Source organism: Pseudomonas sp. IzPS59, assembly GCF_014863505.1.
Lineage (GTDB): Bacteria > Pseudomonadota > Gammaproteobacteria > Pseudomonadales > Pseudomonadaceae > Aquipseudomonas > Aquipseudomonas kribbensis.
Window position 1 is genome coordinate 2,925,551 of sequence record NZ_CP062251.1, and the last position, 57,471, is coordinate 2,983,021.

A 57,471-nucleotide genomic window follows, 5' to 3' on the forward strand; every position below is an offset into this window, starting at 1 on the left:
AAAGCGTCGGCCCCGCGTTCGCCGGCGCTGCGGGCCAGCTCCTCTAACGCTTGGGTGTCGCCGAAACCGCCGTCGCCGGGGCGGCGCAGGCTGTAAAGCTGCACGCTCAGACCCCAGGCGCGGGGAATCGGGCTGCCCACGGCATCACCCACGCTGTAGCAACGCTCGGGGGCTACGGCCAGGGTGAAATGTTGATCGGCGATATGGACTTGCTGATACCCGACCGGAATTTCACCGGGCAGCACCGCATCGGCATCGAGTTTGAGCGACAGCCGCGTGCCGTCCTCCAGATGAATCTCACAGGGGCTTCCGGGTTCGAAGTAACGTGCCAGATCCAGGCCCAAGCCGACATCGGCGGTCAGCAGCGGCGGCAATTGGCGGTCCTGTTGCACTTGTTGCAGTTCCAGCAGGCTGGCGTCGATTTCCTGGGCCGAGCCGGCCGGGTGACCGAGCCCGGTGAGGACATTGCGCAGCACCGCCGGGGCGACTTTTTGCTGACGGCCATTGGCGTCGATCCAGTCGACCGCAAGACCGGCTCGGCTGGCGAGAATTTCCAGTTGCGCATCGCTCATAGGCGCTCTCCATCCAGGGGTGGCAAAGGGGTTGCGGCCGTGAGGCTGACGAGCGCGCAATACGGGGGCAGTTGCCCTTCATCCGTCAGGCCGGTAGCGGGTGGCTGACGGAACAGCCACACCGATTCGGCCTGTGGTGGGTTGACCACCGGGCTGTCGCCGAGGTTCAGGTCGATTCGCAGCTCGCTGCCATTCCCCAGACGCCAGCGCGCGCTGACGGCGCCAGGCCCCAGCACTTGAGCGCCGAGCGCCTGGGTACCGGGCAAATGCGCAATGATGTGTTGGTGGCGCAACTGCAACAGCTGTCGATACAGCGCCAGGGTGGCCTGCTGTTTCGGCGTGCCGCTGCCGATCAGTCGCGGTTGCGAGGCGTGGAACGTCTGCTCGGCGTTGGGGTCGGGAATCTGCTCGCGGCGCTGTGGATCGGCAAACGCACTGAACGCGGCGAACTCGTTGCGCCGACCTTCGCGCACCAATTTGGCGAGTTCGCCGTGGTGGCTGGTGAAAAACTGGAACGGTTGCTCGGCGGCGTGCTCGTCGCCCATGAACATCAACGGAATCATCGGTGACAACAGCAACAACACGGTGGCGGCTTGCAGGGCACGGGGATCGGCCAGTTGATGCAGGCGTTCGCCGAAGGCGCGGTTGCCGATCTGGTCGTGGTTCTGCAGGAACAGCACGAATGCGGTGGATGGCAGATGTTCGCTTGGCTCGCCACGGGGCGTGCCGTGGCGGGTCAGATGGCCCTGAAACACAAAACCCTGGCTCAGGCAGCGGGCCAGTTGTTCGGTGGGATGTTCGGCATAGTCGGCGTAATACGCATCGGTTTCGCCGGTCAGCAGCACGTGCAGGGCATTGTGGCCGTCGTCGTTCCACTGGGCATCGTAGGCGTCTTCCAGCAGGCTGGCCTGATTGTGTTCGTTCTCCACGGTCAGCCAGACATGCCGCGCAGGGTCGATCTGCTGGCGGATGCGCTGCGCCAGTTCTTGCAGGAAATCCGGGTCTTCGATGGCATGCACCGCGTCCAGGCGCAGGCCGTCGAAACGGTATTCCAGCAGCCACATCAACGCATTTTCGACGAAGAAGTCCCGCACTTCGCGGCGACGGAAATCGATGGCCGCGCCCCAGGGCGTGTGTTTGTCTTCGCGAAAAAAGCCCTTGGCGTAGCGATGCAGATAGTTGCCGTCGGGGCCGAAGTGGTTGTAGACCACATCGAGAATCACCGCCAGGCCATAACCGTGAGCACTGTCGATCAGGTGTTTGAGCTGTTCCGGCGTGCCATAGGAAGCTTGCGGCGCGAAGTGCAGCACGCCGTCGTAACCCCAGTTGCGAGCGCCGGGAAACTGCGCGATCGGCATCAGTTCGATGGCGGTGATGCCCAGCCCGGCCAGTCGCGCCAGATGTTGTTCGACTTCGGCAAAACCGCCGAGAGCGCCGACGTGCAGTTCGTAGATCACCGCTTCGTTCCATGGCCGGCCTTGCCATGTACTGTGCCGCCAGTGATAGGCGTGCGGATCGACCACCACGCTGTGACGGTCGAGGCCGCCGTCCTGCGCCCTGGAGGCCGGGTCGGGCACCTCCAGTTCGCCGTCGATGTTATAGCGGTAGCGACGACCGGCGGGGCAGTGACTTTTGATCACGAACCAGCCATCGCCCTGCGGCAGCATCGGCAGGGACTGGCCATTGTCCAGCTCGACGCTGACGTAAAACGCATCAGGCGCCCACAACGCGAATTGCGTGTGGTCGGCATCCAGCATGATCGCGCCGTGGGGCCAGGTTTCAGGGGACCGTGACGGCATCGTTGAAAACCTCCCTGGTTATTTGTGGTGCGTTTTACCCAGCGCCTTGGCCACCAGTTGTTCGTAGAGTTCGGCGTAGGGTTCGACGGCCTGGCACCAGTTGAACGGTGCCGCCATCGCCCGGCAACGCATGGCGTGCAGCAGGTCCGGAAAGGCAAACACCTTGAAGGCGCGGCTCAAGGCTTCGCGGTAGCTGTCCGCCGTGGACTCGTTGAACAGGAACCCGGTGACGCCGTTTTCGATGGTGTCGGCCAGCCCGCCGGTGTTGCGCGCCACCGGCAGCGAGCCGAAACGCTGGGCGTACATCTGGCTCAATCCACAAGGTTCGTAACGCGAAGGCATCAGCAGGAAATCGCTGCCGGCGAACATCCGCCGGGCGTCGGTTTCATTGAAGCCGATGCGCACGCCGATTTGGCCGGGGAAGCGCAGGGCCAGTTCGCGCATGGCCTGTTCTTCTTCGGGTTCGCCGCGACCGATGATGGCGATCTGGCCACCGTTCTGCACGATGTACTCGGAGACCGCTTCGGTCAGGTCCAGGCCTTTTTGATAGACCAGTCGCGACACCACGGCAAACAGCGGGCCTTCGGAGTCTTTCAAACCGAACAGTTCGCGCACATGGGCGGCGTTGATCGCTTTGCCTTCCCAGTCGCCGATGGCAAACGGCGCGAACAGGTGCGGGTCGGTGGCGGCGTCCCAGCTCTCGTCGATGCCGTTGGGGATGCCGCTGAGCAAGCCTTGCTGGGTCTTGGCGGCGAGAAAACCGTCGAGACCGCAGCCGAAATCCGGGGTGGTGATTTCCTGCGCGTAGGTGGCGCTGACCGTGGTGATGTGGCTCGAATAGGCCATGCCGGCCTTGAGGAACGACATCTTGCCGTAGAACTCCATGCCTTCCTGTTGCAGGGCATGGGCGGGAATTCCGAGTTCCGGGCACGAACCAAGGCTGGTCACGCCTTGATAGGCGAGGTTGTGAATGGTGAACAGGGTCGGCGTGCGTTGCCCGCGCCAGTGCATGTAGGCAGGTGCCAGCCCGGCCGGCCAGTCGTGGGCGTGCACCAGATCCGGGCACCAGTGGATCTGGGCGAGGTTGGCGGCGATATCGGCGGCGGCCAGACCCAGGCGGGCGAAACGGATGTGGTTGTCCGGCCAGTCACGACCGTTGTTGGCACCGTAAGGGCCGCCGTCGCGGGCGTAGAGTTCAGGGCAGATCAACACATAAATGACCAGACCGTCAGGCATGTCCATGCGCCCGATCTTGCAGGGAGGCAGCGCGGCATGGCCGCCCAGTTCACCGATGATATGGATCGGATTTTCGCTGTTCATCACTTGCGGGTAACCGGGGATCAGCACCCGGACATCATGCAGATGCGCCATCGCGCGGGGCAGGGCGGCAGAAACGTCACCAAGACCGCCGGTCTTCACCAGATCGGCGATTTCCGAGGTCACGAACAACACTTTCTTCTTGTTGGGATTCTGACTGGCTACCGGTGCCAGCGTCCTGGTGCCCGGGACGTTGATCGACCGGCTGCCGGGAACGCTAGCGTTGCTCGACTCGCCGACCGGCTGGTGAGCGCGCTCTCCCTGAATATCCAATGCCGCACTGATCATATGAATCTCCCGTTTTGTTGATCTGATTCTTGTCTTGAACAAGCGATGTCCATGGCCAAATCCTGTGGCCGGGCGCAAACGCGCCACGCATCGGTGAGCAAACGCTACCCAACACGCGCAAGCAGAATGGGTGAAGAGGCCGTTGCAAGGAATGAACCAGTCGCTTTGGCCCTGTCTTTCAGATGACCCGTCGCGATCAGCAAAAGTTTCGACAAAATTTCCCTGTTGTGACCGGTCGGTTTCGCCTCGCGAAAACCAGTCTAGGCCAGATCCTAGAGCGGGCCAGGGCAATCGGACGAATTGTTCGACAATGTGTTGCAGGGCCGCGGAAACCGTGGCTTTGAGCGGGGCATCGCACCGACGAAGTGCATGTTTGAAGGGGCGGACGGTGCAAAACGGTGACCGGTCGGTCACGTTTTCGGGCGCAAGGATCGTGCGGATGCACTGTTGCGGTGCGGACAGTTGTGGTGGGAGGCGGGCAGCGGGTGCTGCTTCACGGGCATCGGATGTCCGTGAAGCAGGCGTGGGTCAATTGAGCAGGCGTATCGGTTCTCCCGTCGACCAGGCCTGAATGTCCTCGATCATCTGCGAAAAGAATTGTTCGTAGTTCTGTCGGCTGACATACCCGACATGAGGCGTGGCCAGCACATTGTCCAGCGTGCGAAACGGGTGCAGCGCCGGCAGCGGTTCTTCATCAAACACATCCAGCGCCGCACCACCGATGCGCTGTTTCTGCAAAGCCTTGATCAGCGCCGCTTCGTCGACAATCGGCCCGCGCGCCGTGTTGACCAGCAGGGCGGTGGGTTTCATCCAGTCCAGCGCCTGGGCATCGACCAATCCACGGCTGCGGTCGCTGAGCACCAGGTGCACCGACAGCACATCGGCCTGTTCGAACAATTGCTGCTTGCTGACATAGGTGACACTGGCCTGTCCGGCGCGCTCGGCGGTAAGGTTTTCACTCCACGCAATGACGCGCATGCCGAATACCTGACCGAATTGCGCGACCCGTTGGCCGATGCTGCCGAGCCCGAGAATGCCAAGGGTCTTGCCATGCAGGTCGCCGCCAAGGCCTTGCTGCCACTGGCCGGCGCGCAAGGCGTTGGCTTCGCTCACCAGATTGCGGGTGGCGGCCATGATCAGCGCCCAGGTCAGTTCCGGTGCGGCATGTTTGTAGCTGTCGGTGCCGCAGACCTTGATCCCGAGGCGGGCGGCGGCGGGCATGTCCAGCGCTGCGTTGCGCATGCCGCCAGTGACCAGCAATTTGAGGTTCGGCAACCGCTTGAGCAAGTCTTCATCGAAGCGCGTGCGTTCGCGCATCACGCAAATCACCTCGAACCGGCCCAGTCGTTCGGCCAGCGTGGCGTTGTCCGCCGGGTATTCATGGACGAAGGTCACTTCGCCTAGATTATTCAGCACCGACCAGTCGACCACGTTTCGCGCCACGTCCTGCCAGTCATCGATCACTGCAATCTGCACCGCCATCAGCCTTGACTCCTCAACGAACGGGATTGGTTTTGTTCAGCCAGCCGAGCAGCGCCTGATGGAACTGCGCCGGTTCTTCCATCTGCGGGGCATGGCCCAGGCCGGGGAATTCCACCAGTGTGGATTGCGGAATCAGCTTGGCGACCTGCTTGCCCAGCACCTCGTAGTGACCGATTTTCGCTTTCACTTCTGGCGGCGCAATGTCCTTGCCGATGGCCGTGGTGTCGGACGTGCCGATCAGCAACAGGGTCGGCATCTTCAGGTCCTTGAACTCGTAGTACACCGGCTGGGTGAAGATCATGTCGTAGATCAGCGCCGAGTTCCATGCGACCTGAGTCTTGCCTGGGCCATTGCTCAGGCCGGCGAGCATGTCCACCCAGCGGTCGAATTCAGGTTTCCAGCGGCCGTCGTAATAGGTGCTGCGCTCGTAGTCGCGGATACCCTGGGCGGTGACTTTCAGTTCGCGCTGATACCACTGGTCAACGCTGCGATACGGCACGCCGAGGGCTTTCCAGTCTTCCAGGCCGATCGGATTGACCAGTGCCAGTTGCTCGACCTGATCCGGGTATTGCAGGGCGTAGCGTGTGGCCAGCATGCCGCCGGTGGAATGACCGAGCAGGGTGGCTTTCTGGATGCCCAGCGCCTTGAGCAATTGCTGGGTGTTGGCCGCCAGTTGCTGGAACGTGTACTGGTAATGATCGGGTTTGCTGGAGGTACAGAAACCGATCTGATCCGGGGCGACGACCCGGTAACCGGCCTCGCTCAGGGCCTGGATCGAACTGTCCCAAGTCGCGCCGCAAAAATTCTTGCCGTGCATCAGCACCACGGTGCGCCCGTTGGCCTTGCCATGGGCGGCGACGTCCATGTAACCCATCTGCAGAGACTGGCCCTGGGACTGAAAGGCAAAGTGCTTGAGGGTGTAGGGATAATCGAAACCCTGCAGTTCCGGGCCGTATTGCGGGCCTTCGGCGTGAGCCAGCAGGGGCAGGGCAGCGGTCAACAGCAGGCCGGGCAGCCAGCGGGTCAGCGACACAGACATGGGACAACTCCACAGGAAATCGGCCGATGCTGGAACGGCCGGATTAGGGCGACGTTAAACACAGGCAATGCCGGCGCCCGATCGTTCAACCGAGCCAGCCCAGGGTGAGCATGGCCAGCACGCCGTAACGGGCGCCTTTGGCGAGGGTGACGATCAACAGGAATCGCCCGAGCGGTTCGCGCATGACCCCGGCAATCAGCGTCAGTGGATCACCGATGACCGGCAGCCAGCTGAGCAGCAGCGACCAATGCCCATAACGCTGATAGTGAGCGCGGGCGCGGTCCATGTGCTTGGGGCTGACCGGAAACCAGCGCCGATCCTGAAACCGCTCCAGTCCGCGTCCCAGCCACCAGTTCACCAGCGAGCCAAGGACGTTGCCCAGCGTCGCCACCGCCAGCAGCCCCCACAGCCAATAACGATCGCTGACCAGCAACCCGACCAGCACCGCCTCCGATTGCAGCGGCAACAGCGTCGCCGCGCCAAACGCGGCCAGGAACAGCCCGAGATAACCCGCCGTCATCAATGGGCCGGGTAATCCGCCACCACCACATCGGCACCGTCCTTCTTGAGGCCGATCACTTGATAGGCATCGCTCATGCCATCCATTTCCATGCCCGGCGAGCCCATCGGCATGCCCGGAGCAGCCACGCCAAGCAGATCGTCACGCTTGCTCAGCGCCAGCACCTGTTCAGCAGGCACATGGCCTTCGACGAATTTGCCGTTGATGATTGCGGTGTGGCAAGACGCCAGACGAGGTGGCACACCGTGTTGTTGCTTGAAGCTGCTCATGTCGCTTTCGACGTGATCTTCGACCTTGAAGCCGTTGGCTTCCAGATGGCTGATCCACTTTTTGCAGCAACCGCAGTTCGCGTCGCGATGGACTTCGATCGGAATGAGGTCGGCGGCTTGCGCCAGGGAGGAAAGGAGCAGGGCGCTCAGGGCGGCCAGACGCAGAGGGTTTTTCATGCAGGGTTCTCGACTCGGGTGACGGTCAAAAAGAACGCATTTTGACCGGTTTTTCCGACCGGGCATCAACGGAGTGTTTCCAGTTGATACAAGGCAGGCCGCCAGCATGATCGTAGATCAAAGCTGACAGCCGCCTGAGTGCGAGATGACAAGTTCGTCAGCTGACCTTGAACCGACCCATGATTGCGCTCACCCGACCGTTGGCCTCCAGGAGCTGGCGGGTATTGGTTTCACTGGCCTGACCGCTTTGTACCAGCTCATCCACCATGTGGCGGATCTGCACCATGCTGCGGTTGATCTCCTCGGTGACGGCGCTCTGCTGTTCAGCGGCGGTGGCGATCTGGGCGCTGAGGCTGTTGATATGGCTGACGGAACCGGCCATGTCATCGAGTCCGGTGGTAACGCGTGCGGTGGCATCGGCAGCCGACTGGCAACTGGCCTGAGTGTTCTCCATGGCGCTGACCGAGGAACTCACGCCCTGAGTCAGGCGGGTCAGCATTTCGTTGATTTCCGAGGTGCTGGCCTGGGTCCGGGCGGCGAGGGCGCGTACTTCGTCGGCCACCACCGCGAAACCGCGACCCTGTTCACCGGCCCGGGCGGCTTCGATGGCGGCGTTCAGTGCCAGTAGGTTGGTCTGGCCGGCGATGGCGCCGATCACACCGAGGATTTCGGTAATGCGCTGGGCGTCCTGCTGCATGTTTTCGACTTTGTGGGTGGCGCTGGCCACTTCATCAATCAGCGCCACGACGCTGCTGGTGGCTTCGCCCACCACGACCCGAGAACGGTCGGCGTTTTCGTTGGCACGCTGGGTAAACGCAGCGGTTTCGGCAGCGTTCTGCGCAACGCTTTCGGCGGTCGAACTCATCTCGTTGATGGCAGTGACGGTCTGGTCGGTTTCCGAGGCATGGCGCAGCAGGATCTGGCTGGTATGTGCCGAGGTGCGTTGCAGGTTGTCGAGGCTGGAAGCCATGGCGCCGGTGGCCTGGGTGACTTCGCCGATCATGTTCTGCAGGTAGGCGATGAAGGTGTTGACCGAATGACCGATCGCGCCGAGCTCGTCTTCGGCGCGGATGGTGATGCGGCGGGTCAGGTCGGCGTCGCCGCTGGACAGCGAATCGATGTTGGCCTTGAGCGCTTTCATGCGCGCAACCAGTTGGCGAATCGCGTAGACCTGCAGCAGCACCAGCAGGATTACCAGCGGAATCTGCAACAGGCTCAGGCTGCTGAGTACGTCGTCACGTTGTGCGGTAAGCATTTTGGTCGGCAGGGCGGTGGCGAGGAACCATGGCGTGCCTTCGATCGGGCGCATGAAGAAAGTGCTGGCTACGCCGTTGTTGTCGAATTCGACACGCTGGGCCTGATCACGTTGTTGCAGCCCAGCCTTTACTTGGCTGGCGAATGGCGAACCGGCGGCCAGCTCGCTGATGTTTTTCAGCACGATCGGGCCGTTGATGCGCGAGCTGTTGCTGATGATCTTGCCGTCGGCCTCGACGATCAGCATTTCGGCGTTGAGGTCTTTTTCCTTGCGGGCCACCAGGTCGTTGAAGAAGCCCAGGGTCACGTCGATGGTCGATACGCCCCAGGCGCTGCCGTTTTTCTGGATGGCCATGGCGCAGTTGGTGCGCGGTTCGGCGCTCGCATCATCTTTATAGGCAGCGGCCCAGGCGCATTGGCCGCGCGGGGTCTGCATACCGCCCTTGTACCAGCTCTGGTCGTAGTAGTTGGGTGCCGCGTCGCTGTTCCAGAAAGTATTCACGGCGAGCTTGCCGGAGCTGTCGCGGTGCCAGAACGTGCTGAACTTGTTGCGACCCGCCTCACGCTGGCCGGGCAGCGGCCAGATACCGCCGCCGAACACCTTCAGTTCACCGTACTGATCCACCAGCCCAGGCAGCACTGTATCGATGGCGGCGCTGTCGAGTAGCGGGATGGTCTGGGTGATGCTGCGCTGCTGGGATTGAACCTTGTTCAGTTCGCCCTGGATCTGTTCGGCGACTTCGGCGATGCGGTTGAGCACCACTTGCTCTTCGGTATGCCGCAGCTTGGGGGCGACGAGTTGGCTGATACCCACCACGGTCAGGACCGACAGCAACAGGATGAACAGAACCAGAAACAGCGTATAGCGAGCCTGAATGGTACGGAATGCGGGCATGGAGACCGGTCCTTCGTTTCTTGTTAGGGGCGAGGAGTAAAGCAGTAGGGGGATCCCTTACATATCGTCGCTGCGGGAGGAAGCTTTAGGTACTCACGTACTAAAAAGTGCTGAAGCGAAAATCGGCAAGTAACAGACCCGACACATTCAAACTAACCAGCCCGTTCGTTAGAGTAAAAATTCGATTTATAACGGGCTGTATAAATGCCTGAAGGCCCATGGCAGCGGTACTTCTGTGTGTTTGTATCGAGAATGTACGAAATTTGTAAAAAAGTGAAAAACAGATTGGTGCCATCGGTTTGCCGGCCGATACTCCGGGCAATTCAAGACGTTTCACAAGGATATTTTCATGTTCTTTCCGCAAGGAGCACGCTCATGACCGTTGGTTATACCGGCGCCTGGCAGCCCAAGGCAGGTTTGTTGGTCCGCGATAATTCGCCATCGAGCAAACCGGTTTCGCAAAGTGTGAAGGTCAAGCAGATGCTGGCGAAAGTCGGCAACGATCCGACCGTACTCAACACCCGGGAGATGGATAAGCAGGGGATCCACAAGAGCGTCAAGGGTTTCGACCCGGAAAACGTGACACCCAAGCAACTGGGTAAACTGACTGACTTCCTGCGCAGTCGGGGACTCATTACGGATATCACGGCGATGACATTGCTCAATGCCGGTGACAAGTTCGATCGTTTCGGCATTCAGAAAGACCCGGACACCAAGTTCAACGCGCTGGAGTATTTCGCCACGCAACTGGACACGATCCAGAACAACAATCTGAAGGGCAACAAGTACGCCAACGGGCTGATTCCCGAGTACAAGAAAGCCATTTACGTGCTGCAAAGCCTGAAGGTCTATGGACAGGGTGGCGACCGTCCGCCACCGCCGACCGACAAAGGTGTCAGCGCCAAGGCATGACCCTGCAGCGACAAGCCCCCGACAAGGGGGCTTGTCGTTATTGCGCCACGCTCGCTGTTTTCCCTTGCAGGTCATCGTGCAGCCGCTGCATGTGCGGGCAAATCAATGTCAGCGAGGGAGGTTTTGCGCCGCGATGAAACAACGCCAGCCATCCTGCTCCTCGTTCATCCGGCGCCAGTCCGGTGAACACGAAGCCTGCCGTCGTCAGCGCGTGCAACGCGCTATCAAACCCCTTCGCCAGCCTCAGCCGGATTGAAATGAGCCAATGCGCCGGCAGTTCCTGCAACTGCTTGAGCAAACAGCCATCCAGTGCCCTGAAAGTCCCTTCATAACGACCCCACCGCTGTTCAAGATGTACCGGATCGCCCACCCATGGCGCAGCCTTTTCCTGTGTCCCGAACACACTGCACATCTGCAGCATGAAGTCCCGACAGCTGTCGGGCCATGCCAGTGCCGGTAGCGGCCGCCGGTGTCCATCAATGGGCAGGTAACCGATGACGAGCGACTCCCGTGCCGAGGCGTCATGCGGAGACGGGACACCGTCGGGCAGCCATCCCGTATTGTGAAAGCCGAGGCCGGCTGCCATGCGCTGGGTGTAGGGGTGACAGGTCACCTGTCTGATCGTCACGCCCCGGCATCCCAGCGTCCGGGCATCGATCAACAGCTGGCGCCCCAGCCGGGTGGCAACATTCTGGCCACGGGTTTCGGAGGCAACCACGCTGAGCGCCAGTTCGGCGACAGGCGAATCGTTGGCGCGAAGCAATGTCGCGTTCCCCAACACTTGATCTCCGGTCACCGCCACCCGTGAATGCCAATGACCTTGCGCATGGTTGCGGTCAATCATGCAGGGCAGATAGACGTGGGCCTGGGCGTAGAGGTCGCCATAGATCTCGCGAAACAGCTTACTCACGGCTTTCGCGTCGCAGTTGCGGTAGTTTCGCAGCGTTACGCTTTCCATCAGCGAAGCTCTCCACGGTGATTGTCGTAGACCCGCTGGTCCAGGACGCGCTGGCGCTTTCCGGAGCGTGGGTGGCGTGACAGGTCTTGAACCGTGCAACAGTCGATCCGTAAATCCAGCAGATGATCGGCGTTCAATTGCGAGATCAACGGATAGCGCTCGATCAACGCGCTGCGCAGCATCCGCTCTGATTCCGCCGAAGCGGGTCGCACGGCATCCGGAGCCCATCTCAGGGTCAGGATGTCTTTAGTCCCGGTCTGCTCGATCACCAGTTGCCAGTCGTCACTGCCAGTGATGCGTTGCACGGCATTGCCAATTTCATCAGGCAGTAACGTCAGAATCCCCACCCGGACTCGCTGGCTGTCGGAGCAGCGGCCCATCAATGCGAATTTGCGTGCGGGGGTTTGCTCAACCTCTCGCCAGCAGGCGCGGTCGCCGACCGGGTAGCGAATCAACGGCATCAACCGCCGGGTGAGATTGGTCATCACCAGGCGTCCGGTGCGATCGCATTCCTCGATCACTTCGCCGGTCTGCTCGTCGAGGATTTCCAGCACGCTGTGGCCCTGGGGCATTCGATGTTCACCCAATGCACAGTCGGGATGACTGGCGCCGATGAAGCCGGCGTCGACACTGGCGTAACCCATGGAGGCAACGAGTACGTTGGGGAACACCCGACCGAGCAGTTGCAACTGCGCCGGGAACAGGCTTTCACCTGCGTAGAGCAGGGATTCGACGCATTCCAGCCGCCGTTCCTGGCGCTCCAGCCATGCGGCAAAGGACAGCAAATGCGCGGGTAAACCTGCCAGCGCATTGATCCGGTGCCGGAAAATCGCCTCTGCCAGGACGGCCGGATCGACGTGGCCGGTGAAAGGAAACTCCACGATGCCCGGCTGTACATGGGCCAGGGCGTCGTGTGTGAAGATGAAACTGGCGTACAGATCACCGACGAAAAACAGGTTGGCGACCCGGTCGCCCTTGTTCAACCGACCCTTGAGGCTGCCTGCGAAATCTTCCACCAGCGTTTGCCATTCACGGCGCTCGAAAACCGACAATTTGCCATCGCCGGTCGTCCCGCCGGTCTTGAAGACCAATGCGTTATCCAGGCCTGCGGTCAGCACCGGCCAGTGGTCGAGGTCGTGGCTGCCTTTCCAGTAGTGCGCAGGCTCAATGACCGGCAGTTCGGAGAGCGACGTTATCTGCTCGGGCACCTCGCTGAAGTGGCTGGCGTAAAAACTTGAATGCTGACGCGCAAAAGCCACCAGCTCTTGCCAATCAGTTACTGGATTCATGATGTGCTCCTTGCAGAACGGAGGACGCGCGAACTCTCCGGTTATCGATCAGCAGCGGCGTCTTGCCGCTGTGTTTGTTTCGGGTGAAACCGTCGATGGCGCACATTTGTGCCTCTACCGTCAGCAGCCCGGTCTGCACGAGGGTGGCAAGCGTCGGGTAGCCCAGCAATCGTTCATGTACCTCGTGGGGGTCGAGCGCACTTCGGACTTTCATGCATTCGAGCCCGTCGGGGGCATGTTCGAGGATCACCTGGAATTCGCTCTGCAGGTGCTGCGCCAGCTGCGACAGACAGATGAAATCGGTGCCGATGCGCACCAGCCTGCCGTGGCGCTGAAGCAGTTCGAAACGAGGTGTCGTCAGGCCGCAGCCACACTGTCCGGGCACCCAGCGGCCGCTGTCGCCGACGTCATAACGCTGCACGTTCTGACCTTGCCGTTCGATGGACGTGAACACCAGGCGGCCGGTCTCGGTGTCATGGACAGGACGATCGGCCTCGAACGCGACAATTTCCAGGTGCTGGATATCGCTCAAAAGATGAAACACACCGTCGTGTGTGGCTGCGCACGCATGGCCGAGCGGGCCGGCATCGACACTGCCGAAGATCGCCGAGCGGATCAGGCTGACACCGCAATCCTGCAGCAACTGGCGGCTCTGTTCGCCGAGGTGCTCGCCGCCCAGAAATATTTTTTCGACCCCGCCATAGGCGCGCAGGCACGTTTGTTCGTTGAGGAACAAGCGATGCAAGGTGCTCGGCATGCCGATCAGCGTGTTGACCTGCTGATCGACGATCAATTGCGAAATCTCCCGGTAATCATCATCGGCCGGGGCGCCCATCGGCAGGTGCGTGACGTCCAGTTGCTCCAGTACTTTGGAGAAGCTGAAAAAGCCGCCATACAGACCGCCGCTGAAAAACAGGTTCATCACCCGGTCCCGACTCGGATCCAGACCGGCGGCGAACAGACCGTCGGCCGTAGCGCGCATCTGCCGGTGGAAGTCGCGATAACTGAAACCCGAGAGCGCTGGTACACCGCTGCTGCCACCGGAGCGGAAATACAGCTGGGCTGAAGGGTTGATCGGCCGTGCAATGAAATCTTCCTTGCTCATGATCGGCAGGTTCGTCACACAGGGCGCAATGGCTAAGTCGTCGAGCGAAGCACGGGAGGGCAGTTGTGTCGGCGACAGGCTTACCGAGACTCGCCGGCTCAGGCGCTGCAAGGCATAGACACCGTCATGGGGTTCGCCTTCGTAGCCATCGTGAATTGCCGCAATGGGGGTAATCCGGGTGACACCGGCGGCGATAAGGTTCCGTGAAAGCGCTGCAATCCGCTGTTCCGGGCAGATCAGGGCGCAGCTTTGCAGCACGTTTCGCCATGGCAGTAACGTCTCGACCAACCGTGCGTGCGGCAGGGGCTTGAGCAGCAGGCTGCGAAACAACGGTGAAGGCTGCAATTGCGGGTCGTGGGTCCAGATCACCCGCCAGCCCGGTGTTGCCCAGACCTCGCCAGCCACCTCGGTAAAACTGTGTGTGAGCCGGGCCATGGCCGTATCGGTGGTGATTTGCGAGGCTTCCTGAAGGGTTGGCGGCAATGGCGGCCATTGCCCCGCACGGCGTTCGAATGCTTCGCACAGGCGTAAACCGATTTCGCGCAGTACGGCCGGGTCGTCGCTATCCACCAGCAACCATTGCGGGCTGGAGCAGGCTTGCTGATCGAGTCGGCAGACTTCATCCACCACGTCATCCAGTATCTGTGGCGAGACGGCGTCCGGGGTCAGATAAACGAAGCTGATGCGATGCCCCCAATCGATCCAGCGGCACCCGGCGGGAATCTGCTCACGGATCGCTTGCAGCGCCGATTCACCACCCCAGGCCGAGACGCCGTTGGCCCATCGGCACAACTGGCCGATTTGCGCGGTGGTTGCTGGAACGACAGCGACGTGCCCGGCCAGTTGGCCGCTGGGGTCGCATTGCGTCAGCGCATGGAGCAATTGCGCGGTCAGGCCGTCGTCGCTGCTGCTGGGGCGCAGCCAGTTGACGTTGCCGGCCAGCAGGCTCTCGATCACCGCGCAGAACGCCAGCAGTGCCGCGTTGCCGGGAGTGATGTGAACCACCAGGCCCAAGGGGCTCCAGCGCTCGAAGCGCGGTTGGCGATAATCGGGGCGGCGCAGCGCAGCGGGTTGATCGCCCAGCTCACGTTCGAGTTTGCGCAATAGCCCTTGCGGCTGGCAGAACTCGATCAGCGACTGGCGTTGTGCGGCGTCGAGTGGCAGAGCCAGAGTGCTGTCGCCCAGCCGGGCGGCAAACGTGGCCGCCGCATGAATGACCGTCTCGCTGTGCAGGGGCCGGTTCAGGTGTAATGGCAGCGTCTGACGCAGTTGATCCAGCGCGGCATCAAGGCTGAATTCATCGTGAAGGTGTCCATTGATCAAGTACATATCAGTGCCTCCCCAGCAGTTCGGAAGCCGCCATGGCGCAGCTTCTGCCGGCGGTAGTGGCGGCACGGCCATGCAGTTCGAACCAGTCGCTGTCCAGACTGCAGCCGCAGCTCGCGCCGGGGTGCAGGGTGACGAGGTCGCTCATGACGACGGCATGGGCCGGGCTTGAAGAAATGTAGGGCGAGACCGCACTCAGCAGCCCCGGCCGGCCGTAAGGCAGAACGGAGAAATCGGAAGGGTTGCGCACAAACACCTTTGAATAGACGGGGACATGGAAATGATGGTGAGCGCATTCGAGGTAAGGCACTGGATGTTCGACCGCGCCGTAGCCGTCGCGGCATCGGGACAGATCGATCCCGAGTTGGCGATGGATACGCGCGTACAAATGCTGGCGAGGGATTTCCTGCGCCGCACTGGTTTTCCAGCCGCCGCCAAACAGCACCAGCGAATTCGCTGCCAATTGCAGGTTCGCCACTCCGGTGGCCTGCATGCGTTGCAGGGTCTGCCAGAGAAACGCCGGGAAACCGATGATCCGCACCGGCAGGCCTTCTTCGGCAAATGACTGAAAGGCCGAGATGACGCCGAAGCCGTCGAACTCGTGGCCGCCTCCGGTTCGTCGCAATGCGTAGGCCACGCGGTTGACCGGCGCGAAACGGCACAGGAACTGATCGGTGAACGACGTACCCAGGGTGATGCTGGCTTCGGGCTCGTAGCTCAGCAGCAAGTAGTTGCACGGCGTCTGCGGACTGTCCCAGCCGTAGTGGTGGAAAATTCGTTCGACCATATATTGCGCGGCCCCCAGGCTGCGCTCGTCATAGCGCATTCGGCTTTTCTGGCCGCTGGTGCCGGACGATGTCAGTTCCAGTGCGTCTGCGCCGGTCGGGCTGAGCAGTTGTTGCTGTTTGAAAAAACTGGCGAAGATCGGCGGCAGTCGCGACCAGTCGTCGAGGCTGTCCAGCTCTGCCACGGTCAGTCCGTTGGTGTTCAACCAGTGTTCATACCCGGGGGTGTGTTCACTGTGAAACCGGCTGATTTCGGCCATGGCCCGATCGAAAAGCCCTGCCGGCACCGACTCCGGACAATAGGGTTGCGTCAACGCACAGAGTGCGTCGCTATGGGGGAAGTCGAACATCAGGCGTCCTTGTTATTGTTGTGGCGAGGAAGCGGTTTCTGCCGAGGCGATTCGTAGAAACCGGTAGAGGAGGGGCAGACTCAGCAGCCCGCCTACGGCCGCCCAGAGGGCGAAGGATTCGAGGCGGGCACCGCCGCCGATGGCCGCGATGAGTGAACCGCCGGTGCCCATCATGGCAATCGAGATCATGCCCACGGCTGCCGAGACCAGCCCCTTGCTGTCATCGCTGGAAAACAGCGCCAGTCGATACAGCACGGCATTGCTCATGCCCAGGCCGACGGCATAGAGCACGAGGCCGGCAATCAGCACACCGAGGGATACGCCGATCAGCGCGCCAGCCAGCAAGATCAGCAACCCGAGGCAAAACGGCCAGAGCGCGAGGCGAATCAATTGCGGCAGCTTGCGCGAGGCCAGCAACCGGTCAAGGAGCAGATTGCCGACGATGACTGCCGAAAAGATGGGGATCTGCCACAACGCGTACTCTCGCGTCGACAAGCCGAGCCACTCGATCAGCAACAGTGGCGCGAGGCCGATCCAGGCGATCAACGGCAGGCTCATCAACCCGAGCGCAAGGCTCGCTCCAAGGAACTCTGGGTTGCGCAGCAGCGCCAGGTAGCGACGACGGGTCTCTCGCCAGGACAGCGGAACGGGAGCCTGTTGGCCGCCATCGCGGCGAACCACTCCGATGGTTTCCGGCAGGCAGGTATAGAGCCCGATCCACGCGGTGGCAGCAGCCAGCCCCAGGGCAAGAAACAGATCGCGCCAGTTCATCCACTCCAGCAACAGGCTGCCGAGCAGCGGCCCCAGCAACGGTGACAGCAGTGCGATATTGCCGAGTAACGCCATAAGCCGCACGGCATCGGCTTCAGAGAAGACTTCCTGGAGCACGGGATAACTGACAGCCACCACGAACCCCAGGCCCATGCCTTGCAGCAGCCGTAACACGTTGAAGACTTCAATGCGCGGGGTGACGATCGCTGCAGCGCAGGTCACTGCGAAGAGCGCGCAGCCGACGAGCAACACAGGGCGACGGCCAAACCGGTCGGACAGTGGCCCGATCAGCCACTGCAGGCAGACGCCTCCGATCAGATAAAGATTGAAGGCGTTGGGGATGTGGCGAGGATCGGCACCGAGGTCCTCAATGACGATGAGCATGGCCGGCATCACCAGGTCACTGGCCATATAAGTCAATGCTTCGAACAGTGAAATGGCCAGGCAAAAGCCAAGGGTCTGTAGCGGGGGGATATCGATGAGCGTTCTTTGCATGCGCTTCCATGGCCTTCAAAGGGGAGAGCGCAAAGGGTAGGGGCGAGGGGTGACGTGTTCCTAGGTCATTGCTGCGACGTTGTATGTCGCAGGTTTGCAGGATATTGCCGAAGGCAGATTACTTGCTGATGCTGGCGAAAATTCCGACATTTTGAGGGCGGGATCTACGGAAAATGCCCACATCCTCGTGGGCATTTTTCACAGGTATTTAATCAAATGTTGCATTTGAAGAGACGATTGTCAGTGCTCTTGCGATGTCGGATTTACCGATGTTGGTAGTAACCAGGGCCTCCGCCGTAGTAGCGATGATCGCCATGCCAGCCGCCGTGGGGGAAAATGATGCAGCCGCTCAGTGTGAGCAGTGCCAGAACTGGAATCAGCCAGGTGATTCGACGCAGCATTTCAAAAGTCCTCATGGTTAACGCCGTATGGAGTCAAAACTCTTCATCGGCTGTAACATGTGACCTCGTTTGCAGCGGCGCATCCCCGTGACACGGTATGCCCATGGCATGAAAGCCGATACAAACCCGATACATTTCAAAGTTTCAGGAATTCGCAATGACTCAGTCGCAACGTTTGAAATACTCGATTCTGATCGCCCTTACCGTACTGGCGATCATGTTCGGTCTGTCCTGGTTGCAGAATGCCGGGATGATCAGCCAAAAAGTGTTCCAGTACATCGCCATTGGCGTGGCGGTGGTCGTGGTGGTGATCAACGGTGTGATGCGCCGCAAGGTCAAACCCTGACGGCGCTCCAGAAGGGAGTCAATCGCTGTTGAGGACGGCGGCAGCCTGTGGATGCAGGCTGTAGCTCTTGTCGGCATTGAAGGTGATCACACCTTCGGCGCACAGGCGCTTCAAGACTTCGCGTACGCTGAGAAAGGACAGCGGAATGCCCAGTTCCAGCAATTGGCTGTGGACACCGCGCACACCCAGGCTGCGCTCGCTCTGGGCGGCGACCAGCAGGGCATCGATGACTTTCAGGCGAATCAGGCTGGTGCGCAGGCCGAAGCTCTTGAGCAGCAGGCGAATACGTTCATTGCCGTGGCGCTCGACTCGTGGTCCGAATACGCCGGCGTGCGAACCCATGGAAGCTCCTTGTGGTGCCTGGCTACCGTCCGATGGTAGTTGCGGGATGTACATGCGATTTCTCCTTTTCAGAGCCTGATCAGGAAGGGTTATGGGTGCTCTCTCTAAACAAGACGTATCAGCCCGACAAATCATGAAGCGAAAAATGTAGAAAATTTGTCGATGATTCGTCTTTTCTCCGTGATCCGGGCTTTAAACGGTCTGGTAATCCCCTAAATTTTTTTTCATCGGTTTCGTTTCCCGGTCAGGCTCATTGCGCGTGGACGCGTGGGTGATTTCAGGGCGGAGCTGCAGCGCATGGCTTTTCGATCACGGCGCACTCCGCTCTCAGGCATTTCGATCAGGAGCGAGCGTGATTATTTCCAGGCAGTTAACCAAGCTGACCCTTGCCGGCATGTTTCTCGGGCTGAGTCTGTCGGCTCAGGCGTTCAGTCCTTCCACCCAGGCCGGGGCAGACATTCGTCGCACGGGATTTGGCGTGCCGCATATCCGCGCTGAAAACGAACGCGGACTCGGATTCGGCATCGGTTACGCCTATGCGCAGGACAATCTGTGCCTGCTGGCCAACGAGATCGTCACGGTCAATGGTGAGCGGTCGCGCTACTTCGGGCCGGATCAGTTGACGGTCGAAGAGCGCGAGAACCGCGTCAGTGACGTTTTCTTTCAATGGCTCAATACCCCTCAAGCAGTCAGCGCCTTCTGGCAGGCGCAGCCGGTCGAAGTGCGTGATCTGGTGGAAGGTTATGCCGCCGGCTACAACCGATATCTGTCCGAGCGTCGCCAGCAAGGGCTGCCGCAGCAGTGCCAGGGCGAATGGGTGCGCGATATCGCAGCCGAGGATCTGGTGAAGCTGACGCGCCGGTTACTGGTCGAGGGCGGTGTCGGTCAGTTCGCCGAGGCACTGGCCGGCGCCACACCGCCGCAAGCCACTGCGCAAAACCCAAGTCACGCTCGCGCCTATGACCTGGCTGCCACGCGCCTGCAACGTTTTGCCCTGGACCGCGGCAGCAACGCGGTGGCCGTGGGCAGCGAACGTTCCTTCAACGGACGTGGAATGTTGCTGGCGAACCCGCATTTTCCGTGGGTCGGTGGCATGCGTTTCTATCAGATGCACCTGACCATTCCCGGCAAACTGGACGTGATGGGCGCGGCGCTGCCGGGTCTGCCGATGATCAACATCGGTTTCAACCAGCACCTGGCCTGGACCCACACTGTTGACTCGTCCAAGCACTTCACCCTGTATCGCCTGCAACTCGATCCGAAGGACCCGACCCGTTACCTGCTCGATGGCCAATCGTTGCCGTTGAACAAGCAGACGGTGACAGTGCAGGTCAAACAGGCGGACGGACAGGTCACATCGGTATCGCGGGATATCTACAGCTCGCAGTTCGGCCCGATCGTGCAGTGGCCGGGCAAGCTCGACTGGGACAACCAGTACGCCTACAGCCTGCGCGATGCCAATCTCGACAATGATCGTGTGCTGACGCAGTGGTACTCGATGAACCGCGCCGCCAATCTCAAGGACCTGCAGGATTCGGTGCACAAGATCCAGGGCATTCCGTGGGTCAACACCCTGGCGGTGGATGCCCAGGGGCAGACGCTGTACATGAACCTGTCGGTGGTGCCGAACGTCAGCGCCGACAAACTGGCCAAGTGCAGCGATCCGCGTATCGGCCTGCAAATGATCGTCCTCGACGGCTCCAACAGCGCCTGCGCCTGGGACATCGATCCGCAGGCGGCGCAGCAGGGCATTTACGCGTCGAGCCAGTTGCCGCAATTGCTGCGCAAGGATTTCGTCCAGCACTCCAACGATTCGGCCTGGCTGGCCAACCCGGCGCAACCGCTGACCGGTTTCTCGCCGCTGATCAGTCAGGAAGGCCAGCCACTGGGGCTGCGCTCGCGTTTTGCGCTGGATCGTCTGGCGACCCTGAGCAAAAAAGGTTCGGTGTCGGTGCAGGACCTGCAGCACATGGTGATGGATGATCAGGTGTTTCTCGCCGGTCAGGTGCTGCCGGACCTGCTGAAATTCTGCGCATCGCCAACCGGCGGTGACGCCGCATTGAAATCGGTGTGCAGCGTTCTCAAGGCCTGGGACGGTCGGGCGAACCTGGATTCGGGCATGGGCCTGGTGCATTTCCAGAACATCATGCAGGCCTTGCAGAAATCGCCGGCAATCTGGCGTGTGGCGTTCGATCCGAAGGACGCGCAGCACACCCCGCGCGAACTGGCGACTGAAAAGCCCGAAGTGGCAAAGGCTTTGCGCGAAGCGATGCTGGCGTCAGCCGAGTCGGTCGGCAAGATGGGCCTGACTGCACAAACCCGTTGGGGCGATGTTCAGGTGGTCAGCAGTGGTGGTCAGCAGACGCCGATCCATGGCGGCCCGGGTACGCTGGGTATCTACAACGCGATCCAGAGCGTGCCGCGTGAGGACGGCAAACTCGAAGTGGTCAGCGGGACGAGTTATCTGCAGGTGGTAACGTTCGACGACAAGGGGCCGCACGCTCAGGGCCTGCTTGCGTTCTCGCTGTCCAGCGATCCGGCGTCGAAGTACTCGCGGGATCAGACCGAAGCCTTCTCGAAGAAACAGTGGAGTGCACTGCCTTTCACCGAACAGCAGATCAAGGCCGATCCGCAGTATCAGGTGCAAAGCGTGCGTGAAGAACTGGACAAGACAGGGAAGGTAGCAGCGCAGTAATCAGTCGTCACGATGTCGCAACACGCACTGAAGGCCGCTCCCGCAAAGGGGCGGCCTTCAGCTTTTTGGCGGTTGCTGCGGTATCGGATTGATCACCGGGTTGCCGTCCTGGTTGCGGGTGATGAACACCGGCAGGACTTTGGGCATCGAGCCGGCGAAGCTGTTCAGCTCCTTGATGTTGTAGATGCCGCCGACCCGGATCGACCCCGTGGCGCTGTCGGCCAGCATCAGCGGTTTGTCCAGGTAACGGTTGATCAGTGGCAGGGCTTCGTTCAACGCCAGGTTGTCGAGGATCAGCTTGCCGCTGCGCCAGGCCAGCGAGGTATCGCTGGCGTAGGTCTGGCTGATTTGCGGCATGTAGTCGCCGTGCTTGTAGCGAGCCTGCATCGAAGGCCCCAGACGCAGGCCGTCACCGGACAACTGAGTGTTGCTGGTGACCAGCACGGAACCCTCGACCAGATTGACCTTCACCTGATCTTCATACATCCAGACGTTGAACCGGGTACCGGTGACGCGAATTCTGCCTTCAGCCGCCTTCACGATGAACGGGTGGCTCAGGTCGTGGCTGACTTCAAAGAACGCCTCGCCCTTTTTCAGGGTGACGCGGCGCTCGTCCTTGTAATTGCTGAAGGTCAGATCGGTATTGAGGTTCAGCTCGACCTGGCTGCCATCGCTCAAGGTGACGTGGCGGACGTTGTCGGTGGCCGCGAAATGCTGATAACTGTTGGGTAGCCAGCCAAGGTTCCATCCGGTCCAGGCCGCCAGTGGCAGCGCCAGCGCGCAAACGGAGGCGGCTACCGCATATTGACGCCAGGTCCGGGCCGCTGGGTGGATCGGTACGATCACCGCTGGCTCCGGGCGCGGCAGGTGTTCGGCGACATCCCAGATTTCCAGCATGGCCTCGTATTCGAACGCGTGCAGCGGATGCGCGTCGCGCCATTGCTCGAATGCCAGCCGTTCCTCGGCGGTGCAATCGACGGCGTGCAGGCGCATGCACCAATGCGCAGCGGCATCGGTGATCGCATCGTATTCGGCTTCGGAGAGGGTGTTCTGGGTCATTGACTCGTCCTGATTTGCTGCATTCTAACCTTGACGGGAAGGTGGCGAGAACCGCCGTCATGGCGATTTCCTATCAATGGAGCCGGTTTCCCCCGCCATACCTCCCGAAAACAGGATTTATTGAGTGCAGTATTCATAAACCGAGTGAAAAAATGATCAAAAGCGCACAGTTCGCATTTGCAGTGGCCAGAGGCTGTTCTCAAGGAATGCGCGGGCATCGGGTCCGCGCCTTTCCATTTCAAGGGGACTGAACCGGATCCAGCTGTCGGCCGATTTCGCAGATCAGGCGGGCGATGGAGTCCGCATTGCGCAGAATGACGTCGATTCGCACGTCCGGATTCTGCTGATCGAGAAAGGCGTTGCGAGCTTCCTGCATGGTGTCGCTTCCCGTCAGCTTGAGAACCTCCTCACTGATGAGCTGCATGTCCGGGATGTTGTCGATACTGACCCAGGACTTGAGTGTCGTATTCCATTCCGCGAACAGTTGTGCTCGGGGAGTGCTTAGTGACAATGCAGACGTCTGATCGAACTCCAGCTCCTGAAACAGCAGCGCACCGGCGGGGGTGATGGTCGAGATCAGGTCGGCGAATGGCTCCCGGGCTCTTAACGAGACAATATCCAGCGCCTTGCTGTACTGGTGGGAAAACTCGTGAATGAGCGTCGAGGCCTGCGCATGGCCATCGACATCGAACGCCTCCAGCAGATGGTTTTTGAACTGCCCCAGCTGCTGGTCGAAAAAGTGCTCGGTGAAATGCACCAGTTTTTTCTCGTCGCCGTCCAATACGAATGCAATCACATCATGCATGAACCGGTTCGAGCCGACGATGAAGCGATCGGTATTGAGCAATTCATCTGCAGGATCCACCAGTGCCCGGCAGATCGGCAGGATCGTGGTGCTGATCTTGGCGAGAGTCGTCGTGGTGACGTGAGGCACATCAAAAAAACTCTCCAGGAAACGGCTCACCCGGGGATTGTCAGTGCCGTGACTGAGCGGTGTCAGATTGTGCAGGCAGTAGAAGGCGTAGCGCCGCGCAAGGTCGATGGCGTTTACCAGCATCCTGGCCTTGTCTGGATACTTCAGACGGATTTCGTCCATCCCGCGAGCCTCGATGTTCAGCATCGTACGGCGCAGTCGGGAAATGTTGTTGCGCTCAGCCAGCTTTCGGAAGGCCTGGCCGTAGTGGACGGTTTGAAGAGTCGGGCTCTGCACCATGGCCAGACCGCTTTTCTGAAACCGGAAACTGTGTTTTCCGGCACCCGTCAATTGCCAGGATGAATCGTGTTTTGTGACCTGGTAGACCTTGCCATGGATGGCTGCATAGTCGCGATGGGTGTCGGGCTGGTGATAGGTCCCCGTTGTCGAACCGTATACAAGATCCTTGAGCGCGAGGTCAGTGATCTCGAATGACTGCATCAGGGTGCGTACGGGCGAGGTCGGTTCGATTTCGCTGATGTCGGGTGTCGTGATTTCTCTCGTTTCCTGCTCGACAGACTCTGCCTCGGCCGAGATTTCCGGCAACAGCGCTACCTGTACCATCTGTGCGCCACCGTTGATAAAGGATTGCAGCGCCCGTTTCCAGTGATGTCCCTGCAAGGCTTCGGACGAGTCTTTCATGTCGTCGTAGGCGCGCCAGAGAAACGGCACAAAAGCCAGTTTGCCCTGCAGTGTTGCCGAGACCTGTTTGATCACTTGGCTGAACAGGGTCTTGGCGGTTTCCCAGTCTGACTGCGCTCCGCGCTCGTGCTGTGATTCAAGCTGTTGCTGCAAAAGCTTGAGGTTATCGTTGTACAACTGCTCCAGCAGGTTGCCTTCGATCGGCCGGCTGGCCAGCGTCATCTCGCTGGTCTGGCCAGCGGTGGCCGCCAGCAGGCTGCGAAAGACGGCCTGTCGTCCGGCAGGCAAACGCCGAAGCAACAGATTCTGGAGAGGTCCGGGCGTGTTCAGGGCCGCGATCAGTGTTTCTTCGTCCTTGAATTCGTGAAACACCTGTTCGGCATACGGTGCGTAAAGCACCAATGGCCCCACGTGTCTCTGACCCGGAGCAAAAACGTAAAGGCCCAAAGCGGTTTCTGCTTTCGCGCCCGCCGTCTTGACCAGTGCCAACGGGCTGACGACCACGTGAGCGCCGGGCACGGTGGCGCGGGCGTATCCATCGGGCATGTCGAGCCCCTGGCACACTTGCGCATAGGCGGCGGCAGACAGGTGCTGCTGCAGGTACAAAGCATGAGCGTGCTGCATCAATTGCCAGGGGATCTGGCGAAAAAAGCGTTGTTTGCGCTCGCGACTCTCCACCGTCTCCGTCGAGAGCGCGGCCGCGATCTTGCGACCATAGGTCGTCGGAATCTCCAGCGACAGCAGCAATTGATCGACGGCTCTGCGATCCAGGCCGGGCGGCAACGTTTCGGAGTTTTTCGATACCACTCTGTATCCCGTGCCCTGGAGTACGTTGGCGTGATTCAGGGCAAACTCGACCAGGTCGCGGGGCGGGCCTGCGAGTGCCAGATTGGGAATGATCTCGATCTGTCGGGGATCGAGATGTTCGTTTGGAAAACGAAGGCCGAGTGCAGTTTTCAATGCTTGTTCGACATGCTCGGCCAGCGGCGTAACACCTGTCAGGTAATCCTTGTCGTCGATGACACTCTGATTCCACCGCTCAAGCAGTTCGACGTGCCGTTTCTGGTCTTTGACCGGGGCCATGCTCAGCCACGCAGGAAACGTCTGTTGGTTCTCGATGGCCCTGGCATGCTCGCAAGCGAGACGCAGGTTGGTCTGGGGCGGCATCCTGCGCAGTGTTGTCAGTGCCTTTTCCCGTCTGGCTCCGTCATCGATGCGCTGACGCACCTGTTCGCAACGTGCCAGATAGTGCTCGATGCCCGATTGCATACGCTCATGCAACACGTTGCGATGGATGATGTGCAACCGTCCAAGGGTATAGCGTTGATGAGGCTGGTACTGATCGGGAACGATATTCTCCAGCAGTGACAGACGTTGAACGTCGTCGAGCAACCGCCGGCTCAGTGTCTGCCGGGCAATGGCGACGCTCTCGAATGCCTCCAGCCCCAAGGCTGGTGTCCATAGCACGGTACGTCCGGAGTGTTGGGGGTCGAGGCCTCCGCGCTCGGTCATGAGTATGCAATGGGCCAGGCGCCAGACCGTTCTGCCGTCGGGAGACTCGAGCGTCAGGACATAGGCATCGGGTCGGAAACCTTGGAGCCCCGGACGTTCCATGCGGCTCGGCCGGTCGGCGTTGATGACGGTTTCGACGACCGCTTGTGCCCATGCAGGCAAGCTGCCGCTCGATGCCCTGAGCCGGGCTTCGCCGTTCACGCCGACGAACCAGGCGTGGGCCAGATCCGCTTTCATGGTCTCGAGCCAGGCGCGCTGGGTCGCCCGGGTCGTCATGGGTTGATTGTCGAGACTTTCCAGAAGTGGAGCCTCCACGGCCTGGAACGTCTTGATCGCGGCGCGGGCCTTGTCGGCCAGGAGCAGTGAAGGCTGCTGACTGCCGGACCAGACCGGTTGCGTGCTCCAGCGTCCCTGCGCGTCGAGTTGTTGCAAGCGCTCGTGAATCATCGAGCGGATATCCAGGCTCTTGTCGAACAGCGCGTGGAGGTTCACCGCTCCGTCACTCAGACGAAACACTTGCAGGGCATATTCGATGTTCTGACGTTGCTTGCTGATGATCGATCCGCACAGGAAGCGGAACACTTCGCCGGCTACCCGGTCTCCCGAAACCTGAGGCTGATCGAAGCCCAGGAAGCGGCTGCGCTCGTCCAGGCTGAGCAGAGCATAGAGTTCGTCTTCGTGACCCTCGGCGATGAACTTGTCCCGCAGGGTCGCTTTCAGGTCCTGGTAGTCCTTGAGCTGCTGCAAACCCTGAGACGGCGTGTAGAGAAATGCATCGGCGCCACTGATCATCAGCGAACCCGCCAGCTCCACATAGTTGGCCGGATTTTCCCAGAGACGTACGGTCTCGGCGATGGGGACAGGACGACCATCGGCAACCGGTCGAAACAGCTTGTGCAGCATGTCGAACTGGATTGCATCGAGGATTCCGGCTTCGCGCTTGAGCATCCAGTCGACACGGGCCTGGTCTTCCAGCACCCTGGCGAGAAATGTGCGGCGCGTCGATCCAAGGGCCGCCGCGCTGTCCCAGTAGTGTTCCAGTTGCCGGAACAGCAGAGCCGGCAACATGCCGGACGCCTGGATGACGGCATTTCTCCACTGTTCCTGATCGTGCGCGCCCTGCGTTCTGCCGGGATGGGAAAACTCCGGCAGGCGAGCACTCGGCCAGCGCTGGTGTCGGTAGTGCAGCAGCACCGCGTCACTCAGACTCAGAATGTCGGCCCTGGGGACGTCTTCAGTGGCGGCCTGATTGCTTTCTCCGTCGTGGACCTTGTAAACGCTGACCCGGGTGCTGCTTTGTTGCAATGCCCCGAAGTGAGGCTTGAGCAGTTCATCCAGCGCGCTGTCCAGCAGCTGGGTGAGGGTCGGTAGCTTCTTGAGTTCATCGAGCATGGCCTGGGCGTTGAGTATGGGACCTTGCCTGAGGGTGGAATCACGATCCTCGAACACATCCTCCTCAATGATCGAAAACGTCACCGAAATGCGCTCGGCGTCCTGTAGTCGTCGCTGCTGGGCCAGCGGTAGAAAAGCCAGCAAGGTGTCCTGGTCGTCGATTGTTCTGAGGCGTGCTTCGAGCTGTGCCCTCAGGTTGGCGCGATTGTGAAATTTGCGGATGCCGTCGTACGGGGTGTAGAGGATCTGACCCTTGTCGTACGGGGTTTCACTCAGAACGAATGCGCCCGGCAGTGTGACGGGGATCTGGCTGTCGGCTGTGAGCAGAATACGTTCGGCCGACATCGGCGGTCTCTGCTGGCGCCGTAATCTATCGGACGCCAGCCGGACATCGGCCAGCCAGCGGAAATCCTTGTCTTCAAGGCCATGGATTCTGCCCAGTTCGGGCCACAGCCCCGGGGAGTCCAGGGCTTCTGGGAACAGCAAGGCGGGTGTGAGCATCTCAAGTCTCGAAAAGTGTGCGTGGGCACGTGAATGGCGAGACGTAAGGCTAGGGACCGGGGAGCCTTCGCAGGTGGTATATGAATATTGCCTGGAAGTTTCACCACAGACATTGCAGGGTTGACAGGCCACCGGCTGCCCGTGGTTAATCCGGATGCGTCAGTTCGTACGCTGTTGTTCCCTCCAATAATTATTCTGGAGCTTCAGATGTCTGCGCCACACGATCATGCGGTCTCGTCCACGGTGTCCCTGGACGAGCTGACTCAATTGCTGGAAACGATCTTCATCCGTCACGGCACCTCAGCCGAGGTGGCCGCAACGCTTGCCGCCAATTGCGCCAACGCCGAGCGGGACGGTGCCCACAGTCATGGGGTTTTCCGGATTCCCGGTTATGTCTCGACCCTCAACAGCGGCTGGGTCAACGGCAAGGCCGTGCCAAAGGTCGAGGACGTCGCATCAGGGTTTGTCAGTGTCGATGCCGGTAACGGTTTCGCCCAGCCTGCACTGGCGGCGGCGCGTCCGCTGCTTGTGGAAAAGGCCCGCAGTGCCGGGATCGCGATATTGGCGATCCGCAATTCCCATCACTTTGCCGCACTGTGGCCGGACGTCGAGCCGTTCGCCGACGAAGGCCTGGTGGCGCTGAGCGTGGTCAACAGCATGACCTGCGTGGTGCCGCACGGTGCCGACCGACCCCTGTTCGGCACCAACCCGATCGCCTTCGCCGCGCCTCGGGCCGACGGGGCACCGATCGTGTTCGACCTGGCCACCAGCGCCATCGCCCACGGCGACGTGCAGATCGCCGCACGCAAAGGCGAGAAGTTGCCGGCGGGCATGGGCGTAGACAGCCTCGGCCAGCCGACCTGCGATCCGAAAGCGATTCTCGAGGGCGGCGCCTTGCTGCCGTTTGGCGGACACAAGGGTTCGGCGCTGTCGATGATGGTGGAGCTGCTCGCCGCTGCGCTGACCGGAGGCAATTTCTCGTTCGAGTTCGACTGGAAGAACCACCCCGGGGCCAAGACCCCGTGGACCGGTCAGTTGCTGATCGTGATCGACCCGAGCAAGACCGCCGGGCAGAGTTTTGCCGAACGCAGTCAGGAACTGGTCAGGCAGATGCACGGGGCAGGGCTCAAGCGTCTGCCGGGTGATCGGCGGCATTTGCAGCGGGCCCGATCATTGGCCGAGGGCATTGTGCTGGACCAGCAGACCCTGGCGCAGTTGCGTGAACTGGCGGGCGAATGACAGTTGAGCGGACATGAAAAAGGCGAGCCCGATGGCTCGCCTTTTTTGTTCTCGCTCAGCGGCGGCCGAGCAACAGACCGACCACCAGACCGAAGCCGGCGGAGATCGCCACAGTCTGCCATGGGTGGCCGCCGATATAGCTTTCGGTAGCATCCACCGCCGGTTTGGTGCGGTCACGCACGCTGGACACAGAATCCAGTGCCTGCTGCAGTTTCAGGGCGATTTGTCCGCGCAGGGTTTCCGCTTCCTCGCCGACCAGTGAGGCACTGCTTTTGAGCAGTTTGTCCGACTCTTCGATCAGAGCCTGAAGTTCGCTGAACGCTTGATCCTTGATTTGGTCTTCAGCGGCTTGAACGGCGCTTTTGCGGGCCATTGGGTGACTCCTTGCAGGTGAATGGACAGTGAACAATGGAGTGTGGCGCTGCTTGAAAAGTTGCAGTGAATTTCCGTCAGGAAGAAAAACCAGCGCCGGAGATTTCCGTCCAGCGTGTAAGATGTCGCCATTTCATGCAGCAGGTAATTCCCCATGAGTTTCAATCTGGCCGACAAATCCCTCGCAGAGCGCGCTGCGCTGGAAGACGAGAAATCCCGACTGTTCGAACTCTGGCAGAACAATCTGGGCAAAGCCAAGGGCGAAGCCGCACGATTGTTCGGCGAGCGCTCCAAGCGCAAGGGCAAATGGGCCGAATTCGTTCGCGCCGAACTGGACGGCATGTCGCCGCCTGAGTTCGCCAACATGGTGCGCAGTGAAGTCAACCGGTTGATGGCGGCCAACAAGTAATCATTCGGTCTTGAAACTGGCGACAATCGCTTCGCGCACTTTCAGCACCACCGGATCGATCTGGGGATTGGTACGCCAGCCCAGTTCGACCGGATAGCGCGGCAAGGCCAGCGGGCAGGGCAGCAGGGCCAGCCCGCTCAGTGACGCAATGACCTGCGCCGCGTGGGTCGGGATGGTCGCCACAGCGCTACTGCCCTTGAGCAGATGCGGCAACGCCGCGAAATGCGTGGTCGAAGCGCACACCCGGCGACTCAAACCGAGCGCCGCCAGCCCCTCATCGGTGATCCCGATAAAACCGCCCGACGACACCAGAATGTGTTCCCGGGTGACGAACTCCTCCAGACCGATCTGCTGCTGGCCGGGCGCAAGGCTCGCCGGATCCATCAGGCACGCGTAACCCCCTTCACCCAACACCTGACGGCTGAGCAGCCGCTCGGCGAACCCGCCAGCGGTGATCGCCAGGTCGATGCTGCGCTCCATCAGGGCCCGGGCGACGATCTGGCTGTGGGTCTGGCGGAAGATCAGCCGCAGCTTCGGCGCGCGCCGCCCGATTTCTTCGATCAGACGCCGCCCGTAGGCGATTTCGAAATCATCCGACAGCCCGACACTGACCGAGCGACCGTCGTACTGATTGGCCGCCGGATCGACCATCGTCAGGCTCTGCCGGCACTTGTTCAGGGCATCGCTGACCACAGGCTTCAGCTGATTGGCCTTGAGCGTGGGCGCCAACCCTCGACCAGTGCGCACGAACAATTGATCGCCGTACACCTCACGCAACCGGCGCAACGCGGCGCTGACTGCCGATTGCGTCACACCCAGACGCAACGCCGCACGGCTGGCACTGGACTCTTCATGCAGCGCTTCAAAGACTTTCAGCAGGTTCAGGTCGACAGTTGCGATATTCATATGGTTCATATCATTCAGCAGTGAGTCGGGCTTTATTCATGATCCCGTGGCGCCGGAGAATGAGCAACACCTGAACTTCACGGAGTGACCGCCATGCCAAAATCAATCGTTGCCGCCCTGCAGATCGGTGCCTTGCCCGGTGGCAAGGGTGAAACCCTGGAACAGATCCTGAGCTGGGAAGGCGCAATCATCGAGTCCGGTGCCGCGTTGGTCGTGATGCCCGAAGCACTGCTCGGCGGTTATCCGAAAGGCGAGGGCTTCGGCACGCAACTGGGTTATCGCTTGCCCGAAGGGCGCGAGGCCTACGCCCGTTACTTCGCCAACGCCATCGACGTGCCGGGCGTGGAAACCGAAGCGTTGGCCGGACTGTCGGCGCGCACCGGGGCCAATCTGGTAATCGGCGTGATCGAACGGGCCGGCAGCACCCTGCATTGCACCGCCCTGTATTTCGACCCGCAGGCAGGCCTGGTGGCCAAACACCGCAAACTCATGCCCACCGGCACCGAGCGGCTGATCTGGGGCAAGGGCGACGGTTCGACCCTGCCGGTGCTCGACACTCAGGTCGGCAAACTCGGCGCGGTGATCTGCTGGGAAAACATGATGCCGCTGCTGCGCACGGCGATGTACGCCAAGGGCATTGAGGTCTGGTGCGCGCCGACCGTGGATGAGCGCGAGATGTGGCAAGTCAGCATGCGCCACATCGCCCATGAAGGGCGCTGCTTTGTGGTCAGCGCCTGTCAGGTGCAGGCCTCGCCGAATGAGTTGGGCGTGGAGATTGCCAACTGGCCGGGGGATCGACCACTGATCGCCGGTGGCAGTGTGATCGTTGGTCCGATGGGCGATGTGCTGGCCGGGCCGCTTCGGGGCGAGGCCGGATTGCTCACCGCCGAGATCGACACCGATGAACTGGTGCGGGCCCGCTATGACTACGACGTGGTTGGCCACTATGCACGGCCGGATGTGTTCGAATTGAGCGTGGACGAGCGCGCCAAACCCGGTGTGCGCTTCACCGCTTGAGGCGCTGCTGTTGCCACTCCTCACGGGTGATTTCCCAGATTTCCCGTGGGAAGCGGCCGCTGACGAAGTCATCCTCGTCGGTGCGGATCAAGCGCATGCCAGTGCGTTCCGAGAGCTTTCGCGAGCCAATATTCGGTGCGGCCTTCGGCACGCGCATCAGCGGTTGATCGAGGGTTTCGAACCAGTAGCGGGTCACGGCTTCGCTGGCCTCGGTCATCAGGCCCTGGCCCTGCCAGGCCGGGGCCAGCCAGAACCCGCGATGGTTATCCGGCTCGTCCATCAGGCTGATGTTGCCGATCAATTGCTCGGGTGCCGATTTGAGACGAATCGTCCAGTGCCACTCTTTGCCCGCCGCGATCGCCGGCAGCGCAATGTCGCGCAGGTAGGTGAGGGCGCCATCGTCCGGATAGGGCCAGGGCACCAAAGCGTTCAGGTAACGCACCACTTCCCAATGAGGAAATTGCTGCTGGATGGCCTCGGCGTCCGCCAGCTCCAGCGGGCGCAGAATCAGCCGTTCGGTGTACAGCGTGGGCGTGTCTTCCATAAACCTGCGACTTCCATGTTTTCTGACCGTGAGCGCTGCAGGCTACCGCATCTTTACCAGGTTGCGGCACTGGCCTTGGGCAGACTGAGCTTGCCGCTGTCGACAAAACGCATGGTGCCAAACACACCGCCCGCCAGTTTGCCGCGCAGCACATAAGGCAGGTTGTCCAGGGTTTGGGTCTGGCTCAGGCCGAGGGTCTGGCGCAACACCGAGAATGCCGAAATGCTCACCGGGACGCTGACGATGGTTTCGGAGAACCGGGGAATGGAACCGCTTTGATCGCTGACACCGGACGCGAACGAATGCCCGTTTACGTCAAGGTCCAGCGCGATGCCGTTGTAGTCGATGGCGGTTTCATTGGGGTTCTGCACCCGCAGCTTGATCGCGAAGCGCACTTCCAGATCCTGGCTCGGCAGCGGTTCGACGCCGACCACGTTGATGTTCACCGGGTCGCGGTTGGGAAACAGCGCACAAGCGCTGAGGGAGAGCAGAAGCAGGGACAGGATGACGGCTTGGATATGACGCATTGATGCTCTCTCATTGAAAAAGGGCTGAACCGTTGCCGGTATCAGCCCTTTTTCATCGAGCGGACAGGATCAACGGTTCAACTGTGCGACAGCGACCGGGGAGGCAGGTTCACCTTTGGCCGGCATGTCGGGGTTTTCCATGACCTGAAGGATAGAGGCTTCCGGGTCGAAATCATCCTCTTCCAGTTCGATGAACTCTTCCGGCAGGAAGATGTTCAACACGATCGCACACAGCGCGCCAACGGTGATCGGCGATTCGAAAATATTGCGCAGCGCCTGTGGCAGTTCGCGCAGCACTTCCGGCACGGCGGCGATGCCCAGGCCCATGCCGACCGAAATCGCCACGATCAGCATGTTGCGCCGATGCAGGCCGGCCTCGGCGAGGATCTTGATCCCCGCCACGGCGACGGTGCCGAACATCACCAGCTCGGCGCCGCCGAGCACCGGTTTCGGCATCAGTTGCAGCACCGCGCCGATCATCGGGAACAGGCCCAGCAGCACCAGCAGACCGGCAATGAAGAACGCCACGTAACGGCTGGCCACGCCGGTGAGCTGAATCACCCCGTTGTTCTGGGCGAAGGTCACCATCGGCATGCTGTTGAACACCGCAGCCATCGCCGAGTTGAGGCCGTCGGCCAGCAGCCCGGACTTGATGCGGCGGATGTACAACGGGCCCTTGACCGGTTGCCGGGAAATCATCGAGTTGGCGGTCAGGTCACCGGCGGCTTCCAACGGCGACACCAGGAAAATCACCGCCACCGGCACGAACGCCACCCAGTCGAAGTTGAAACCGTACTTGAACGGCACCGGGACGCTCACCACCGGCACTTCGGGCAGGTTGGCGAAATCTACGGTGCCCATCAGCCACGCCACCACGTAGCCGAGGGTCAGGCCGATGACGATCGCGCCCAGGCGCAGGAACGGCACGTCGACCCGGTTCAACACCACGATGGTGCCCAGCACCAGCGCCGCCAGGAACACATGGCTGCCCGCGCCCAGATCCGCCGCGCCGAAGCCGCCGGCAATGTCGGTCATTGCTACTTTGATCAGCGAAAGGCCCATCAGCGTAATGATGGTGCCGGTCACCACCGGGGTGATCAGCATGCGCAGCTTGCCGATGAACTGGCTCAGCACCACTTCGATGAACGCGGCAAAGAAACAAACACCGAAGATCGTCGACAGGATTTCATCGGTGCCGCCGCCCCGGGCCTTGACCATGAAGCCGGCGCTGAGAATCACGCTGATAAAGGAAAAACTGGTGCCTTGCAGACACAGCAGCCCCGAGCCGACCGGGCCGAAACGCTTGGCCTGAACGAAGGTGCCGAGGCCGGACACGAACAGCGCCATGCTGATCAGGTACGGGATTTCGCTTTGCAGGCCGAGGGCGCCGCCCATGATCAGGGTCGGGGTGATGATGCCGACGAAGCTGGCCAATACGTGTTGCAGCGCGGCAAACACCGTCGCGGTGAAGTGCGGACGGTCGTTGAGACCGTAGATGAGATCGTTGTTGCGCGGGGCTTTTTCAGAGACGGTCATGGTGGTTTGCGTGCCGCAATGCGGGGCCGGGTCGGAAAATGGGTGCGCAGGATGCCGCAAGCGAGGGGCGAGGGCAACGCATTAAAACTGCCCAAAAGGTCAGGTTCGACCAAAGGCTGACAGCAGATCTTCTTCAAACGCCTTCTGTGCATCCCCCGGCACCTGTGCCCGATGGCGAGCCAGATGGAACGCCACTTCGAAGCTCAGCTCGCCTTCCAGCACCGGACGCAGCAGCCCTTTGTCCTGCCATTGGCGGGCGTAATGGCTGGGCAGATAACCGAGATGTTTACCGGACAGGATGAAGGCGAGGGTGCCTTCGACCTGTTCCGAACGTGCCGAGCAGACCTTGCCCTGAAACGGTTCGTCACTGCGCAGAAAACGGTACGGATGATCGACCCGGTCACACGCCTGCAACGCCGCTTCATCGGGGGCATCGTTGGTGAACAGCGGATGGCCGGGCGCGCAATACAGATGCTGGGTTTCGCTGAACAATTCGCGGTAATCAAAGGCGCTCTGCACTTGGGAGAAGTAACCGATGGCCAGGTCCAGCCGCTGTTGCAGCAGCAGACGCTCCATTTCGCCGGGCATGGCGCTGATCAGCTCGATCCGCACCGATTCGTCCCGCTCGCGAAAGCGCCGGATCGCCTCGGCCACCCGTTGCAGCACTGATTGATCGACCGCTTCCGACAGGCCCAGCCGCACTTCGCCGATCAAGCGCCCGGCGACGCCGTTGGATTGATGGCGGAAGGTTTCAATGGAATCGAACAGGCTGCGCGCAGCAATCAGCAATTGCTCGCCTTTGGGAGTGAGGCTGAAACCACCCTTGCCACGGTTGCACACCCGATAGCCGAGACGGGTTTCCAGCTTGGCCATTTGCTGGCTGATGCTCGACTGGCTCAGCCCCAGCTCACCTTGGGCGGCGCTGAAACCGTTGGACTCGACCACGCCGAGAAACAGGCGCAGCAGCTGCAAATCGACATCGTGGAGCTGACTGAGCATTACATTACTCCGGCATAAAGTCAGGTTAACAAACTTGATATTTTTGCAATGTATCCGACGGCGCATCCTGCCACCACTTCCTCCGGTCAGGTGTACGTCATGGCTCCCTTGTTCAAGTTGTGTTTGCCCGCGCTGTTGCTCTCCGTCTCCATCGCCGCCCAGGCCGAGGACAAGACGCTCAATCTTTACAGCTGGGCCGATTACGTAGCGCCGGAAACCCTGCAGCGCTTCGAAAAAGAATCCGGCATTCACGTGCGCTACGACACCTTCGATACCTCCGAGGTGCTGGAAACCAAGTTGCTTACCGGCGGCAGCGGCTACGACGTGGTGGTGCCGTCGTCCAGTGTGCTGGCCCGCGGGTTGGCCGCCGGTGCCTTGAAGGAAATCCCTCACGACGGGCTCAAGGGTTACGCCAATCTCGATCCGGACCTGCTGGAAAAACTGGCGGCGGTCGATCCCGGTAATCGCTACGGCGTGCCCTACACCTGGGGCACGCTCGGTCTGGGCATGAATGTCGAGGCAGTCAAGCAACGCCTGCCGGACGTGCCGCTCAACAGCCTCGATCTGCTGTTCAAGCCCGAATACGCCAGCAAGCTCAAGGATTGCGGGATCGCGATTCTCGATTCGCCGCAGGAAGTGATCGGCCTGGCGCTGCACTACCTCGGCAAGGACCCCTACAGCACCGACAAGACCGATCTGGCCGCCGCCGAAGCCTTGTTGCAGAAGTTGCAGCCCTCGGTGCTCTACGTCGCCACGGGCCGGCAGATCAGTGATCTGGCCAACGGCAGCGTATGCCTGGCGCTGACCTACAACGGTGACGCGAGCATGGCCGCCGATCAGGCGCGCAAAGCCAACAAGCCGTTCGAGGTCGCCTATCGGATCCCGAAAGAAGGCACGCTGGTGTGGCAGGACAACCTTGCCATCCCCAAAGACGCGCCGCACCCCGAGGCCGCGCGAACCTTCATCGAATTCATGTTGCGCCCCGAATCCGTGGCGGCGCTGACCAACACACTGTTCTTCGCCACCGCCAACCAGGCCGCGACGCCGCTGGTGGACGAAGCGGTGCGCAACGACCCGGACATTTACCCGAAACCCGAAGTGCGCGAGCGCTTGTACGCCGACCGCAGCATGAGCCTCAAGGACATGCGTCAGCGCACGCGCCTGTGGACCACTTTCCGTAGCCATCAATAACCCTGGATAAATACCCAAAAGGAGCACATCGATGGACGTGCCAATGCAAAACGATCAGGCCCTGACCCGTCACAGCCTTTACGGCACTGCTGCCGAAAGCACCTACGCCGGGATCACCAGTTTCATGCGCCGGCGCTACAGCCGTGATCTGCGGGGCGTGGACGTGGCCGTCAGCGGCGTGCCGTTCGACACCGCCACCAGCAACCGTCCGGGCGCCCGTTTCGGGCCGCGCGGGATTCGTGCAGCGTCCACCGGGATTGCCTGGGAACGTCATTGGCCCTGGGCGTTCGACCCGTTCGATCATCTGGCGGTGGTCGACTACGGCGATTGCGACTTCGATTACGGCTCACCGCACACCATCCCGGAAAGCATCGAGGCCCACGCCGAGCACATCCTCAGCTCCGGCAGTGCGATGCTCACCTTCGGCGGCGACCACTTCATCAGCTATCCGCTGCTCAAGGCCCATGCGCGCAAGCACGGCAAGCTGTCGCTGATCCACTTCGACGCCCACAGCGACACCTGGCCGGACGAGGGCGGCAAACGGGTCGACCACGGCACCATGTTCTGGCACGCGGCGCGGGAAGGGCTGGTGGACCCGGCGCGTTCGGTGCAGATCGGTTTGCGCACCACCAACGACGATCATCAGGGCTTTCAGGTGCTGGACGCACGGCAGGTGCATCGCCGTGGCTGCGAGGCGATTGTCGAGGCCATTCGCACGCGGGTCGGGGACAATCCGGTGTACCTGACGTTCGACATCGACTGTCTCGATCCAGCGTTTGCTCCGGGCACCGGCACCCCGGTCTGCGGCGGGTTGAGTACGGTGCAGGCGCTGGAAATCCTAGGTGGCCTGCGCGGGATCAATCTGGTGGGCATGGACGTGGTGGAAGTGGCCCCGGCCTATGACCATGCGGACGTGACGTCGCTGGCGGCGGCGACACTGGCCATGGAGATGCTGTGTCTGTACGCGGCGAGGCACAAAGTCGACGCGTAATCAGCTCTGAGCCTGGTGAAAGCTCCTGACAATTTCTGACACCAGGCTCTGCTAAGCTCCGGCAAATTTCCGTCCAGAGCCCCGCATCGTGTCGCGAACCACTCGTCTACTGACTTTGCTGCAAGTGCTGCGCGGCAAGAAACGCCCGGTGACGGCGGCGACGCTGGCGTCCGAGCTGGAGATCTCCGAACGCACCCTCTATCGCGACATCGCCGAATTGACGGCTCTCGGCGCGCCGATCCACGGCGAGGCGGGCATCGGTTATGTGCTGCGCAGCGGTTTGTTTCTGCCGCCCTTAATGCTCAACGCCGATGAGACCGAAGCCATCGTTCTGGGCTTGCGTTACGTCGATCAGCGCGGCGACGAGGTCCTGAGCAAAGCCGCAGCGGACGCCTTGGCGAAAATCGCGGCGGTACTGGATCCCCAGGCCCAGGAAGCGCTGCGCAATCCGACGGTGATGCCCGGGCCGCCCGGTTACGGGTTCCCACAGAACGTGGTGCCGCTGAATGTGTTTCGTCAGGCAATCCGCGATCAGGCCAAGCTGCACATCGATTATGCCGACGCACAACAGGTGCCGAGCCAGCGGCTGATCTGGCCGTTGGCGCTGGGGTTTCTCAACGAGGTGCGGATCATCGTCGCGTGGTGCGAGTTGCGCAGTGCGTATCGCACGTTTCGCACCGACCGCATTGCCGCCGCCAGCTTGCAGGGCGAGCGTTATCCGGGACGTCGCAGCGACCTGCTGCGCACTTGGCAGCGACAGATGCAACTGGACGACAACGGGCGTTTCACTCCTGACAAAAACTGACGCAGGGCTGTTCTAGGATGGCGTCAGAACCGAAAACAAGGAGTTGCACTCATGTTCCATCCCACCTCGATACTCGCCCCGGCCATCGTTGAGTACATCAACGCCGCCAATGCTCGTGATACGTCCCGGGTTGGCAGTTTTTTCGCCGAGGATGCCCATGTGTTTGATGAAGGCCGCCATCAGGTCGGCCCGCAGGCCATCGCCGACTGGATGCAAGACACCGCCCAACGCTATCAGCCCCGGGTCGAGGTGCTGGGCGTCCAGCAGCGCACCGGCAAGGTGCTGGTGCAAGGGCTGATTTCCGGGACGTTCCCCGGCAGCCCGCTGGAGCTGCGCTACACCTTTCGCCTCAACGAACAGGGCAAAATCGCACGGCTGGATATTTCCGTGTAGCCGTCGTGGCATACTGCCGCGCATGACTTTCGACTCCCCCTTAAGCGCCTGGCAACATGCCGTCGAGCACAAGGGCTTCATCCAGGATGAAGCCCAGGAGCACGCGGTCTGGGCGTTGCAAAAATGCCATGAAGCCCTGCACGCCGGTGCCCGTTCGGTCACCGGCGTCTACCTGTGGGGCCCGGTCGGGCGCGGCAAGACCTGGCTGATGGACCAGTTCCATCAAAGCCTGCGGGTGCCGGCGCGGCGGCAGCACTTTCATCACTTCATGGGCTGGGTGCACCAGCGTTCCTTTCAGTTGACCGGGATCGCCGATCCATTGCGGGCAGTGGCCCGGGAACTGGCAGCCGAAGTGCGCGTGCTTTGTTTCGATGAACTGTTCGTCAATGACATCGGCGATGCGATCATCCTCGGGCGGTTGTTTCAGGTGATGTTCGACGAAGGCGTGGTGGTGGTCTGCACCTCCAACCTGCCGCCGGATCAGTTGTATGCCGACGGATTCAACCGTGACCGCTTCCTGCCGGCGATCACGGCGATCAAGCAGCATATGCAGGTGGTAGCGGTGAACGGCGCTGAAGATCATCGATTGCATCCCGGTGCCATTGAGCAGCGTTACTGGGTCGCTCTGCCGGGACAGGGGAGCGCACTGGGCAAGGTGTTCGACGCGTTGGCCGCCGGGCAAGCTGTCAGTGCCGAACCGGTGTCGGTCGGTTATCGCGCCCTGAATGTGGTGCAGGCCAGCGAGTCGGTGCTGTGGTGCCGTTACGCCGACCTGTGCGAGCAACCCTTCGCTGCGATGGACTTCATCGCGCTGTGCGACACCTACCGGGCTATCCTGTTGAGCGAGGTGCCGAACCTGAGCGCGCAAAAGCGCGAAGGGCGGATCGCCCGTGGCACCGAAGACGGCGCGGAGCGTGTCGTGGCCGGCGACCGCGAGTTGCCGCAACTGTCGGTGCACGATGACGGCGTGCGACGCTTCATTGCTCTGGTCGACGAGTGTTACGACCGCAAAGTGCCGCTGTACATCGAGGCGCAGGTGCCGATGGAGGCGCTGTACACCGAAGGTTACCTGGAATTCCCGTTCCGCCGGACCCTCAGCCGTTTGCAGGAGATGCAGCTGCAACGCTTTGCCGACATTTGATGCACGGAGGGCGCGACATGCCTCAGCCACTGTCCCATCACTTGCTGACCATGGCCTATCAGAACGCCTGGGCCAACCATCGGCTGGCCAAGGCCTGGCTGCAACTCGATGACACGGAGCTGGCGGCACCCAGGGTCAGTTTCTTCCCGAGCATTCGTCTGACCCTCAATCACATCCTCACGTGCGACTGGTTCTACGTCGATGCACTGGAACGCGAGTTGCGTGGTGACGAACCGCATCCCGATTGCTACGTGTTCTTCAATGCAGACGAACCCTTCGCCGAGGCCCAGGCCTTGCGCCGCGAACAGGCCCACGTCGATCGCCGCTTGATCGCCTACAGCGAGCAACTGCGCGATGCCGATCTGGGGCGCATCGTCACCATCGCCCGCGACACGCCGCAGCACGACAGCCGTCTGCGGATGATCTCGCACCTGTTCGAACATCAGATCCACCATCGTGGCCAGGTTCACGCCATGCTCAGCGGCACACCGGTGAAACCGCCGCAACTGGATGAGTTTTTCTGTGCCGGTGAATCCGGGCTGCGAGCCGAGGATTTCGCCGAGCTGGGCTGGACGGAGGAACTGATCTGGGGCCACTGAGACGGTCGGGTTGTGGTCGCAGGTTGCCTCGCGCTAAGGTCGGTGAGCCTTTCAGTGCGTATGAAACGCACCGGGGCCCGTGCGATCGAGGATGGAAATGGATTCCGCAGAGATTTTGGTACTTCAAGCCAGCTTTACCAACCCGCTGCATGCCGAGGCCATCGGTGTGGTGCTCAATCATTACGCCGAAGACCCGATGGGTGGTGGCTAGCCGATTGCCCCCGAACTGTTGCAGCAACTGCCCGCAGAGCTGGCCAAGCGGCCTCACGCGTTCAGCGTCCTGGCCTTTGTCGGCGGGGAGCCGGCCGGGCTGGTGAACTGCTTCGAGGGTTTTTCGACCTTCGCCTGCAAACCGCTGGTCAACGTGCACGACGTGTCGGTGGTGACCAAGTTTCGCGGCTTGGGGCTGAGTCAGAGAATGCTGCACAAGGTCGAGGAAATCGCCCGTCAGCGCGGTTGCTGCAAGATCACCCTGGAAGTGCTCGAAGGTAATGCCGTCGCTCAGAGCTCATACGCCAAATTCGGCTTTGCGCCGGGCATGTTCGACCCGAATCACGGACGCATGCTGTTCTGGATCAAGGAACTGCAGGCATAAAAAAGGCGCCCCGAAGGGCGCCCAACTGTCATCTGCGAAGCCAGAGCGGAGCCATCGCAGGTCCATCGGTAAACCTTGTTACATCACGGACGGTAATGCTCGGTGACCTGTGCGGTCTGGTCGTCCGGAACGCGGAGTTCGTTGGTTTTGGTGTCAGCCTGCTGGCTTTGGGCGGTGTGGACCGGGAAGTTTTCCCAGTGATAGCGCATCCGCTCGGCACCGCCCTCGGCGAAAGCGCTGGCGGATGCAAGTGTGATCAGACCGGCAAGGATTGCAGTCGTGATTTTCATGATTGTCTCCTGCGAAAAAATGTCGGAGCCGTTCATCCATGACTCAAACCCTTGAGGCGCAGTGTCCGTCGAGGGTATTAACCAGGGGTTAACGCGTGCCCCGTGCAGGTTTTACCGATTGTTACCGAAGGGGCGGAGAGGGCGATTCAGGAGAAAACAGGGGGTAGTGTCATTTCAGGGTGTGTGGCGAGAGCATGAAAAAAGGGCCGTTTCCGGCCCTTTCTGGTTATTGCTTGACGACTTCCTTCGGCGCCTCTTCGGGCTTTTTCGGCTTCATCAGGCTGAAGTCGATCAGGGCTCGCTGTTCGCGTTCGTAAGGGTTGCCGATCAACAGTGGACGCTGTTTGAAGCTGTCGCTGACCACGCTTTTGCTGCGGTCCAGTTCATCGAAACTCAAACCGGCCAGGTCCGCCCAGGTGTGGATCAGGTGGGCACTGCTGTAAGGCCGGCTCAGATCCGCGGCAAAACTCCAGTCGTGGTTTTCACGCCACTTTGGCGAGGCCCAGGCCATGAACGGAATGGTGTACATCGGCGCGGTCGGTTTGTTTTCGTTACGACCCAGGGTGGTGTGGCCCGCCGAGTCGAACACGTCTTCACCGTGGTCGGAGAGGTACAGCAGGAAACCGTTCGGATCGGACTTGGCGTAGTCCTTGATCAGGCTCGAGACCACGAAGTCGTTGTACAGCACCGCGTTGTCATAGCTGTTGTAGGTCGGCACCTGATCGTCACGCACACCGGCCGGAACGCCAGTGCGGTCCTGGAACTTGTCGTAGCTCGGCGGATAACGGTACTGGTAGCTCATGTGCGTACCTAGCAGGTGCACGACGATCAACTTGCGCGGTGCCGGGTCGGTCAGGGCCTTGTTGAACGGCTCGATCACGTCACCGTCGTACTGCGCGGCGTTCTGGTTGCGGTTGTTGTTCAGGTACACCTGCTCGTCGGCCTGTTCGGAGAAGGTCGTGAGCATGGTGTTGCGCTTGGTCATGGTCTGCTGGTTGGTGATCCAGAACGTTTTGTAGCCCGCCTGCTTCATCATGCTGACCAGCGATGGCGTGGACAGGTACAAGTCCGGGTTTTCTTCGTCGGCGAAGGTCAGCACCTGCTGCAGCGCTTCGATGGTGTACGGACGCGGGGTGACGACGTTATCGAAGACCGACAGCTGGTCCTTGAGCTTGTCCAGTTCCGGCGTGGTCTTGCGCTGATAGCCATAGAGGCTCATGCGCTGGCGGTTGGTGGACTCGCCGATCACCAGCACCAGGGTCGCAGGCTGATTGGCGCCGGCATCCTTGAGGTTATGTAGCGGCGGGATCTTGCTCGCGCTGTGGAGCATGCCCTGCATCTCGCCCAGGGTTTCCAGGTAGCGGTGGTAGGCCACGGCCATCTGCCATGGCACGGCCGGTTCGATGCGGGTTTCGAACTTCTCGAAACCGCCGGCGAAGCTGCCGGTGCGCTGGGTCTGCTTGATCAGCGGGTAACCGACTACGGCGATCAGAATCGCCATGGCCGCCACGAAGGCCCGACCGCGCGGCATGTAGACCGGACGCAGGCGGGTCCACAGGAAGTAGGCGAACGCGGTGTGAGCGAGGAACGCAGGAATCATCCACCAGGCGAAGTATTGGGTGATGTACTCGCCGGCTTCCGACACGTTCGACTCGAACATGATGAAGATGACGCTCTGGGAGAATTCCTGCTGATAGATGAAGAAGTAGCCCAGGCTGGCCATCGAGCAGGCCCACAGCACCACGCCGATCACGGCGGCGAGCAGGCGGGTACGCTTGGGGAACAACAGCATCGGCGCGAGCCAGACTGCGCTCATCACGAATGCCTGACGGAATCCGGTGAAGCCTGAGGTGCCGGTCAGCTGGATCAGCAGTTGAGTGATACCGGAGAAGTACCAGAAGAACACAAACAGCCAGATGAAACCGGCCCAGTCAAAACCTGCCGCAGCAGACTTGCTGCGTTTAAACCATGCCATTCAGCACTCCAACTCAGTCACCATTGCCACCGCCGGGACGTTTCATGATATCGGGAGCATGAAACCGACGAACGGAAGCCGCGCGCAGACACGCACGGCAGAATGGGCCGGAGTATCAACAAGCGAATGTGAAAACTTCGTTAGTTGCCGCAAATGGCAGAGGGCGGATCATGTCGGGAACGGCTGGGCAGCGGTTCCCGATCAGGCGGGCGGTCAGGCGTGGGGTGAGCGCTGGACGCGTGGCAGAGGCTTTGGCTCAACGCCTTGGGTCATCAGGCGCAGTTGCGCCAGCTCTTGTTTAAGCTGATCGCGTTCGTCTTTCAGTTGACGCAATTCATCGCGACGGATCGTGACGTACAGGGTTTGTGGCGGCATTGCTGTGTGTACTGTGCCCATTGCTCACCTCGCAAATGGCGTGTCTCAACTGCAGATCGCTCCCGATAACGAGCGCTGATCTGCTATCGGCGCCGATTCTGGTTTCTTTTGCTCGTGAATGGAACTTTTTTATTTTTCATGGTCGTTGTGTCTTCGCCACGTTTCCCGACGTTATCAGTCTGGATCGGGCACAATGCCCGGAAACTTCACACCGACGCTCTGGACTAACCTCCATGAGAGCGTTGGGCTATAACCTTTGACACACTTTTATTTGTAGTAAGGAGCATCAGCACATGCAACTCGGGATTATTGGACTGGGCCGCATGGGCGGCAATATTGCACGGCGTCTGATGCTCAACGGTCACACCACCGTTGTTTACGACCGCAATACCGCCTTTGTCGACACCCTGGCCGCCGAGGGCTCTACCGGCGTTGCCGACCTGCCTGCTCTGGTTGCAGGCCTGGCCAAGCCGCGTGCCGTGTGGGTCATGCTGCCGGCCGGCGCGCCGACCGAAGACACCATCGAAACCCTGAGCACGCTGCTCGAGGCGGGCGACACCATCATCGATGGCGGCAACACCAACTATAAGGATGACATCCGCCGGGCCAAGACCCTGGCCGAAAAAGGCCTGCACTACATCGACGTCGGCACCTCCGGCGGCGTCTGGGGCCTGGAGCGCGGCTACTGCATGATGATCGGCGGCGATGCCGAGACCGTTAAGCGTCTGGACCCGCTGTTCGCCGCGCTGGCCCCGGGCATGGGCGACATCCCGCGCACCAAGGACCGCAAGTCCGACGATCACCGTGCCGAGCACGGCTACATCCACGCAGGTCCTGCCGGTTCCGGTCACTTCGTGAAGATGATTCACAACGGTATCGAGTACGGCATGATGGCGGCCTTCGCCGAAGGCTTCGACATCCTCAAGACCAAGTCCAGCGAGCTTCTGCCGGAAGATCAGCGTTTCGACCTGAACGTGGCCGACATCGCCGAAGTCTGGCGTCGTGGCAGCGTGGTGTCGTCGTGGCTGCTCGACTTGACCGCCGATGCCCTGGCGGTCGACCCGAAACTCGACGGTTTCTCCGGTTCCGTGGCCGACAGCGGCGAAGGTCAATGGACCATCGAAGCGGCAATGGAACAAAAGGTGCCGGTACCGGTGCTGTCCAACTCGCTGTTCTCGCGCTACCGCTCCCGCGGTCAGGGCACGTTCGGTGACAAGATCCTCTCGGCCCAGCGCTTCGGCTTCGGCGGCCACGTAGAGACGCCTAAGAAATGACCCATACGATCCGCAGAAAATCCAAGGCAGAACCCGCACCACCGACCACGCTGTTTTTGTTCGGTGCCCACGGCGACCTGGTCAAGCGCTTGCTGATGCCGGCGCTGTACAACCTCAGTCGCGACGGCTTGCTTGACGAAAATCTGCGGATCGTCGGCGTTGACCACAACGCCATCACGGATGAAGCCTTCGCCCAAAAGCTCGAAGACTTCATCCGTACCGAAGTGGCGGCGAAGGTCGGCAAGGGCGATCAGATGCTTGATCCGGCCTTGTGGGCCAAGCTCGCCAAAGGTATCAGCTACGTCCAGGGCGACTTCCTGGACGACAGCACTTATTCCGCGCTGGCGGCGAAAATCGCCGACAGCGGCACCGGCAACGCGGTGTTCTACCTGGCCACCGCGCCGCGTTTCTTCAGCGAAGTGGTGCGCAGACTCGGCGCTGCGAAACTGCTGGAAGAAACCCCCGAAGCCTTCAGAAGGGTGGTGATCGAAAAACCGTTCGGCTCCGACCTGCAAACCGCCGAGGCGTTGAACGCCTGCCTGCTCAAGGTCATGTCGGAAAAGCAGATCTACCGGATCGATCACTATCTGGGCAAGGAAACCGTGCAGAACATTCTGGTCAGCCGGTTCTCCAACAGCCTGTTCGAAGCGTTCTGGAACAATCACTACATCGACCACGTGCAGATTACCGCCGCCGAAACCGTCGGCGTCGAAACCCGTGGCAGTTTCTACGAACACACCGGCGCCCTGCGGGACATGGTGCCCAATCACCTGTTCCAGTTGCTGGCCATGGTGGCGATGGAGCCGCCGGCCGCGTTCGGCGCCGATGCGGTGCGGGGCGAGAAGGCCAAGGTGGTCGGTGCGATTCGTCCATGGACCACCGAAGAGGCGCGGGCCAACTCGGTGCGCGGCCAGTACGGTGCCGGCGAAATCGATGGCAAGCCACTGGCCGGTTATCGCGAAGAAGCCAACGTCTCGCCTGAAAGCAGCACCGAAACCTACGTGGCGCTCAAGGTGATGATCGACAACTGGCGCTGGGTTGGCGTGCCGTTCTACCTGCGCACCGGCAAGCGCATGAGCGTGCGCGACACCGAGATCGTCATCTGCTTCAAACCGGCGCCGTACGCGCAGTTCCGCGACACCGAGGTCGACGAATTGCAGCCGACCTACCTGCGTATCCAGATCCAGCCCAACGAAGGCATGTGGTTCGACCTGCTGGCCAAGCGGCCGGGGCCGGCGCTGAACATGGCCAACATCGAGCTGGGGTTTGCCTACAAGGATTTCTTCGAAATGCAGCCGTCCACCGGCTACGAAACCCTGATCTACGACTGCCTGACCGGTGACCAGACGCTGTTTCAGCGCGCCGACAACATCGAGAACGGCTGGCGCGCAGTTCAGCCGTTCCTCGATGCCTGGCAACAGGACGCGAGCGTTCAGCCTTATGCCGCTGGCGAAGACGGGCCTCAGGCTGCCGATGATCTGCTGACTCGCGATGGTCGCGTCTGGCATGGTCTCGGATGAGTGAGCCGATCCGTTTTCTGCTGAGCGACATGGACGGCACGCTGTTGCTGCCCGATCACAGCCTCAGTCAGCGCACCATAGATGCCGTTCATTCATTGCGCGAAGCCGGCGTGTTGTTCAGCCTCGCTACCGGGCGACCACCAAAGGCCATGCTGCAACAGATCGAAGCCCTGGGCGTCGATCTGCCGACGGCGGCATTCAATGGCGGCACGATCGTCAACCCGGACGGCAGCATTCTGGTCGCACATTACCTGCCGGCCACGGCAGCGCTGACCGCACTGGCGCTGTTTGCCGATCAGCCGGAGGTCGAAATCTGGGTGTTCAGCGGTGGTGACTGGCTGCTCAAGGATCCTGATGGCCCAATGGTGCCCAAGGAGCAGCATGGGCTCGGTTATCCGCCGGTGGTGGTCGACAGTTTCGAGCCGTATCTGGAGCGCATCGACAAGATCGTCGCGACCAGCAACAACACCGACCTGTTGATTGAGCTGGAGGCGCGTTTGCTGCCGAAGGTCGAGGGCATGGCGCAAGTGTCGCGTTCGCAGCCGGTGTATCTGGATGTGACGGCGCTGGAAGCCAACAAGGGCGCGGCTCTGGCAACGATTGCTGCCCATCTCGGTGTGCCACTGGCGCAGACCGCAGCGATCGGAGATGGCGGTAACGACCCGGCGATGTTCCATGTCGCCGGCCTGTCTATCGCCATGGGCCAGGCAGAAGACGCCGTGAAGCGTCAGGCGGACTTGGTGACCGGGCCGAACACCGAGGACGGTGTGGCGCAGGCCATCGACAAGTACATATTGCCGCGTTGATCGATGCATAAAAAAACGGGAGCCCCAGGGCTCCCGTTGTTGTTTCTACAGCCAGTAACTCACGGCATACCAGCCCAGCAATCCCATCACCACCGTGTAGGGCAACGCCATCCATACCATCCGTCCGTACGACAACCGCACCAGCGGTGCAATCGCCGATGTCAGCAGAAACAGGAACGCAGCCTGACCATTGGGCGTCGCCACGCTCGGCAGGTTGGTGCCGGTGTTGATCGCAATGGCCAACGTCTCGAAGTGTTCACGGCTCATGTGGCCGGACAGGAATGCCTGTTTCACTTCAGTGATGTAGATCGTCGCCACGAACACGTTGTCGCTGATCGCCGACAGCAGGCCGTTGGCGATGAACAACATTCCCGGTTGCTGCTCGGCGGGCAGTGCCAGTACCCACTGGATCAACGGCGCGAACAGTTGCTGATCGTGGATCACCGCCACCACGGCAAAAAACACCACCAGCAACGCAGTGAACGGCATGGCGTCCTTGAACGCGCTGCCCAGACGGTGCTCGTCGGTAATGCCGGTAAACGCGGTGATCAGGACAATGACCATCAGACCGATCAAACCCACTTCGGCGACATGGAACGCCAGCCCGGCAATCAGGATCAATGCAGCGGCGCCTTGCACCATCAGCGCGGCGCGCTGGCGAGGCGTGCGTTCGGCATCATCTTCACGGGCGTAATCGGCCAGCACTGCGCGGACATTGTCCGGCAGCAAGGTGCCGTAACCGAACCAGCGCAGCTTCTCCAGCAACATGCAGGTCAACAGACCGGCCACCAGCACCGGCAGCGATACCGGCGCAACCTTAAGGAAGAATTCGGCGAAGTGCCAGCCCATCTCGTGGCCGATCAGCAGGTTCTGCGGCTCGCCAACCAGTGTGCAGACACCGCCCAGCGCGGTCCCGACCGCACCGTGCATCAGCAGGCTGCGCAGGAAGGCACGGAACTGTTCCAGATCCTCGTGATGCAGCTTCGGCAAGTGCTGATCGTCGCTGAATTCGCTGTCCTGACGCGGATCGTTGCCAGAGGCGACGCGGTGATAGACCGAATAAAAGCCCACAGCCGCACTGATGATCACGGCAGTCACGGTCAGCGCATCGAGAAACGCCGAAAGAAACGCCGACAAAAAGCAGAACATCAGCGCCAGCAGCATCTTCGAACGCACGCCGAGCAGCAGCCGCGAGAACAGGAACAGCAGCAGATCCTTCATGAAGTAGATGCCGGCGACCATGAACATCAGCAGCAGGATCACCGGGAAGTTGTGCTGTAACTCTTCGTACAGCGCCTGGGGCGTGGTCATCTTCAACAGCAGCGCTTCGATCAGCAGCAAGCCGCCGGGCATCAGCGGGTAGCATTTCAGCGCCATGGCCAGGGTGAAAATGAACTCGATCACCAACAGCCAGCCGGCAGCGACAGGACCTGCCGACCACAGCACCACAGCGTTGAGAATCAGGAACCCGACGATGCACGCCTTGTACCAGCGGGGCGAATGCCCGAGAAAATTGTGCGCGAACGCCTGGGCCATCGAACCGGACATCGGTTGCTCCTTGCTTTAAGAAGCGCGCAAGGTGCCGTAAGCGCTGGGCAAGATCAAGTGTGGGAAGTTTCTGTTCATGGGTTCAGATAGCGCGCAACCACGGCGCGGTAGTTGCCATCCAGTGAATAGCCGCCGACCAGAATCCCGCCTTCCGGTTGCACGGCCAGCGATGTAGCGGTATCGAGGCTGCGGCCCAGTCGCGTACGCAACCAGCCGTGGCCGGCGCCGAAGCTGTGATCGAGGCGACCGTCGGCCAGATACCGCGCAACGATGAAATCGGCCTCGACCCCTCCAATCGTCGCGCCTGCCGCGATAAGCCGACCGTCCGGCATGCGTTGTGCGGCGCTCCACTGGCAGCCGCTGGGGCCGATGTCCAGCAAGGTGGGTTGACCGTTGTTGCAGTGCAGGTCGGGGCGACCATTGCTATGGACAGACAGCACCATGCAGCGGATCGGGTCGCGGCTGCTGCCAAAGCAATGCAGATGATTCGCGGATTCGATGACCTGGTTGACCAGCGCGCTGTGTCCTTGAGCCTTGAAGGCCAGGAAACCGTCCAGCGCAAAGCGTTCGTCGAGCTGCCCGTCCGGCAGGTAACGTGCGAGCAGGCCTTCCTGGGGGAAGTCGATGGCGCCGGCCACCACGATTCGTCCGTCTTCCTGTAACAACAGACCGCCCAGCCAGGTGTTGAGCAACAAGTGTCGGACCATCACAAAACCTCGGCCATTGAAGGTCTTGTCCAGATGGCCATCGGGGGTAACGCGGATCAGCATACCGACGTGGTCGGCCAGTGAGCAGTGGTGATTGGCAATCAGCAGGATATGTCCGTCATCCTGGACTGCGAAATCACAGGCTTCTGCTCCCGGGACACCGGGTGGCAGCCAAGTGTCGCGAGTGCCCATGGACAGATCGCCGGGCAAACGCACTATTTTCCGGCCGTTGTCGCCGAACTCCGGGGCTGGTCGGCCCTGCGCATCGAACAGGGCGAGGGCGGGCAAGGTGCGATGTTCGGACTCGTAATGCAGGCCTGCCAGCAGAATTCGCCCGTCAGGCAAGACCTGGACCTTGCTGCCCGTGGCTTCGAAACCAGAGGCGAACTGGCCGATCACGCTGCCCTGAAAGCCGAAGCCAAGATCCGCGGAGCCATCATTCAGCAGACGGGCCAGGCCGAAACGGCTGCCTTGAGACGTGCCAACCTTGGCGGCGATCAGGATACGACCTTGCGGGTCAAGGGCTACATGCTGGGTCAGACTGGACGTGCTACCGGAAAAATAAACCTGAGCCACGCCATTATCGGCAAATCTCTTGTCGAGTTGTCCGGCGTTATTCGCTAGCGCCGGGAGCGCAATAGCGGACTGGATTAACATGCCTGCTCCTCCTTGCAAGTTGACCAATAGCCGGGAGCCGGGTCGGTAACTGCATGGCGAAACATTCAATCCCTGTAGTCGCACAAGTACAACTGACAGAACTAACAGGTGGAGCGTCGTTGTGTGCCAGAACAGTGACTTTTTGAACCAGTCGCAAGCCTGCCAAGCATTCAGACGCGAAAGTGTGGAGGAAAGTTGTACAAAGTGGCTGAAGTTAAAAAGGATTCAGCAACTTGAAAGAAGAGGGCGGATGACTTGAACGTCATCCGCATTGCCCTCGGATCAGTGTGGCATCGACCAGGACTGCAGTGCGTAACCTTCATCGCTCAGTTCAGCACGAGCCTGTTGCAACAGGCATTCGAGCTGGGCCGGATCGGAATAGGCGCTGCTTGGGATGCGCGTGCGACCGATCTGCGAGTTGGTGCGGTCGATAACGGTCAGGCTCAGTTCGCCATTGCCGTCTTGTGGGGCCCAGGCCACGCATTGAAAAGGTTTGAACGCGTGGTTGGCAATCAAAAGAGCTTCGTTGATACGGAGCGGGGCGGTCATGGGGTCTTCTCTCTGTAGTGCCCAATCAAGTGATGTGCCGTCGGTTGGGCTTACCGTTCGGCGAGTTACTTGTACTGATGCACGCAACCCGCCGGTAGGTCACACAGGATTTGAAGAAATTTCGACTTTCTTTCATACAATCTCTGTTACGGCGTTTTTTGAAAGCTGGGTGAAAGAATCGAGTCGATAGCCAACTAACAAAACAGGTTCTTATAACTGCTTCACTTGTACACCTATAAGCAATCGATACAAGGCGCCGTCAAATTCTTGCTAATGTTACAGCCAGGTCTGCCAAATGACTGTTTTTACAATCATTTCCTATAATTTGGCGCCAAGGAACAGTCATGAGCGAAGCGCCTGCGTTACGACGTTTATTGGTAGTCGACCCTTGTGACGACTGTCACCGATTGTTGCCCGGTTTACGCGCCGTAGGCTGGGATGTTGATAGTTGTAGCCTGGAAAATGCCGCCGACCGCAGTTGCGATGTCGGCCTGCTTCGTTTGCAGCCTTTTCACCTGGAACGTCCCGAAGCCGTCAAAGAGTTGATCAGCCGCAGCGGTACCGAGTGGATTGCCGTGCTGAATCAGGAAGTGCTGCGCCTGCAGAACGTTGGCGACTTTGTTTGTGAATGGTTTTTCGACTTTCATACCTTGCCGTTCGACGTGTCGCGGGTCCAGGTCACCCTCGGTCGGGCGTTCGGCATGGCGCGCCTGCGTGGCCAGGGCAATGTCCATGTGGACCAGCCGGAACACGAGCTGCTCGGCGACAGCAAACCGATCCGTGAACTGCGCAAGCTGTTGAGCAAACTGGCTCCCACCGAGTCACCGGTACTGATTCGCGGCGAAAGCGGAACCGGTAAAGAACTGGTCGCCCGCACTTTGCATCGGCAATCGCAGCGCCACAGCAAACCGTTCGTGGCCATCAACTGCGGGGCGATTCCCGAACACTTGATCCAGTCCGAGCTGTTCGGTCACGAAAAAGGCGCGTTCACCGGCGCCCATCAACGCAAGGTCGGACGCATCGAGGCGGCAAACGGCGGCACATTGTTTCTCGATGAAATCGGCGATCTGCCGCTGGAGCTGCAAGCCAATCTGCTGCGCTTTCTTCAGGAAAAACACATTGAGCGAGTCGGCGGCAGCCAGCCGATTCCGGTGGATGTCCGGGTGCTGGCGGCCACCCACGTCGATCTTGAAGCGGCGATCGAGAAAAAGCGCTTTCGTGAGGACTTGTACTACCGGCTCAATGTGCTGCAAGTGGTGACCGCGCCGTTGCGTGAGCGGCATGGCGATCTGTCGATGCTGGCCAACCACTTTTCCCATTTCTACAGCCACGAAACCGGCCGCCGGCCGCGCAGCTTCAGTGAAGACGCGCTGATCGCCATGGGCAAGCACGACTGGCCGGGCAATGTTCGTGAACTGGCCAACCGTGTACGCCGGGGGCTGGTGCTGGCTGAGGGTAGGCAGATCGAGGCTCGCGACCTGGGACTGATCAGTCAGCAGTCGCTGGCCACTCCGATGGGTACCCTTGAAGACTACAAGACCCGCGCCGAACGCCAGGCGTTGTGCGATGTGCTGAACCGGCACAGCGACAACCTCAGTGTGGCCGCCAAGGTACTGGGGGTTTCACGGCCGACGTTCTACCGCTTGCTGCACAAACACCAGATCCGCTAGGGCGCGGTGCTTCTTCGGGGAAGAAGCTGAAAAGGCCCGCTGCGAGTGCATCGCAGCGGGCCTTTTTATGATGTTGCGTTCAGGGTGGGGCGGGTTAGAAGTAGTACGGGAATTTCAGGCTGAAGGAAAAGTCCGGGGCATCGTCGGTCATGCCGATGGACAGGTTGGGCACGATGGTCAGGTTGTCGGTGGCCGCAATGGTCATGCCGACGTTGAAGTAACCGGCGTTGGCGTCACTGGACACCACCGATTCCCAGTCCCCGCCATCCTGTTTCAGCTTGCTCTTGCGTTGTACAAGGTCAGAGACCGAGAACGACATACTCATTTTTTCATTGAGTGCGAAGGCTATGCCTGCGCCGATCTGGAAGCTGTCGCCGATGCGGACCTTGCCGGGGGTTTTCTGGTTGACCGTGGAACTGATGTCGTCAAACGACTCCTCCAGGTTGTGGGTGTAGGACAAACTGCCGAACAGCACGGCCGGGTCAAACGTCTTGACCAGCGAGATGCCGGGGGTGATCGACCAGACGCCGTTACCGGTCGGCAGGGTGTCAGGCACGAACAGGTTGGTGTTGGCGTCGGTCTGGCGCAGTTTGATGCCGAACGGGTCCTTGCCGGTTGGGGCCTTGACTCGCAGGGTGACCACCGCGTCCGGGGTGTTCACCGACTCGTCCAGGAACTTGTAGGCGATACCGAAGTTGACGTCGCCAAGGGTCGGATCCCGCGAGACATCCTGTTCCGTGGTGACGTTGGCTGCGCCCTGATTGCCGCCGCCCGACTGATAAGTCGAATCGCGATACACCACAGGCACGTTCACATCGAACTGCCAGCGGTTATCGAAGTTGTAGCGGCCCGTCAGGTCGAGGGTCCAGGTGTCGGCCTTGATCCGGTCGAGGTTGATGTTGCCCAGAAAGATCGAGTCCAGTGCCAGGAAGCCGTTGAGAATCAGCTGGCGAGTGTCATAACGCGAATAGGTTATGCCGGTTTCCAGGCTGAACTTGCCGCCGCCGAAGAAGCCGCTGGCCTCGTCGTACAGGTTGGACACACTCTGTGCTGGTTGTGAATCGTCGGCCAGCGACTGGCCATAGGATGCGCCACTGCCCCCGGCGGCGCCCCCCGACGCTGCTGCGGCCCCGGTACCGGTGGCCACTTTGGGATTGCCTTTCATGTCGGCTGGCGACTTGGCCAGACGTTTTGGTGGTGGAGAAGCCGGTTGGTCTTCGACCTGGCGGACTCGTTGCTCGAGCACCGCCAGGGCTTTCTGTTGCACTTCGTATCGTTGCTTAAGCTCCAGAAGTTCCTGTTTCAAGGTCTCCACATCCGCATCGGGTGCTGCTTGCAGCATCGCCGCGGGTAGAAGAGTACTCAAACATACAGCGGCACGCAGTGATACTGATCGATACATGAATAAGCCGTCCCTTTAAGCCCAATGGATCGAGACTCAGCGTAGTTCAATATCCGATATTGCGTAGTGCTCTGAGTTGACTCAAATTGCAGTCCAGTGCGCCGGCGCTCATGCCGTTATTGTTAAGGACAACATTGAGTTGCGTCAGGTTGTTGACGACGTTTGCATTTCCGAGCAAGCGGGTGTTTTGCAGCAGACCTCCTTGAGCCACTTGTTGCAGGGCCGTGCCCTGATTGCCTGCGGCCTGAATGGCCATTTGCACGCCACCGCCAGTGGCCGAAACCGCGACACTGCCAGCGGCATTACTGCCGGAAATCGTTTGTCCGGCCATCAAGGCCTGCCCTTGGGCCGGTACCAGCGCGGGGGCCTGATTGGCTTCGGAAACATTGATCGCCACGTTGTTGTAGGCCGTGTTGCCGTCGCCGGCGGCGCGGACGCTTTGCGTCACGCCCTGGGAACTGTTGAGTCCTGCGCCACCAATGACCGAGCCGGTACCCGTTTGCGGGGTGCTGCCGTTGCCGGTTTCCTTGATGGTCGAGACATAGAATTCGGGTTTTACGGTTGCTGCCTGCAATTGCATCGAGGTCGCAGCCCCGATCAGATCACCGCTGGCGTTGCGCCAGGTACTGCTCATGACGATGCCGAAGCTGATGATCCGCCCCGGCATGACATAACGACCGCGAAGCTGTGACAGCTCCGAATCCTGGATTTCTATGGGTTTGAATCCTGCATTGGCATAGCCTGACGCACTCGCTGCCAGGCAGGCGGCGGCCAGCCAGTATGAGGTTTTCATCTGCTGCTCCCGGGACATCCAGCCCCACTCTTTATAATCGGCGATTAAAAGAAGTCGCTCTGTATGAACCCGAAGTCCATCAATTCAGCATCTTTGACGGGGTTGAAGTTATCCAGCTTGTTCTTGGCGGTCAGCGGTGCCGGAGGACTGCGTAATGCATTGGTCTTGTCGTATCCGGGGCCGACGATGGCAAAGACAATGCCGTTCCAACCTTTGACAAAGTCATCATGGGCGTAGCGTTTGTGTCCTAGAACCGGGTCTCCGATGTAGACCCAATCCTTGTCTGCCCGCTGCAGCACCACGAAATGCTTGTAGCCGCGAATTTCCATCAGTACCACCACCGGGATAGTGACCGCGTCGAGTTTTTCCGGCGGAATCTTGTAGCCCCTGGCGCGCATGCCGATGCTTTCTATGTAGCGCTTCATATCCAGCATGGAAAAACCCTGAGTACGGACAAGGTCCTGGTCGGAGTTGACCAGCATGCCTTTGATGATGTGCTCCTCATCGACGTCGAGCCAATAAGCCTGGCGCAGTACCGTCGCCAGTGCGGCGGCGCCGCAGCTGAAATCGGTTTTTTGTTCGACGATGTCGGAAAACTTGCGCTCACGAATGCTTTGCACGTTCTTGTAGACGAGTGTGCCACCCGGCAGGGCAGCCACGGGCATCTGGGCAGCCTGGGCGAGGCCGGACAGGCAAAGCAGAGCGAGGAGGGTAGTCTTACGCATGATCGATACGCCTATGCGGACTGAGGAAAAGCCCCGTTTCCGGGGCTTTCGTTTCGATCGCGATTACATGCAGGCTTTGCAACCTGCAGCGATGGACAGCGAGTTGCTTTGTTGGTTGCCAACGCCGGCAGCGTTGTTGAAGCCACCGTTGCCGGACCAGTTGTTGCCCACGTTGGTCATGTTGGCGTTGTTGGTGACAGGGTTTTTCCAGCCGTCTGGGGTCATCACTTGTTGAGTGGTCACACCAGCCAGACCGAAGACACCCACGGCAACGAAATCAGATTTCTGATCTTTGCCGCCGTTACCACCGTGGCCACGGTCGTTGTCGCCGTAGCCGCCACCATAACCACCATGACCGTGATCATCGTCTTTGGTGGTTGCAGTGCCCGCGGCCACGAATGCGCCGCCTGCGGTGAATGTGCCAGTAAGGGTATCTTTTTTGTAGGTCTGAGTGCCGTTGTTGCCGACTTGCAGACCGGTGGTGCTTTGGTTGGCGGCGGCAGCGGCTTGCGCTACACGACCACCGGATACAGCGATTGCCAGGTTGTTTTTCTGTTGGTTGAAGTTGCCGGCGGCGTTGTTCACGCCGATGTTACCCGAGCCGCTGTTGCCGACGTTGTTCAGGCTGGCATTGGCAGTGCTGGAGTAGTTGGCAACGGTGTTGTTGGTGTTGACCTGGGTTGCGCTGGAGGCGGATACGGCGGAGCCGAAGATGAAGCTTTCGTCGGCGGTTGCCAGTGCAGCGGCGTTGTCTTGCTGGTTGCCGTCACCGGCAACGTTGTTTGCGCCGATGTTGCCGTTGGCGCCGTTGAGGGAGCCGCTGACGTTGGCGTTATTTTGAGTGCCCTGGTTCAACACGGTGTTGCCGTTGTTGTTTTGCACATCAAGCACTGCAGCACCGGCACCAGCGCCGATTTGCAGGAGTTCTTCAAGGGTTGGGCCTTTTGGGCCGTGATCGTGACCATGACCGTGATTGTCATCACGACCGCCTGCCTGTGCTGCGATTGCCATCACTGCTGCGAGTGCGAAAACCAGTGGTTTGAGAGCCATTGTAGGTTTCATGGTGTTTCTCCGTCGTGCTTATTAGTTGGTTAAGTGTTGGTACTTTCTAATTGCACTGCTTGTTTGGGTCAGTCAGCGACCCGGATGCTCAGGGTGTTAGCCATTCGGTTCCCCACCCCGGCACTCTGGTTCACCTGGATTACCCCGCGACTGCCGGTGAAGGCCTGATCACTTGTCGTGACCTGGCGACTGCCGGGGGTACCAGTTGCTCCTGAGCTCGGTAACAACGCCACGTTCTGTTGGGAAAGGGCGCTATCGTCAACGCTCTGCGGTGCAGCACTGATGCTGATGCGCATGGCGTTGGCCATCTGGTTGTTGGCCCCGGAACCCTGGTTCACGCCCAGTGCGCCGTTGCCGTTACTGAATGAGGTGCCGCCGATGGTCGAGCTCGCGTTGATCGAGCGGTCGGCGGGGGTGTCGAGTTTCTGGTGAATGGTGGTGGTGGCGCTGGCCGACGTGCCGATGGCAATCGACTTGACGTTGGTCTGTTGTTGCTGGTCGCCGGCGGCCTGGTTGACGTTGAAGTTGCCGTTGTACTGAACGCCGGAGTTCTGAATGTTGGCGCTGTCCACGGCGCTCGGATCGGCCATGACGCTGGTGCAGCCAAGCAGAGCAAGCAGGAGCAGGGAACGATTCATCTTATTGGCCTCCGGCCATGCGGGTCAGCGGAGCCAGACCGGTGCTGAGGGAGCGGTTGATGGTGTTGGAAATCGTGCCGCCACCGCCGCCGCCGTGACCGGCACTCATGCCGGGCAGGCCGTTTGGATTGGTCAGGACGTTCATGCCGGGCAGGCTGGAATCAACCCCGATGTTGCCGCGAATGGATGAGCCACTGGCTACACTGGCAAAGTCACCGTCATTGAGTTCGGTGCTGGTCATCGCCTGATTGATGCGACCGGAAGGGTTGGCATTGACGGTGGTGGGATAGGGGTCTTTGCCGAAAGCGCTGCGTCCGATCGGAATGGGCTGGACGTCGCGGTTGAGTACGATCACGCCATTGCCTTCGGCCTGAACGTTGAAACTGAGGAATGTGCTGGCTGCTGATCCGATCAGCAGAAGGCAAGTGAAGGCTTTGTTGATGTTTCCCACGGCGGCAATTCCTTCTTCAGTGGGCTGGCCCAAGTCAGCGTTGTGAAGGAGAGAGCGAAAGCTGTGCCGGTTTTTAAATGTTCTTGGATTTCAACGGGTTGGCTCGAAGGTGTGCAGGGCTGATACAAAACCTGTTTCAACATTGAAACAACGCGTCATCGGTACAAGCGCCCATACCTGTTGCAAAGCTCTGGAACAAGGGTTTGCGAGCAGGTGTTTCACTGGCGTAACAAGTCGGGTGACAAAGCGATGAAGGCCGTTGAGACGGGCACTTTGCACCGGGGGGAGTGTTTCAGGAA

General features: G+C 60.6%; 51 protein-coding genes and 1 pseudogene (1 of these 52 running past the window's edge). 17 read left to right on the forward strand and 35 right to left on the reverse strand.

Translation table 11 applies throughout. The annotated features are described in order from the left end of the window. From malQ to IF189_RS13105, 8 genes are all read right to left on the reverse strand, one after another. A protein-coding gene (gene malQ / locus IF189_RS13070) for a 4-alpha-glucanotransferase (protein WP_134826703.1) crosses the window boundary here: on the reverse strand, positions 1-572 show its start. The gene continues 1,507 nt to the left of window position 1, outside the view; only the first 572 of its 2,079 coding nucleotides appear in the window; the start codon lies at positions 570-572; the stop codon falls past the left edge of the window. After that, on the reverse strand, positions 569-2,371 hold the full coding sequence (treZ, locus tag IF189_RS13075; protein WP_192553464.1) for a malto-oligosyltrehalose trehalohydrolase: 1,803 nt from the start codon (positions 2,369-2,371) through the stop codon (positions 569-571). The genes malQ and treZ overlap by 4 nt, the downstream gene beginning before the upstream one ends. A gap of 18 nt (positions 2,372-2,389) precedes the next feature. Next, the gene (glgA, locus tag IF189_RS13080) at positions 2,390-3,976 is read right to left on the reverse strand and encodes a glycogen synthase GlgA (RefSeq protein ID WP_192553465.1); all 1,587 of its coding nucleotides are present in this window, start codon (positions 3,974-3,976) and stop codon (positions 2,390-2,392) included. Positions 3,977-4,504: 528 nt separating this feature from the next. Continuing rightward, positions 4,505-5,458 carry a D-2-hydroxyacid dehydrogenase family protein gene (locus IF189_RS13085; protein ID WP_134826706.1) on the reverse strand — a complete coding sequence of 318 codons (954 nt, stop codon included), beginning with the start codon at positions 5,456-5,458 and terminating at the stop codon, positions 4,505-4,507. 13 nt (positions 5,459-5,471) lie between these two features. Further along, a complete protein-coding gene (locus IF189_RS13090; RefSeq protein WP_114882703.1) occupies positions 5,472-6,497 on the reverse strand; it encodes an alpha/beta fold hydrolase in 1,026 nt (341 codons plus the stop codon). Positions 6,498-6,582: 85 nt separating this feature from the next. Next, positions 6,583-7,017, reverse strand: coding sequence for a YqaA family protein (locus IF189_RS13095; RefSeq protein ID WP_134826707.1), 435 nt, complete (start codon positions 7,015-7,017; stop codon positions 6,583-6,585). Continuing rightward, complete coding sequence (locus IF189_RS13100) at positions 7,017-7,463, reverse strand: DUF411 domain-containing protein (RefSeq protein ID WP_119426205.1); 447 nt, start codon at positions 7,461-7,463, stop codon at positions 7,017-7,019. Before IF189_RS13100 ends, IF189_RS13095 begins: the two co-directional genes overlap by 1 nt. A gap of 157 nt (positions 7,464-7,620) precedes the next feature. Beyond that, a complete protein-coding gene (locus tag IF189_RS13105; protein ID WP_192553466.1) occupies positions 7,621-9,612 on the reverse strand; it encodes a methyl-accepting chemotaxis protein in 1,992 nt (663 codons plus the stop codon). A 375-nt stretch (positions 9,613-9,987) separates the two neighbouring features. Between IF189_RS13105 and IF189_RS13110 the strand changes: the two genes are divergently transcribed. After that, positions 9,988-10,524, forward strand: a complete 537-nt coding sequence (locus IF189_RS13110; RefSeq protein WP_134826709.1) for a hypothetical protein — start codon at positions 9,988-9,990, stop codon at positions 10,522-10,524. Between the two features lie 37 nt (positions 10,525-10,561). Here IF189_RS13110 and IF189_RS13115 read toward each other — a convergent pair whose 3' ends face one another. From IF189_RS13115 to IF189_RS13140, 6 genes are all read right to left on the reverse strand, one after another. Further along, entirely contained in the window at positions 10,562-11,482 is a 921-nt protein-coding gene (locus IF189_RS13115; RefSeq protein ID WP_134826710.1) for a GNAT family N-acetyltransferase, read from the reverse strand. Further along, a complete protein-coding gene (locus tag IF189_RS13120) occupies positions 11,482-12,771 on the reverse strand; it encodes a phenylacetate--CoA ligase family protein (protein WP_192553467.1) in 1,290 nt (429 codons plus the stop codon). The genes IF189_RS13115 and IF189_RS13120 overlap by 1 nt, the downstream gene beginning before the upstream one ends. Further along, a complete protein-coding gene (locus tag IF189_RS13125) occupies positions 12,755-15,205 on the reverse strand; it encodes an acyl-CoA reductase (protein WP_134826712.1) in 2,451 nt (816 codons plus the stop codon). The genes IF189_RS13120 and IF189_RS13125 overlap by 17 nt, the downstream gene beginning before the upstream one ends. Before the next feature lies 1 nt (position 15,206). Then, on the reverse strand, positions 15,207-16,337 hold the full coding sequence (locus IF189_RS13130; protein ID WP_192553468.1) for an acyl-protein synthase: 1,131 nt from the start codon (positions 16,335-16,337) through the stop codon (positions 15,207-15,209). A 12-nt stretch (positions 16,338-16,349) separates the two neighbouring features. Further along, entirely contained in the window at positions 16,350-17,603 is a 1,254-nt protein-coding gene (locus IF189_RS13135; RefSeq protein ID WP_134826714.1) for an MFS transporter, read from the reverse strand. Positions 17,604-17,866: 263 nt separating this feature from the next. After that, on the reverse strand, positions 17,867-18,004 hold the full coding sequence (locus tag IF189_RS13140; RefSeq protein WP_167443772.1) for a hypothetical protein: 138 nt from the start codon (positions 18,002-18,004) through the stop codon (positions 17,867-17,869). A gap of 157 nt (positions 18,005-18,161) precedes the next feature. Between IF189_RS13140 and IF189_RS13145 the strand changes: the two genes are divergently transcribed. Next, a complete protein-coding gene (locus tag IF189_RS13145; protein ID WP_085708192.1) occupies positions 18,162-18,350 on the forward strand; it encodes a hypothetical protein in 189 nt (62 codons plus the stop codon). Positions 18,351-18,368: 18 nt separating this feature from the next. Here the strand turns inward: IF189_RS13145 and IF189_RS13150 are convergent, their stop codons facing one another. Then, positions 18,369-18,746, reverse strand: coding sequence for a fe2+ zn2+ uptake regulation protein (locus tag IF189_RS13150; protein WP_134826715.1), 378 nt, complete (start codon positions 18,744-18,746; stop codon positions 18,369-18,371). A 298-nt stretch (positions 18,747-19,044) separates the two neighbouring features. Between IF189_RS13150 and IF189_RS13155 the strand changes: the two genes are divergently transcribed. Next, entirely contained in the window at positions 19,045-21,387 is a 2,343-nt protein-coding gene (locus tag IF189_RS13155) for an acylase (protein ID WP_134826716.1), read from the forward strand. A 57-nt stretch (positions 21,388-21,444) separates the two neighbouring features. On the opposite strand, the gene IF189_RS13160 is transcribed toward IF189_RS13155, so the two are convergent. Next, the gene (locus IF189_RS13160; protein ID WP_134826717.1) at positions 21,445-22,446 is read right to left on the reverse strand and encodes a FecR family protein; all 1,002 of its coding nucleotides are present in this window, start codon (positions 22,444-22,446) and stop codon (positions 21,445-21,447) included. Positions 22,447-22,684: 238 nt separating this feature from the next. Next, positions 22,685-27,466: a dermonecrotic toxin domain-containing protein gene (locus tag IF189_RS13165; RefSeq protein ID WP_192553469.1), complete on the reverse strand. Its 4,782-nt coding sequence runs from the start codon at positions 27,464-27,466 to the stop codon at positions 22,685-22,687. 207 nt (positions 27,467-27,673) lie between these two features. Here IF189_RS13165 and IF189_RS13170 point away from each other — a divergent pair, with 207 nt between their 5' ends. Continuing rightward, positions 27,674-28,705, forward strand: coding sequence for an Ldh family oxidoreductase (locus IF189_RS13170; protein ID WP_134826719.1), 1,032 nt, complete (start codon positions 27,674-27,676; stop codon positions 28,703-28,705). A gap of 55 nt (positions 28,706-28,760) precedes the next feature. On the opposite strand, the gene IF189_RS13175 is transcribed toward IF189_RS13170, so the two are convergent. Further along, a complete protein-coding gene (locus IF189_RS13175) occupies positions 28,761-29,078 on the reverse strand; it encodes a DUF883 family protein (protein WP_016982860.1) in 318 nt (105 codons plus the stop codon). Between the two features lie 153 nt (positions 29,079-29,231). On the opposite strand from IF189_RS13175, the gene IF189_RS13180 reads away from it, so the two are divergent. Further along, on the forward strand, positions 29,232-29,486 hold the full coding sequence (locus tag IF189_RS13180) for a hypothetical protein (protein WP_007957535.1): 255 nt from the start codon (positions 29,232-29,234) through the stop codon (positions 29,484-29,486). On the opposite strand, the gene IF189_RS13185 is transcribed toward IF189_RS13180, so the two are convergent. After that, complete coding sequence (locus IF189_RS13185; RefSeq protein ID WP_134826720.1) at positions 29,487-30,401, reverse strand: LysR family transcriptional regulator; 915 nt, start codon at positions 30,399-30,401, stop codon at positions 29,487-29,489. Between the two features lie 84 nt (positions 30,402-30,485). Between IF189_RS13185 and IF189_RS13190 the strand changes: the two genes are divergently transcribed. Continuing rightward, complete coding sequence (locus tag IF189_RS13190; protein ID WP_192553470.1) at positions 30,486-31,409, forward strand: carbon-nitrogen hydrolase family protein; 924 nt, start codon at positions 30,486-30,488, stop codon at positions 31,407-31,409. Here IF189_RS13190 and IF189_RS13195 read toward each other — a convergent pair. The 4 genes from IF189_RS13195 to IF189_RS13210 all read right to left on the reverse strand — a co-directional run bounded on the left by IF189_RS13195 (position 31,399) and on the right by IF189_RS13210 (position 35,015). Further along, positions 31,399-31,953 (reverse strand): GNAT family N-acetyltransferase, encoded by a 555-nt coding sequence (locus IF189_RS13195; protein WP_192553471.1) that lies wholly within the window; start codon positions 31,951-31,953, stop codon positions 31,399-31,401. The genes IF189_RS13190 and IF189_RS13195 overlap by 11 nt on opposite strands. A 53-nt stretch (positions 31,954-32,006) precedes the next feature. Then, positions 32,007-32,480: an LEA type 2 family protein gene (locus IF189_RS13200; protein WP_192553472.1), complete on the reverse strand. Its 474-nt coding sequence runs from the start codon at positions 32,478-32,480 to the stop codon at positions 32,007-32,009. 69 nt (positions 32,481-32,549) lie between these two features. Beyond that, positions 32,550-34,016 (reverse strand): nucleobase:cation symporter-2 family protein, encoded by a 1,467-nt coding sequence (locus IF189_RS13205; RefSeq protein ID WP_134826724.1) that lies wholly within the window; start codon positions 34,014-34,016, stop codon positions 32,550-32,552. A gap of 99 nt (positions 34,017-34,115) precedes the next feature. Further along, a complete protein-coding gene (locus IF189_RS13210; RefSeq protein ID WP_134826725.1) occupies positions 34,116-35,015 on the reverse strand; it encodes a LysR family transcriptional regulator in 900 nt (299 codons plus the stop codon). 99 nt (positions 35,016-35,114) lie between these two features. On the opposite strand from IF189_RS13210, the gene IF189_RS13215 reads away from it, so the two are divergent. The 7 genes and pseudogenes from IF189_RS13215 (at position 35,115) to IF189_RS13245 (ending at position 40,730) form a co-directional block, all read left to right on the forward strand. Then, positions 35,115-36,206, forward strand: a complete 1,092-nt coding sequence (locus IF189_RS13215) for a polyamine ABC transporter substrate-binding protein (protein WP_134826726.1) — start codon at positions 35,115-35,117, stop codon at positions 36,204-36,206. 31 nt (positions 36,207-36,237) lie between these two features. Next, entirely contained in the window at positions 36,238-37,197 is a 960-nt protein-coding gene (gene speB, locus IF189_RS13220; RefSeq protein WP_134826727.1) for an agmatinase, read from the forward strand. Between the two features lie 88 nt (positions 37,198-37,285). Then, positions 37,286-38,002 (forward strand): helix-turn-helix transcriptional regulator, encoded by a 717-nt coding sequence (locus IF189_RS13225; RefSeq protein ID WP_085708180.1) that lies wholly within the window; start codon positions 37,286-37,288, stop codon positions 38,000-38,002. A 51-nt stretch (positions 38,003-38,053) separates the two neighbouring features. Continuing rightward, entirely contained in the window at positions 38,054-38,395 is a 342-nt protein-coding gene (locus IF189_RS13230) for a nuclear transport factor 2 family protein (RefSeq protein ID WP_085708179.1), read from the forward strand. A 22-nt stretch (positions 38,396-38,417) separates the two neighbouring features. Beyond that, positions 38,418-39,536 carry a cell division protein ZapE gene (gene zapE / locus IF189_RS13235; RefSeq protein ID WP_134826728.1) on the forward strand — a complete coding sequence of 373 codons (1,119 nt, stop codon included), beginning with the start codon at positions 38,418-38,420 and terminating at the stop codon, positions 39,534-39,536. A 17-nt stretch (positions 39,537-39,553) separates the two neighbouring features. Beyond that, complete coding sequence (locus tag IF189_RS13240) at positions 39,554-40,135, forward strand: DinB family protein (RefSeq protein ID WP_192553473.1); 582 nt, start codon at positions 39,554-39,556, stop codon at positions 40,133-40,135. Positions 40,136-40,232: 97 nt separating this feature from the next. Then, a pseudogene (locus tag IF189_RS13245) lies at positions 40,233-40,730 on the forward strand (GNAT family N-acetyltransferase). 83 nt (positions 40,731-40,813) lie between these two features. Here IF189_RS13245 and IF189_RS13250 read toward each other — a convergent pair. The 3 genes from IF189_RS13250 to IF189_RS13260 all read right to left on the reverse strand — a co-directional run bounded on the left by IF189_RS13250 (position 40,814) and on the right by IF189_RS13260 (position 43,391). Further along, complete coding sequence (locus IF189_RS13250) at positions 40,814-41,020, reverse strand: hypothetical protein (protein ID WP_134826730.1); 207 nt, start codon at positions 41,018-41,020, stop codon at positions 40,814-40,816. A gap of 226 nt (positions 41,021-41,246) precedes the next feature. Continuing rightward, on the reverse strand, positions 41,247-42,995 hold the full coding sequence (locus IF189_RS13255) for a phosphoethanolamine transferase CptA (protein WP_134826731.1): 1,749 nt from the start codon (positions 42,993-42,995) through the stop codon (positions 41,247-41,249). A gap of 213 nt (positions 42,996-43,208) precedes the next feature. After that, entirely contained in the window at positions 43,209-43,391 is a 183-nt protein-coding gene (locus IF189_RS13260) for a DUF6026 family protein (protein WP_085708173.1), read from the reverse strand. A gap of 272 nt (positions 43,392-43,663) precedes the next feature. On the opposite strand from IF189_RS13260, the gene gnd reads away from it, so the two are divergent. The 3 genes from gnd to IF189_RS13275 are packed head-to-tail and all read left to right on the forward strand — an operon-like array spanning position 43,664 to position 46,970. Continuing rightward, positions 43,664-44,644, forward strand: coding sequence for a phosphogluconate dehydrogenase (NAD(+)-dependent, decarboxylating) (gnd, locus tag IF189_RS13265; protein ID WP_134826732.1), 981 nt, complete (start codon positions 43,664-43,666; stop codon positions 44,642-44,644). Beyond that, positions 44,641-46,164, forward strand: a complete 1,524-nt coding sequence (zwf, locus tag IF189_RS13270) for a glucose-6-phosphate dehydrogenase (RefSeq protein ID WP_134826733.1) — start codon at positions 44,641-44,643, stop codon at positions 46,162-46,164. Before gnd ends, zwf begins: the two co-directional genes overlap by 4 nt. Beyond that, a complete protein-coding gene (locus IF189_RS13275) occupies positions 46,161-46,970 on the forward strand; it encodes an HAD family hydrolase (RefSeq protein WP_134826734.1) in 810 nt (269 codons plus the stop codon). Before zwf ends, IF189_RS13275 begins: the two co-directional genes overlap by 4 nt. 45 nt (positions 46,971-47,015) lie before the next feature. On the opposite strand, the gene nhaB is transcribed toward IF189_RS13275, so the two are convergent. From nhaB to IF189_RS13290, 3 genes are all read right to left on the reverse strand, one after another. Further along, a complete protein-coding gene (gene nhaB / locus IF189_RS13280) occupies positions 47,016-48,518 on the reverse strand; it encodes a sodium/proton antiporter NhaB (RefSeq protein WP_134826735.1) in 1,503 nt (500 codons plus the stop codon). Between the two features lie 74 nt (positions 48,519-48,592). Continuing rightward, positions 48,593-49,882 carry a hypothetical protein gene (locus IF189_RS13285; RefSeq protein ID WP_134826736.1) on the reverse strand — a complete coding sequence of 430 codons (1,290 nt, stop codon included), beginning with the start codon at positions 49,880-49,882 and terminating at the stop codon, positions 48,593-48,595. A 282-nt stretch (positions 49,883-50,164) separates the two neighbouring features. After that, positions 50,165-50,431, reverse strand: coding sequence for a hypothetical protein (locus IF189_RS13290; protein WP_085708167.1), 267 nt, complete (start codon positions 50,429-50,431; stop codon positions 50,165-50,167). A gap of 344 nt (positions 50,432-50,775) precedes the next feature. On the opposite strand from IF189_RS13290, the gene IF189_RS13295 reads away from it, so the two are divergent. Continuing rightward, positions 50,776-52,101 carry a sigma-54 dependent transcriptional regulator gene (locus tag IF189_RS13295; protein ID WP_114882782.1) on the forward strand — a complete coding sequence of 442 codons (1,326 nt, stop codon included), beginning with the start codon at positions 50,776-50,778 and terminating at the stop codon, positions 52,099-52,101. A gap of 94 nt (positions 52,102-52,195) precedes the next feature. Here the strand turns inward: IF189_RS13295 and IF189_RS13300 are convergent, their stop codons facing one another. From IF189_RS13300 to IF189_RS13325, 6 genes are all read right to left on the reverse strand, one after another. Beyond that, positions 52,196-53,503, reverse strand: coding sequence for a transporter (locus IF189_RS13300; RefSeq protein WP_085708165.1), 1,308 nt, complete (start codon positions 53,501-53,503; stop codon positions 52,196-52,198). 46 nt (positions 53,504-53,549) lie between these two features. Next, entirely contained in the window at positions 53,550-54,296 is a 747-nt protein-coding gene (locus IF189_RS13305) for a hypothetical protein (RefSeq protein ID WP_134826737.1), read from the reverse strand. 44 nt (positions 54,297-54,340) lie between these two features. Beyond that, positions 54,341-55,021 (reverse strand): C39 family peptidase, encoded by a 681-nt coding sequence (locus IF189_RS13310; protein ID WP_085708163.1) that lies wholly within the window; start codon positions 55,019-55,021, stop codon positions 54,341-54,343. Positions 55,022-55,084: 63 nt separating this feature from the next. Further along, positions 55,085-56,083 (reverse strand): heme utilization protein, encoded by a 999-nt coding sequence (locus IF189_RS13315; protein WP_134826738.1) that lies wholly within the window; start codon positions 56,081-56,083, stop codon positions 55,085-55,087. A 68-nt stretch (positions 56,084-56,151) separates the two neighbouring features. Continuing rightward, a complete protein-coding gene (locus tag IF189_RS13320; protein WP_085708161.1) occupies positions 56,152-56,721 on the reverse strand; it encodes an adhesin in 570 nt (189 codons plus the stop codon). Position 56,722: 1 nt separating this feature from the next. After that, complete coding sequence (locus tag IF189_RS13325) at positions 56,723-57,172, reverse strand: hypothetical protein (protein WP_085708160.1); 450 nt, start codon at positions 57,170-57,172, stop codon at positions 56,723-56,725. Between the last annotated feature and the right edge of the window lie 299 nt (positions 57,173-57,471).

Bases quoted from the DNA above. Each gene is read 5' to 3' on its own strand.
- treZ (WP_192553464.1), bottom strand. From the start codon at position 2,371: ATGCCGTCACGGTCCCCTGAAACCTGGCCCCACGGCGCGATCATGCTG.
- glgA (WP_192553465.1), bottom strand. From the start codon at position 3,976: ATGATCAGTGCGGCATTGGATATTCAGGGAGAGCGCGCTCACCAGCCG.
- IF189_RS13085 (WP_134826706.1), bottom strand. From the start codon at position 5,458: ATGGCGGTGCAGATTGCAGTGATCGATGACTGGCAGGACGTGGCGCGA.
- IF189_RS13090 (WP_114882703.1), bottom strand. From the start codon at position 6,497: ATGTCTGTGTCGCTGACCCGCTGGCTGCCCGGCCTGCTGTTGACCGCT.
- IF189_RS13095 (WP_134826707.1), bottom strand. From the start codon at position 7,017: ATGACGGCGGGTTATCTCGGGCTGTTCCTGGCCGCGTTTGGCGCGGCG.
- IF189_RS13100 (WP_119426205.1), bottom strand. From the start codon at position 7,463: ATGAAAAACCCTCTGCGTCTGGCCGCCCTGAGCGCCCTGCTCCTTTCC.
- IF189_RS13105 (WP_192553466.1), bottom strand. From the start codon at position 9,612: ATGCCCGCATTCCGTACCATTCAGGCTCGCTATACGCTGTTTCTGGTT.
- IF189_RS13110 (WP_134826709.1), top strand. From the start codon at position 9,988: ATGACCGTTGGTTATACCGGCGCCTGGCAGCCCAAGGCAGGTTTGTTG.
- IF189_RS13115 (WP_134826710.1), bottom strand. From the start codon at position 11,482: ATGGAAAGCGTAACGCTGCGAAACTACCGCAACTGCGACGCGAAAGCC.
- IF189_RS13120 (WP_192553467.1), bottom strand. From the start codon at position 12,771: ATGAATCCAGTAACTGATTGGCAAGAGCTGGTGGCTTTTGCGCGTCAG.
- IF189_RS13125 (WP_134826712.1), bottom strand. From the start codon at position 15,205: ATGTACTTGATCAATGGACACCTTCACGATGAATTCAGCCTTGATGCC.
- IF189_RS13130 (WP_192553468.1), bottom strand. From the start codon at position 16,337: ATGTTCGACTTCCCCCATAGCGACGCACTCTGTGCGTTGACGCAACCC.
- IF189_RS13135 (WP_134826714.1), bottom strand. From the start codon at position 17,603: ATGCAAAGAACGCTCATCGATATCCCCCCGCTACAGACCCTTGGCTTT.
- IF189_RS13140 (WP_167443772.1), bottom strand. From the start codon at position 18,004: ATGCTGCGTCGAATCACCTGGCTGATTCCAGTTCTGGCACTGCTCACA.
- IF189_RS13145 (WP_085708192.1), top strand. From the start codon at position 18,162: ATGACTCAGTCGCAACGTTTGAAATACTCGATTCTGATCGCCCTTACC.
- IF189_RS13150 (WP_134826715.1), bottom strand. From the start codon at position 18,746: ATGTACATCCCGCAACTACCATCGGACGGTAGCCAGGCACCACAAGGA.
- IF189_RS13160 (WP_134826717.1), bottom strand. From the start codon at position 22,446: ATGACCCAGAACACCCTCTCCGAAGCCGAATACGATGCGATCACCGAT.
- IF189_RS13165 (WP_192553469.1), bottom strand. From the start codon at position 27,466: ATGCTCACACCCGCCTTGCTGTTCCCAGAAGCCCTGGACTCCCCGGGG.
- IF189_RS13170 (WP_134826719.1), top strand. From the start codon at position 27,674: ATGTCTGCGCCACACGATCATGCGGTCTCGTCCACGGTGTCCCTGGAC.
- IF189_RS13175 (WP_016982860.1), bottom strand. From the start codon at position 29,078: ATGGCCCGCAAAAGCGCCGTTCAAGCCGCTGAAGACCAAATCAAGGAT.
- IF189_RS13180 (WP_007957535.1), top strand. From the start codon at position 29,232: ATGAGTTTCAATCTGGCCGACAAATCCCTCGCAGAGCGCGCTGCGCTG.
- IF189_RS13185 (WP_134826720.1), bottom strand. From the start codon at position 30,401: ATGAACCATATGAATATCGCAACTGTCGACCTGAACCTGCTGAAAGTC.
- IF189_RS13190 (WP_192553470.1), top strand. From the start codon at position 30,486: ATGCCAAAATCAATCGTTGCCGCCCTGCAGATCGGTGCCTTGCCCGGT.
- IF189_RS13195 (WP_192553471.1), bottom strand. From the start codon at position 31,953: ATGGAAGACACGCCCACGCTGTACACCGAACGGCTGATTCTGCGCCCG.
- IF189_RS13200 (WP_192553472.1), bottom strand. From the start codon at position 32,480: ATGCGTCATATCCAAGCCGTCATCCTGTCCCTGCTTCTGCTCTCCCTC.
- IF189_RS13205 (WP_134826724.1), bottom strand. From the start codon at position 34,016: ATGACCGTCTCTGAAAAAGCCCCGCGCAACAACGATCTCATCTACGGT.
- IF189_RS13210 (WP_134826725.1), bottom strand. From the start codon at position 35,015: ATGCTCAGTCAGCTCCACGATGTCGATTTGCAGCTGCTGCGCCTGTTT.
- IF189_RS13215 (WP_134826726.1), top strand. From the start codon at position 35,115: ATGGCTCCCTTGTTCAAGTTGTGTTTGCCCGCGCTGTTGCTCTCCGTC.
- speB (WP_134826727.1), top strand. From the start codon at position 36,238: ATGGACGTGCCAATGCAAAACGATCAGGCCCTGACCCGTCACAGCCTT.
- IF189_RS13230 (WP_085708179.1), top strand. From the start codon at position 38,054: ATGTTCCATCCCACCTCGATACTCGCCCCGGCCATCGTTGAGTACATC.
- zapE (WP_134826728.1), top strand. From the start codon at position 38,418: ATGACTTTCGACTCCCCCTTAAGCGCCTGGCAACATGCCGTCGAGCAC.
- IF189_RS13240 (WP_192553473.1), top strand. From the start codon at position 39,554: ATGCCTCAGCCACTGTCCCATCACTTGCTGACCATGGCCTATCAGAAC.
- IF189_RS13250 (WP_134826730.1), bottom strand. From the start codon at position 41,020: ATGAAAATCACGACTGCAATCCTTGCCGGTCTGATCACACTTGCATCC.
- IF189_RS13255 (WP_134826731.1), bottom strand. From the start codon at position 42,995: ATGGCATGGTTTAAACGCAGCAAGTCTGCTGCGGCAGGTTTTGACTGG.
- IF189_RS13260 (WP_085708173.1), bottom strand. From the start codon at position 43,391: ATGGGCACAGTACACACAGCAATGCCGCCACAAACCCTGTACGTCACG.
- gnd (WP_134826732.1), top strand. From the start codon at position 43,664: ATGCAACTCGGGATTATTGGACTGGGCCGCATGGGCGGCAATATTGCA.
- zwf (WP_134826733.1), top strand. From the start codon at position 44,641: ATGACCCATACGATCCGCAGAAAATCCAAGGCAGAACCCGCACCACCG.
- IF189_RS13275 (WP_134826734.1), top strand. From the start codon at position 46,161: ATGAGTGAGCCGATCCGTTTTCTGCTGAGCGACATGGACGGCACGCTG.
- nhaB (WP_134826735.1), bottom strand. From the start codon at position 48,518: ATGTCCGGTTCGATGGCCCAGGCGTTCGCGCACAATTTTCTCGGGCAT.
- IF189_RS13285 (WP_134826736.1), bottom strand. From the start codon at position 49,882: ATGTTAATCCAGTCCGCTATTGCGCTCCCGGCGCTAGCGAATAACGCC.
- IF189_RS13290 (WP_085708167.1), bottom strand. From the start codon at position 50,431: ATGACCGCCCCGCTCCGTATCAACGAAGCTCTTTTGATTGCCAACCAC.
- IF189_RS13295 (WP_114882782.1), top strand. From the start codon at position 50,776: ATGAGCGAAGCGCCTGCGTTACGACGTTTATTGGTAGTCGACCCTTGT.
- IF189_RS13300 (WP_085708165.1), bottom strand. From the start codon at position 53,503: ATGTATCGATCAGTATCACTGCGTGCCGCTGTATGTTTGAGTACTCTT.
- IF189_RS13305 (WP_134826737.1), bottom strand. From the start codon at position 54,296: ATGAAAACCTCATACTGGCTGGCCGCCGCCTGCCTGGCAGCGAGTGCG.
- IF189_RS13310 (WP_085708163.1), bottom strand. From the start codon at position 55,021: ATGCGTAAGACTACCCTCCTCGCTCTGCTTTGCCTGTCCGGCCTCGCC.
- IF189_RS13315 (WP_134826738.1), bottom strand. From the start codon at position 56,083: ATGAAACCTACAATGGCTCTCAAACCACTGGTTTTCGCACTCGCAGCA.
- IF189_RS13320 (WP_085708161.1), bottom strand. From the start codon at position 56,721: ATGAATCGTTCCCTGCTCCTGCTTGCTCTGCTTGGCTGCACCAGCGTC.